Genomic DNA, 57,671 nt, shown 5'->3' on the forward strand with positions numbered 1-57,671 from the left:
CCACCCCTCCCCCCCCCCCCCCCCCCCCCTCGCGTGTGATCAATCGAGCGCGGGGCACTAGCGTTGCTGGATGACTTCCCGCGATAAGGTTCGACAGGCGCTCGCCATCTCCCCCATCATCGACGGCCACAACGACTGGGCGTGGGAGTGCCGGGTGAACCGGGGCTATTCGGTCGAGGGCCTGCAGCACGGACTCGCGAGCGACACCGACATCGCACGGCTGAGGGCCGGCGGGGTGGGAGCCCAGTTCTGGTCTGTCTGGGTTGAAGACGTGGTCGCTGGAGAACGAGCAGTGCAGTCGACGCTCGAGCAGATCGACTGGGTGTATCGACTGGTCGCCCGTTACCCCGACGATTTCGCGATCGCCCGCAGCGCCACCGACGTGGTCGAGGCGCAGCAGTCTGGTCGCATTGCTTCCCTGCTCGGGGCCGAGGGTGCGCACAGCCTCAACGATTCCCCGGCCGTGCTTCGGATGCTCGCGCGACTCGGTGTGCGCTACCTGACACTCACGCACACGAACAACACCTCGTGGGCAGACTCCGCCACCGACGAACCCCGCCACGGCGGGCTGTCGGAACGTGGCATCCGGTACATCGCCGAGCTGAACCGTCTCGGCGTCTTGGTCGACCTCTCGCACGTCGCGCCATCGACGATGCACGCCGCCCTCGACGCGACGACCTCGCCCGTGATCTTCAGCCACAGCTCGTGCCGGGCGCTCTCCGATCACCCGCGCAATGTGCCCGATGACGTGCTCGCCCGCCTCGCAGACAACGGCGGCGTGATCATGATCACGTTCGTTCCACAATTTCTCAGCGAGCGGTTCGCGGCCTGGGCCGAGGGCGACATGACTGCGCCGGCTCCCGCCGTGACCATCTCCGACGTGACGGACCACATCGAGCACGCCCGGGCGGTCGCCGGCGTGAGGCACATCGGGCTGGGTGGCGACTTCGACGGCACCGACATGTTCCCGGTCGGTCTCGATGGCGTCGATGGCTACCCGGCACTGCTCGACGAGCTGGCCGGCCGTGGCTGGGGCGTCGACGACCTCGCCGCACTCGCGGGAGGCAATGTGCTGCGGGTGCTCGCCGAGACCGACGAATTGTTCGCCTCGGGCGGCGACGGCACGCCTGCGCTCGAGCTCTAGGCCGGTTCGCGGAGCCGCGGGCCGCCGCTCCTACACCTGCGTGCAGATACTCACGTGGTCGTGGCCATCGATGACGAAGTCCTCGACGAGCCTGAGGCTCCCGGCCTCACCCTCGATCTGGCTGGTGCTCGAGCCGCTCACGTGGGATCCGTCGGCCTTCAGCGTGTGAACGAACTGGACGGTGAGTGTGCGCCCCTGTCGTTCACCGACGAACCGGCCCTCGGTCACGGTGTCTCCCACGTAGTTGCCCCAGATCAGGCCACGGTTGTCGAAATACCAGAACCGCGTCGGAGCCGCCGGATCGACAGCGCTCGCCGTCGACGACTGCATGATGAACTCTGTGCCGTCGAGCATGTTCGACTCCCGTGACTCACTCAACGGGCAGTCGTCCCAGGCCGTCCGCGATCGGTATCGCCGCGAGAAGGCGTTGCGTGTATTCGTGCTTCGGATCATTCCAGACGGATGCCACGGCTCCCGTCTCGACGATCCGGCCGGCCCGCATCACCGCCACACGGTCGGCGACGACACGCACCACCGAGAGGTCGTGGCTGATGAACAGCAGCGACGCGCCGTTCTTGAGCGCCACGTCGCGCATCAGCGTCGCGACCTTGGCCTGCAGCGATGCGTCGAGCGACGCGATCGGTTCGTCGCCGACGAGCACGTCGGGGCGCGCGCCCATGGCACGCGCGATGGCGATGCGCTGCCGCTGCCCACCCGAGAACTGGTGGGGAAACATCGTGGCGGCGCTGCGGTCCATGTGTACGTCGTCGAGTAGCCGGTCGACCGTGGAGCGGTCGTCGCCGGCGATCGCGAGGGCGTCTTCGATCTGGGCACCGACGCGCCGCCGCGGATTGAGCGAGCTGTAGGGGTTCTGGAAGACCATCTGGATGCGCAGCAGTCGGGCGGGCCGCTTGCGCAACCCGAGCGTGCGCACCTCGTCGCCGTCGAAGTCGATCCGGCCCCCGGAGAGCGGTTCGAGGCCGCAGATCGCGCGGGCGAGTGTGGACTTGCCGCATCCCGACTCGCCGACGAGGCCGAGAACCTCGCCCGGCGCGAGGTCGAAGCTCACACCGTCGACCGCGGTGAGCGTGCGGCGTCCCGGGAGTTTGTAGGTCACGCGGGCGTCGGTGACGGAAAGGTGGCCGGCCATCAGTGGGTGTCCGTTCCGGAAAGGCCCGGGATATCGGGCGTGGGCACGCGCGGCAGGGCATCGATGAGCGACCGGGTGTAGTCGCTGCGTGGTTCACGGATGACCTGGTAGCGATCACCCTGCTCGACGACCTCGCCGAAACGCATCACCGTGACGGTGTCGGCCAGCGCCGACATCACGCCGAGATCGTGGGTGACGAGCAGGATCGCCAGGTCGAGACCGTCGCACAGCTCGCGCAGGAGCCGCAGGATACCGGCCTGGACGGTGACATCCAGTGCGGTCGTCGGCTCGTCGGCGATGAGCACCGACGGCTCGCTCGAGAGGGCGATCGCGATCGCGATGCGTTGCAGCTGTCCGCCGGAGAACTGGTGGGGATACTTCTTCAGAGCGGTCGCCGGGTCCGGCACCTTCACCCGCTCGAGCAGCGCGATCGCGCGCTCCTTCGCCTCTCGTCCGGTGATACGCAAGTGGTGCTTCATGCCGTCGGTCAGCTGGCGCTCGATGGTGATCATCGGGTGCAGGCTCGCGGTCGGGTCTTGGAAGATCATGGCCACGTCGCGTCCTCGCAGCGCGTTCATCGCGCGGGGCTTGAGGTGCAGAAGGTTCTCCACCCGGCCACGAGGCCCGTCGAGGGCGATGCTGCCGCCCAGTCGCGAGCCGGCGGGCTGCAGGCCCATGACGGCGAGACCGGTCATCGTCTTCCCAGAGCCCGATTCTCCGGCGAGCCCCGTGATCGAGCCGGCGGGCACATCGATGTCGATGCCGCGGAGAATCACCTTGGGTGTCGCGCGGGCGCCCAGCTCGAGGGTCAGTCCGCGGATCTGGAGTCCGGTCATATCTTCACTCCCTGAACGGCTCCGGCGGTGCGCGGGTCAAGGGAGTCGCGCAGCGCGTCGCCCAGCATGTTGAACGCCACGACGACGGTGAAGATCGCGAGACCCGGGAACGCGGCGAGCCACCAGTCGCTGAACTGTTGCACGCCGTCGGCCACCATCGCTCCCCACTCCGGTGTCGGCGGGGTCGCTCCCAGACCCAGGAACGACAGCCCCGAGAGCAACAGGATGGCGTTTCCGAAGTCGAGGGTTGCCAGCACGAGGATCGGCGCGACGACGTTGGGTGCGATGTCGCGACGCAACGAGGTGAAGGGACCGAAGCCCAGCAGCCGCCCCGCCACGACGTACTCGCGGGATCGCGCTCCGAGCACCATCGAGCGCATGACGCGGGCGTAGCTCGGCCACGACACCAGCAGGAGCGCGATGACTGCGTTGGTGAGGCTCGGCCCGAGCGCCGCCGTCACTATCATCGCGAGGATGATCGTCGGAAAAGCGAACACGAGGTCGGAGAAGCGCATGATGATCTCGTCGAGCCACCGGCCGAAGTACCCCGCGATGGCGCCGAGAACCGAACCGATGACGGCCGACGCGACGACGAGGAAGAGAGCGAGCGGCAGCGAGATGCGCGCGCCGTACAGGGTGCGGGAGAACACGTCGCGACCGAGCGCGTCGGTTCCGAACAGGTTCTCGCCGCCCGGAGGCTGCAACCGTTCGAAGCTCTGCGCGAGCGGGTCGAAGGGCGCGATGAACGGAACGAAAATGGCGACGAGGAACCAGGCCGCGATGATCGACATGCCGATGACGGCCATCGGGCGACGGTAGGCGGCCGGAAGGCGGGGCCGGGGGCGCCGGGGGCGGGCTTCGTCGAGGATGCTGGCGGCCGCAGCATCCGTCTCCAATTCGAGACGCGACTCGCTGTTCGTCATTGCACACGCACCCGAGGATCGATGACGCCGTAGACGACGTCGATGAGGAAGTTGGTCACGATGTAGACGACGCCGACCACGAGGCCGACTCCCATCACCGCGGGGAGGTCGAGAGTCGTCGCCGACTTGTACGCGTACTGGCCGATGCCGCCCCAGCCGAAGACCTGCTCCGTGAGCACGGTGCCCGAGAGCAGGGAGCCGAACGCGAGGCCCACGATGGTGAGGATGGGCAGGGAGGCGCCGCGCAGGATGTACCGGAACACCACCGCCGAGGGTCGGAGGCCCTTCGCCCGCGCCGCGAGCACGTACTCCTGACCGAGCACGTCGAGCACGGCCGAGCGGGAGAAACGCAGCAGCAGACCGACCGTGTACAGGATGAGCACCGATCCGGGCAGCACGAGGTGAGCCAGCGCGTCGCCGAAGGTGGCCCACTGCCCCGCGAGCAGGGAGTCCACCGTGTACATGCCCGTCACGTGCGGCGGGGGTTGGAGTGCCGCGCTCAGGCGCCCGGTACCCGGCGCCCAGCGCAACTGGTAGAAGAACACGTAGAAGGCGGCGAGCGCCAGCCAGAACGTGGGAACCGAGATACCGATGAGGCTCACTGCACGGAAGAGCTGATCGGAGAGGCGGTTCTGGCGCAGCGCCGCCCACGTGCCGAGTCCGACGCCGATGATGATCGAGAACAGGATGATGAACAGCGCGAGTTCGGCGGTCGCGGGGAACGCGACCGAGAGGTCTTGCAGCACCGGATTGTTCGTCTGCGTCGAGTTGCCCAGATCGCCGCGGAACAGGTTGGTCACGTAGACGACGTACTGCGTGACGAGCGGCTTGTCGAGCCCGCGCGCCTCGCGGTACGCCGCCACGATCTCCGGGTCGCTCGCCGCGCGCTCGCCGAGCGCTGCCTGCGCGGGGTCGGCGGGAACGAGATTCGCGAGCGTGAACGTGACGAGCGTGACTCCGAAGATCAGCAGGATGCTGATGCCGGCACGTACGAGGATGTAGCGGGCTAGCGGGTGAAGGTGCCTGGACCGCTTGTCGGTGATCGTGTCACTGACAAGCGGCCCGGGCGCTTCGGTGACGCTGTTACTTGATGTCGGCAATGTCGATCGTCCACACGGGGTTGAGTTCGAGTGATGAGATCTCCGGCGTGGTGACCGCGTACTGGCCGGGCTGCACGATCGGCACGAACGGTCCGCTCGCGTTCGCGGCCGTCTGCCAGGCCTCGTACGCCGAGACGCGCTCGTCGCCGCTGGCTGCCGCGGCGGCGGCCGCAGCCGACGTCACCGCCTCGTCCGTTCCCGCGGCCCAACCGGCACGCAGGCCGAGGGACTCCCCCGGGTTGAAGACGAGGTAGTTCGACGGGTCGGGGAAGTCGGGACCCCAGTACATGATGCCCGACTGGAGGGTGCCGGCACGGAACGCGTCGAGGAAGGTCGAGATGGGCCCGGGGGCGAGCGTGAGCGTGATGCCGACATCCTTGAGCTGCGACTGGATCGCCTCGGCGAGGGTCTGCATCTGCAGGCCGTTCACTGTGATGTCGTTCGGGTAGGAGAAGGTGACCTCTTCGCCGTTGTAGCCCGACGACGCGAGAGCCTCCTTCGCGGCATCCAGATCGAACACATTGGACGGGTCGGACTCGAGCGCGCCCGTGAAGATGGAGGGAACCATGCCACCCGGCTGAACGGCGCCCTCTCCCGCGATCGACAGGATCGTGTCGTAGTCGATACCCTGGCGGACGGCCTTGAGGAAGTCGGGCTGGTTCGTGACGCCCGCGCTCACCGCGGCATCCTGGTTGAACCAGGAGTAGATGAGGTACGGCGACACGTTCTCTACCACGTTCACGTCGTCGCCCATGTCGGAGACCTGGTCGGCGTTGAGGTCCAGAGCGATCTGGGCGGCACCGGCCTGCACGTTGATCTTCTGCGTCGCGCCTTCCACGTTCTCGAGCACGACCCTGCTGTACGCGGGCTTGTCACCGGCGTATTCGGGGTTCAGCGTGAGCGTCACCTTGGTCGTGACGCTGTACGCCTCGAGCATGTACGGGCCAGATCCGGCGGACGTCTCGTTGAGGAACGCCTCGGCATCGTCATCGGCTCCGGTCGAGCCGCCGTTCGCCAGCAGCACCTTCGAGTTCACGATTCCGAGCGACGGGTTCGGGAGGATGAAGGGGAGCGCCGGGTTCGGCGTAGCGCTGGTGAGGGTGACGGTGTCGTCGCCGGTCTTCTCGACGGTCACCCCGTCGAGAAGGAACGACGGGTTGCCGGCGATGCCCTGCACCCGCTGGTAGGAGAAGACGATGTCGTCGGCGGTGACCGGCGAGCCGTCCGAGAACGTGTGTTCGCCGTCGACGGTGAGGGTGAGGACGGTGTTGTCGTCGTTCTCCTCGTAGGTCGCGATGCCGGGTACGACGGTGGTCACGTCGCTGCCCTCGAAGTCGAGCGCCGTCTCGTAGATCGCCTTGTCGACGATGCTGCCGGTGAGCTCGAACGCGCGGGCGGGGTCCGTCGTCTTGAGGTCGAACGACTTGTCGATGACGAGCGTCTTCTCACTCGTGTCGCCGGAGCCGGCCGGAGACGCGGAACATCCGGATACCGCCAGCACCGAGGCCAGTCCGATGGCTAGAAGCGCAGGTGCCCTCAGGCGGTTTGTCAACATGTCGTTACCCTTCACGCGTGGTTGTGTTGCTGAAGTTATACGCGCCGGACGTTTCCGACTCGTTTCGCCTGAGAGGCGCCGTGATGTCATAGAACGCTCTTCGACAAACGGTGGATCGTCACCGCGCCCACCGCGGCGAACGGATGCAGCGGATCGGGCGCCCCCGAACCCGTCGGGCCGCCCAGCCGGGAGTGCCCGACGGCGCTGAGCACCGCGAAGGCGTCGCCCTTGGTCCAGCCGTGGTCGTCGACGAGGAAGGCGAAGAGGTCTTCGTAGCCGCGCCGGATGCTCTCCTGCACCGGGTCGCCCAGACCGACGAAGATCCACTCGTCCGCCGTCTCGATGCGGGGCGCACGGAGCGGCATGTCGTGCACGAGGTCGACGCTCACGACGGCCACGCCCTCCGCCTCGATCGCGATGAACGACGACTCCCCCTCCGCCATGATGGCGTGGATGTCGCCGATCGAGAGGAGTGCACCCTCGACCATGACCGGGAGGTAGACGACCGAGCCGGGCCTGCACTCGGTGACGTCCATGTTGCCGCCCTGCCCGTAGGTGGGCATGATCGTGGAGTTGCTTCCCGCCGCAGGCGCTGTGCCGATGCATCCGATCATCGGGCGAGGCGCGAACACGTGCCTGTCGGTCACGTGAACGCCCGCCGCGTCGATCGGCACCTGGCGGGTGAACATCTCGTCGCCCATCACGTGCTGCAGTGCGCCGGAGCCGGGGAGGCTCACCGACCAGCCGTAGTCCTTCAGCCGGATGTCGTGGATGGTGACGGCGAGCGTGTCGCCCGGCTTCGCACCCTCGACGTAGAGCGGCCCGGTGACCGGATTGATCTGCGCGGTGAGCTTGGCCATGTCTTTGTGCTCGTGCAGTTGGACGTACACCTCGTCGCTCGTCTCGAAGGCGATGCGCTCGCCCGTGCCGGGGGCGATTCGCAACGCGGGCGTCTCGTCGGGCGAGAAGTGCGGCTTGCCGTGGGTCTTGTCGAGGAAGTGCTCCATGTCTCAGAGGCTTCCGCGCTCGCCGGTGGCCGGAACCTCGACGGGGCCGTTCGCGTCGTCCCCACCCAGCTCGGTCGTACGGCCGGTGCTGCGGTAGTAGAGGAACACCCCCGCGCCGATGACCAGCCAGACGATTCCGCCGACCTTCGCCTCGACATTCGCGTTGAGCAGCACGTAGCCGATGATCAGGAAGCCGACGATCGGCACGACGAGGTGCAGCAGGTAGTTCTTCGACTTCTTGCGCACGATGTAGTGCACGATCACCGAGAGGTGCAGCATCATGAATCCGAACAGCGCCCCGAAGTTCACGAGGGATGCGATGAGGTCGATCTGGCCGACGAAGAACAGAACGAGGATGGCCGAGAGCACCGACACCACGAGGATGGCGGCCTGCGGCACCTGGCGCTTGTTGATCCTGCTCAGGAACTTCGGCAGCTGCCGGTCGCGGCTCATCGAGTAGAGCAGTCGCGACGTGGCGGCCTGGGCGGCCATGGCGTTGGCGATTCCGACAGCGAGCACATTGACCACGAAGAAGGCCGTTGCCCAGCCGCTGCTCGATGCGGCCTCGACGAGGTCGAAGAAGGCATTACCCACCTCGTCGTCGCTGAACGACTCGCGTCCGGCGGCGAGGGCGCTCGCGAGCCAGGTCTGCAGCACGAAGCAGAATGCGACGATGGCGAGCGCGATGATCATGGCCTTGCCCGCCGCGTTGCGACGGCCGGTGGACTCCTCGGCCATGGTGGAGATGCCGTCGAACCCGAGGAAGCTGAGCACGGCGATGGAGAGAGCGGATGCGATGAGCGGGCCGCTGACCTTGCTCGCGTCCCAGATGGGGTCGGTGGTGAACTCGGCGCCCGGGATGGTTCCCCCGTTGAGCGCGGTGACCGCGATGATCACGAAGATGACGATGAAGACCACCTCGATGGCGAGGAAGACGCGGTTCATCCGTTTGATCGAGCTGATGCCGAGCAGGTTGACGACGGTGTTGATCGCGACGAAGATCAGTGCCCACATCCAGCGCGGCGTGCCGGGGAAGATGCCGATCATCGACTCAGCAGCGAATACGTAGAGCAGGGTCGGGATGAGCAGGTAGTCGAGCAGGATCGCCCAGCCGGCGAAGAATCCGGCGGTCGGGTGGATGCCGCGGCCCACGTAGGAGAAGACGGAACCGGCCAGCGGGATGGACTTGGCCATCTGCGCGTAGGCGAGCGCCGTGAAGATCATCGCGATGAAGCCGATGAGGTAGACGAGCGGCACCATGCCGCCAGAGGCGTTGTAGACCGTGCCGAAGATGGCCCACGGCGCGATGGGCACCATGAAGATGAGGCCGTAGATGAGGAGGTCGGCCGTAGAGACCGAACGCTTCAGCTCCTGCTTGTAGCCAAACGATTCCAGCTGAGCTTGCGCACTCAATTCCTCGGCGCGCTCGTGATGATGTGCGGTGGTCATCTTCGGATCCTTCTCTTCAGGTGGTGGTGGGGGGTCGTGGGAGCGCGGGAACGTATCAGGCGTCGTGGCGGGCGAGGAACTCGGCGATCACCGCGCGGAACTCCCGCGGCTGCTCGAGGTGGGTGCAGTGGCTCGCGCCGGGGAAGACGTGCGCGGCGACATCCTGGATGTTCTCTACGAAAGGAGCCCAGGTGGCGGGAGTTGCCTCGTCGTCCTCCCCCGCGACGACGAGGGTGGGAACGTCTATCAGGTGCACGCGGTCGACGATCGTCCAGTCCCGCAGCGTTCCGACGATGTGGAACTCGTTCGGCCCGTTCATCGTGTGGTAGACGGTGGGCTCGGCCTCCATCTGCTGCTCGCTCTCGCGGAAGTCGTCGGGGGTGGGCACGACCTTGCAGACGTGACGCTCGTAGAAGACCTCGGTGGCGCGCAGGTACTCGGGGGCGCTCGTCGTTCCGGCCGCCTCGTGCGCGCTCAGGGTCGCCTCGACCTCGGCGGGCAGCTTGGCCCGCAGCTCCGCTGCTCCCTCGACCCACAGCTGCATCGACGCCGGCGAGTTACAGATGGCGAGCGCCCGCAGACCGTCAGGGCGACGAGTGGCGATCTCGGCACCCAGCATCCCGCCCCACGACTGCCCGAGGAGGTGGTAGTCGGTGAGGCCGAGGTGCTCGACGACGTTCGTGAACTCGTCGACGAAGAGCTGCGGGGTCCAGAACTCCGCTGGGGCGTCGGGCAGGTGCGTGCTGTTGCCGCAGCCGAGCTGGTCGTAGTGGATGACCCGCCTGCCGGTCTCCGCGAGCGCCTCGAGGTTGCGCAGGTAGTTGTGCGCCATTCCGGGGCCGCCGTGCAGAACGATGAGCGGCAGGGCACCCGCGCGGGGCTCGTCCGGCTCGGTGATGCGCACCCATGTCTCCCACGCGCCGAACGGGATCATCCGCGTAGAAACATCGGGCACGGCGACTCCTGGGTGGACTGCATCGCACCCGGAGATTGCGTCCGGGTGAATGATCGGCTGAAGGTTCGCCAATACTGGCCGACGCAATGGTCTCTGATCAAGACCAAAACTAATGACTTAACATGGTTGACACATAGCGGCACCCGCACGGGGTGGCCGCACCCGTCGAAGGGGCAGCCATGGCATCGGTGAAGGCCGCTCTGAGCACACCCCTCGCCACCGCCTCCCGCATCGACGAGCTCACCGACCGGCTCGTCACCGCCATCGCCATCGGCGAGTACCTTCCGGGCTCGAAGCTGCCGTCGGAGCGCGACCTGGCCGCGTCGCTGAGGGTGGGCCGGATGACCGTGCGCGCGGCGATCGCCCGCCTCGTCGACCGCGGCCTGCTGGAAACCCAGCGCGGACGCGGGGGCGGCTCCTTCGTCACGGAACAGTGGTCCGAGACATCCAGCGCTTCGGTCCAGCGCACGCTGTCGGCAAAATGGGGATCGCTGCGCGACACCTGCGAAGCCGTGAGCAGGCTGCACGGCACCATCTCCCGAGCCGCTGCGGAGAACCGCGACGATCACGACGTGGCGACGCTCCGGAACCGCCTCGCCGACTTCCGCAACGCGGAGTCGGGCCGCGAGTCGCAGCACGCCGACGAGCTGCTGCACCTCGCCATCTTCGCCGCGTCACACAGCGATACCCTCACCGGCGTTCTGCGCGAACTCGAATCGGCGGTGAGCATCGTCGCACCCGCCCACCTGTGGGGCGCCCCCGAAGGCATGCGCGCGATGGAGGCGCGGGCCCTGGCGGATCACGAACGGCTCGTCGACGCGATCTGCGACGGGCGGGCGGATGATGCGAGCCGCATCGCACGCGAGCACGCGCGAATCGACCTCGAGTTGCTCGAGGCAGCTTTGCTCAAGGCCGGGGTGACGGCGTAGGCCTCTAGCGCCCGCCGCCGATCTTCCTGTCGCGCTGCGCGACGCCGGCACTGCCGTACGGGTAGTCGTCGGCGCGGGGCGCGCTGGCGTCCGACAGCCGGGCGATCTCCGAGTCGCTCAGCTCGAGGTCGGAGGCGCCGAGATTGTCGACCAGCTGGTCGACCGTTCGGGCGCCGAGGATGACGCTCGTCATAGCCGGTCGGGTCAGCAGCCACGCGATGGCGACCTGCGACGCGGTGGCGTCGTGGTCTCTCGCGATCGCCTCGACCGCGGCGAGGACTGTCCAGGTGCGTTCGTCGGCGTTGCGAGCCTCCCACGCCTCCATGCCGCGCTTCGGGTCTTCTCCGAGGCGTGACGCCCCGGTCGGGGGAACGTCGCGTTCGTATTTGCCGGTGAGCCACCCGCCGCCCAGGGGCGACCACGGCAACAGCCCGACGTTCGCGTCGATCGCGGCGGGAACGACCTCGTGCTCGATATCGCGCACGAGCAGGCTGTACTGTGGCTGCAGCGTCACGGGCGGTGCAATGTTGAGGGCGGCGGCCCGGTGAACCGCCTTGGTCAGCTGCCAGCCCAGGTAGTTCGAGAACCCGTAGTAGCCGATCTTCCCGGCGGTCACCGCGTCGTCGAGGAAGGTCAGCGTCTCGTCGATCGGGGTGAGGGCGTCCCAGGCGTGCATCTGGTACAGGTCGATGTGGTCGACGCCCAACCGTGTGAGGGAGGCGTCGAGCGCCGTGCGGAGGTGGCGTCGCGACAACCCCAGGTCGTTGGGGCCGTCGCCCATCGGGAACCGTCCCTTGGTCGCCACGACGATCTGCTTCGCCGCCTCGGGATTCGCGGAGAGCCAGCGGCCGACGATCCGTTCCGACTCCCCCGCGCTGTAGACATCGGCGGTGTCGATGAAAGTGCCGCCGTTATCGACGAACGCGTCGACGATCGCGTGCGAGGTCGCTTCGTCGGCTTCCGCACCGAAGGTCATAGTTCCGAGCGTCAGCTCCGACACGATCGCGCCCGAGTTTCCGAGATTTCTGTATTTCATGACTCAGTCTTGATTCGCGTGACCGGTCGGGTCGTATTCGAAGGGCTCGTCCAGCTCGCCCACGTCGTCGGGCCCGCCCGTGCCCGGCAGAACCTTGACATCGTCGGGATCCAGCTCCGGGTCGTCGAATGCCTCGCTCTCGGCCACGGGTTCGCCCTGTTTCGCCTCCATGTCGCGCTCGTTGGTGTCCTGGTATCCGTCGCCCGGTGTTCCTGGTGCTGCTTCGCCATGTCTGCTCATCGCTCCACCGTAAGCAGGCGGCGCGGTGCCGATAAGCCATTGCGTCACACGGCTCGAGGGGGTAGCCGACAGTTCCGTGACCGGATGTTCACACCGAATGGGATTCCCGCCCTGATGCGGGCCAGCGCTTTAGTTCTGCACGTGGCTTAACGACGAAACGCCCTCCCGAAGGAAGGCGTTTCGCGTGCCTGTGTCGGGCTGACAGGATTTGAACCTGCGACCCCCTGGAGGGCGCAGGCCCTGTTCTTGGTCCTTGCCGAATGTCTCCGAAAACCCTCGGATTCCCTTATGTTTACAGGGAACCGGGCGGTTCGCTAGCTTCGATTGTACGCGGTCACGTCGAGTCGGTCACGGTCGTTTTTGATGGGTTTTTGATGGGTAAATGATGGCCATTTGAACCGTTCTTGGCGCTATCGATGTGGTGATGCTCGATGCGCTCGTCACGAAAGCCGCCGGCCGACACGGGTCGCGAGTGACAGTCAATACGCGCGAACACTATTGAATGTCACATATATTCGTAATGATCCAGTTGAGAAAATCTCACCCTCAAACTGGGTACGCGCCGGGAAAGACGAGTCAGAATGACAACGACGTTGCACGCCCATCCGTTAGTTAGATGGACTCGACTGACCGGAGCCCTCATCGCGGTGGTCGGCATGACCTTGACGGCTGTGCCCCTGGTCGCCTCGGCCGTGGAACCGACGACGAACCGTGACGATTCAGGTGCAGATCAGCGACGGTGACTCCACCGCGACTGTGGCGGGCGCGGTCGTCTCGCTGCGGGCCGAGCCGAGCGGAGCGGCGGCGGGCTCAGGCTCCACCGGCGCCGAGGGTCTCGCCACCTTCGACATCGACCCGGCCTTCTCCGCGCGGTATTCGGCCACCGCCACGTGGCCCAGCGGCAGCGACGCCGATCCGACGTGGTCGCAGACGATGGAGTTCCTGTCCACGACCACGAATGTCGTGACGGTCGACGTCGCACACCCCTACCGGTTCGTCACCGAGCGAATCACGGCAACAGCGGGAACCCAACCGGTCGCGAACCTGACCGGTGGCACCCTGAGCTCGTTTGGGAACTCTCGCCTCTGCACCCCCACTGGCTCTGCGCTTACGAGCCCGACCAACACGGCTCGGCCCATAGGGCTGGCACCGCGATTTCGCCGACGCGCGCCAACGACTCCGCGACTGGGTCGCGACGTCAGGCACTCGTTTGGACCGAGATCGCCCAACTCGTCTGACTTCTTGGCCTGGAGAGCAATCTGCTGACTCCGTTAAAGATTCACCGATCACCGATCACCGATCGCGACAAGGATTTTGTGCAGATTGTCGAAGAAGATGTGCGCCAGCGCCGTCGTGCCGAAGATGAGCTCCGCAGCAGCAACGCTCAGTAGCAACTCGTGTCCTGCCGCGCCAGGCCGAGAGGCTCCGCGCGGCCGGCGCCTCCGAGGGGCCTGTTCGAAAGGGCTCTTGGCACCCGAATTGTCACTTTAGGCACTGAATAATGTGTCCAGGAATAGGAAATGCCCCTGCTCTCCGCGGAAACTCAGGGGCTGCAGTGCACACCATCAGAACAGCGCCATCACCCCCAGCTCATCGGTGGATCGAGTCCAAGGTCTGAGCCGTCGCTTCACAAAGCGTGTTCTCGCACTGGGCCGTCGCCCTCCATGACCGCGCGACCGTCTCACTCAGCTCTTTGCGCGAGGTCGTCGCCCCGCGGGCGATCGAGAAATGGGCTTCTGGGCGAGACCGTCCGAGCGACCGTCGTCGCTTCTACCGGCTCCGGACGACGGGGACATCCACCACCTTCCCTCGCAGCCTGACTGTCACCGTTTCGTTTGGGCCTTCGATGTCGAATGTGCCCTCGACGTCCTTCTTGTCCAGCGGCGTGAACTCCACCCCGACGTCATGTGTTTTCGTGGGCGCGATCTGGAACTCACCCGTCCCAACCTTGAACGCTGCCCCGTTCGCACCGCGAACACGAACTTTCACCATCGCCAACGACGCCGAGATGGTGACACTGCTTCGCACGGTCTTCCCGACACCCCTGCTATTCATTGTCAAGCTTCTCGGGCTGATGTACATCGCACCGATCGCCGGCCAGTCCTCCGGCCAGCCTTCCGGGAATTGGGGGTCAAAACCACCGGTAGCGACGTCAGGCCCACGTTGCACGATCCCTTTCAGCCGGGTGCCGTGCCATTGCACCCTGCACAGCGACTCGACCCGGTCTGGCATCTCCCCGACAATGGACCATTCGTACTCGTCCAGGTACGAGTCGTTGCTGTCACCGTCGCTGTCCATGTAGGCAGCGTAGAGCTGCCCGACGGACGGCAGGTAATACTTTGAGGTGACGTTGGCGTAGTCGAAGTTCCGGCCGGAGGTGGTGATCTTCGTGCCGATCTTGTCGGTCGTCCACAGGTTCTCACGTCCGCTGAATGTCGCGAATCTGACCTTGGTTCCGTCGTGGGCCCTAAACTCCATCGCGGATCCGTCTGTCTCTTCCCAGCGTTCGATACCAGATTCGTTCGATTCGACCTTCTGCAGAGCCACGGTTCCACCTCCAGTGGGTTCGGTGTGGCGGACTTATACAAGTCTCCTCCGGCTGGCCGTGCGTCGGTAGGGGTGTCAGATTCTCTGTGTGAGGGTGGCGAGTCGGTCTGAAGGGATTCAAGACCTATGTCGATGGCGGATCAGAAGAAGACGCACCGGCAGGCAGCGCGTGATGCTGTCGACAAGCTCGAGGCCGCTGGTGCGTTGTATGCGCAAACCGATGCTGGCCAGCTGCAACGAATCGGCTCGGGTCCAGTGAGGGGCGAGTTTCCCAGCGACGGCCGACGTTGGGGGTTGGTCTCGCGGTAGTACTTGTTCTCCTTCTCCATTGGGGTGAGGTAACCGATTGATGAGGGCAACGAGTTCTAGTTGAACCGGTGGACCCAGAGAGTGTGGCGAGCTCGACTCAGTCGGCGGTGCGGAACTGGCCGTCGATCTTTACGCACACGCTCTTGCAGAGGCCTACAACGGTCTCTGCGAAGGCGTTGTCGTAGTTGTCTCCGAGGGTGCGGATTTACGCGATCACGCCGACGTCTGCGAGTCGTTCGGAGTAGCGCAGCCCGGTGGATTGCGACCCGCTGGCCGAGTGTTGGATGACCGCGGTGACGTCTTCGCCGGCACTATCTCGAATCGAAAGCATCACCTCTAGTGCGTCCGGCGGCAGGTCTGACCCAAGGAACCATTCTGAACCTGAGAGAAAACAGTCCGGGTTGTCAGCTCGCGTTGACGAACCACATCACCGCGCCGGCGGTCACCCCGGTACCGCCGAGCACCATCCCGATGTTCGCGATCGCCCGCCAATGCCCAAGTTTTTCTTTCCGGATGATTGCCCGGATCCCGGACACGATAGCGATCAACCCCAAAAGTATCCCGGCCGGCGGGAACGCGAAAGCTGCGATCACGGCCCCAGCCCCGTAAAGGAACGCGAGCCTCCCCCAGAATTGCTGCGCTGGCGTCTTCGGTTCCGGCAGGCCATCCTGACGTGGGGTCAACGGATAGCCCAGAACCGCGTCCCCGTCCACCGGCTCCGGCGACAAACGATTCCTCGTCCAGGTTGTCCCGTCCCACCATCGCAGCCAACAAGGTCGTTCTGGGTCGGCGTACCATCCAGCTGCGTCCGGTTCCATCGTGTTCACAGATCGCCGAGGGACGCCCCGAGGCTCCACATGATGGTCCCGCCGATCACAGCTACCAAACCGAGCAGCAACCCGGACAGCAATTCCAACAGCTTCCACCCGACCGGAGGGTGCACCAGCGACCTGATAGCGAATACGCACGCCAGAGCCCCGACAGCCACACCAACCCATGGGATGCCGAAAGCGAAGACCAGCGCGAACGCGCCGAAGACAACGGACAGTAGATCCCCTCTCTGCTCCTGCGCTGACACCGGGGACGGCAACGCGTCCACCCTCCTCGTCGCGGGTGGTTCCGGAAGGGGTCGGTCATCATCCGGTGACAGCCGTTGACGGGTCCACCGTTCACCGTCCCACCACCGAAGCCACCCAGGCTCCTCTGGATCTGCATACCACCCTTCCTCAATCAGCAGGCCCTCCGGGATCACTGGGGCAATCCGCCGTTTGTGTTGGAATTCTTCAGGCATGCTGGCCATCAATTGCGGCCGGGCGCAACCGTGTGGTCACCACTTTCAGTTCGTCGCGGAACGCTTCCTCCGCTTCATGGGGGAACGGCACCCCGTGAGTGCCGGCGAAAATGAACTTCGCCTGTGAGGCTTCTGGTTTCCCCGAGTTGCGTTCGGTGTCGAAAACCTCGAACCATTTGTCGTAGTGACCGACTAGATCCATAGCGTGGCCTTGCAGGTGCGCGGGGATCAGGTGGTACTTCGTGAGTATCGTCTGCCTAATCACACCGTTACTTTCGGCTATGACCTTCACCTCCAAAGTCGGGTTGTGGTCGCGCCACCGGTTGAAAGCCTGCTTCGTTCGGGCAAGGTTCCCGCACACCGGCCCGAGCACGTCGTTCAGGAGCGCCCGGTCGGCGTCCCTGGTCTCGACGATTTTCTTGAACTCATCCTCGACAGCCGATGTGATCCGGGCTTGCACATTCGTCTCCCAGTGCAGCGCTGCCAGCCGGACGAACACGACGATCACCGTTCCGCTGAGCAGCGACCCAAGGAGAGTGCTGACTATTGTGTCCCAATCCACAAGGTCCCCCTTACCTGTTAGCGCTAGTTGCCTGCGCCGGCAGCTGGATAGTCTTTCTTGATCACGAGCTTCTTGACCTGTTTCAACGGGAGTGTCGGCGACAGCGCAGGAACGGCCAGCCTGTCGATCGGGGCCGGGTAATTTAGGTCAACGACGTCGCTCGGACCGTATGCATGGTCGTCGAGGTCGAGCCTCAGCACCCGACGGCCGTTGACTCGCAGTTCGATGTTCTCCGGATGCCAGTGGGTTCCGTAGTTGTGTACGGTCCCGTCGCCGTCGTACGGGTCCGGGCCGACGACGAGAGCGCAACCGACGATCTCGTCCAACTCAAGCACCCCCAGCGTGTCTACCGATAACACGTTCGTCTTCTCAGGCTCGAAATGGGCATACAGCTTCGACACCGATCGGACGTTCAAGAGTCGGTGATGCTTGTAGCGGAAGTTCAGGCGATACTCCTTCGTCCGTTTCGCACCCGCTTCGCTCTTGGTTTGGATCACCAACCAGATGTCGGGAAGCAGTCCTGCGTCGGAGTTCGTGCGTGTCTTCGCTTGAATTTCAAGCGAGTCGACGTTCAGCATCCCGACGTCCGCCTCCACAGGCCCGGTCCCGCGAACGTTGTATTTCCGCAAGGTCGTGTCGAACGGCACCTCGGCGCCGTCGTTTCGCGGTTTCGCCAGCGTCTTCATCGCTTCCAGATGCAGCCGATACCGATTGGTGGCACTGTCGGCGTAGGCCTTCGCGCCTTCGAGGTTCGGGTGCCCCATCGACGCGATCAGGGCGTGCTGGATCCGATTGATCTCCGGCACCAGCTGCTCCTTTAGGCGTGCTGCGTTCTTTATTGCCGACTCCTCTGAAATGTCATCTGGAACCTTTGAGTACCACAACAGTGTCTCGCGCAACTTGGTGGGGCCGTTGATCCCAGCTCGGAGTTGTTTCGCCAGGGATCGCCCGCCGACCGAGTACTTCCCCGGGCTTTCGGAGTCCCCTGCCGGTGTGTACACCGGAGCCGCGTTCCTCTTCAACTTGACCATCTCTGAGAGCGCATCAGATCGCGGCAGCCCCACAATCCGGTCATGTCGCGCCGGGTCGCCAGTCGCGTCGGTATAGTCCTCCCACAGGAACGTTGATGGCGCGAACACTGCCTGGTCACGGCCGAACTGCGACGGGACGAAAAGTATCCCAGGACCGCGGAGGTCCTCATCGCGGTTCGCTTCGGCGATCGCACGTCGCGCCCAAAACAGGAATCGGTTGTGGAACCACTCGCCCCGGATCGTCGCTTCGAATATGAGCTCGTCCACGTCGACGGCTTCCCAGATGTGTTCGTTGAACCACCAGGCGACATCATTGTTGTATTCGTGTTTGAAAAGTTCCCGAATCCGGCCAGTATCCGATGTCTCTGACACCGTCGGGAAGAACCCGAAGTACATGATGACGGCGTTTGGGCACTTTCCCCGAATCGCCTTAAGCAGTTGCAAGACATCGTGATAAGCGACCTGCTTGATATCTCCTTCCCATCGCTCCACGAATGCACCCGTCTCCACCTGCGGGTTGACGATGTCCTCAACGTCGAGGTCGTTCACACCACCGTCTACAAGGGCGACATCGATGCCTTTCCCCCCGGCCTTGCTGAGCAGTTTCACCTGTCCGATCACCGACGGGAACGGAGCGGGCACTTCACCGTACAGTTTGCGAGCCGGCCCATCGTCCTCCCCAGCGATGAAGGCCTTCCGTTGGTCAGCGTTCGCGAAGTACTTCGGGAACCGGTCAAGGAACTTCGCCCGGTCGGAATAGAGCACGCTCTCGAAGAAACGTCCGAAGATGCGGTTCTCACGTGCCTTGATCTGCGCACCAGATCTGGACGCATCCCAGACCAAGGACGCCGGCCTCCGTTTCGTGAGGATCGGGAGCCTGTCGACGAAGAGCACCGAGAATCGTTTATCGCGGGGTAGTCCCTGCCCCCACATGAGCGAATCACCGAACGCGGCAACCTTGGTTTCATCGTGTGGGGCGTTGCCGGCGTCGCCTTGGGTAGTGCGCGGTTTCGGGATTCTTCGCTCAGCCATTTCGGACTCCTGACCATCGTGGTCTAGGGCGTGATGGTGGCGTTCCTCGTCGATCACGGTTAGGTCCGCTCCGAGTCTCACCCAGGGCGCCATGCCCACGCCTCAGTATCCTCGCGGTTTCGCGGTGTGGTCAATGGCCATACGGCGGCCTCGCTGGGTGAAATGGCTCCGACGAACCTACGGTCTCCCCGCGTCCGTGGTGCCACCGTTCTGGCATCGCCACCCAGAACTCGTTTGGGAACTCTCGGCATTGCACCTGCACCGGCTGCGCGCCTACGACCCAGATCAACACGTGGGCCGGACTCTGCAAGGCCGCGGGTGGGTTCCCGAGCGCCTCGTATTGTGAGGTCCGAGCGCGCCGGCGCCAGTACCGGGCCCCCAGGGACGACACGGCGGGTACATCATATTGAGATGATCGGACTGCTGTGCGGCCATGAACACCAGATCAAAGCGGGTTCGGCAGGGTTGAGCACAAGGACGACGCTCGAGTCGAGGCAGCACTGCGATACTTACGCACCGCTGTGTGCGGAAATCAACGATTCGAAAGGGGGCGGAGACCGGTGTCTCGAGCGGAAGAAGAACATGCGAGATTGATGCTTTCAGCAGAGCTCGGAGTGGATTTTGCTCATCACGATGACGGCTCAGCGGCAAGCATGCCCGACCTTTTGTCGCTGGATGGGAAACACGTCGCGGAGGTGATAACGACGATGGGGTCAGCCGTCCGCCAAGCCGAACACCACCTCGATCCGGTATCGGAGCCAAGACTGCCCCATTGCGTGTGGGTGATGATCCCGTACACGAACCTGGGGGGAGCCACGAAGGATGTGAGGCTCAGAATCGTTGCGGACGTCGTCCGGTGGTCCTCGCGTGCCACTTGCAATTCTCACTGGTCAGCAGATGAGCGGCCGCGGCGGCCCGGAGTCGATAGTGACCCGATCCTTGGTCTCGGGGCATATGACGACGGAGTCCAAGTCGTGTGCGTTCAGATCTGTCGGCATTCGGACGTCGAGCCGCACCAGGTCAGGTGGTCTGTAGTGCACGCTGCGTCTATTGACGACCCGTGGAGGTTGGTCCGCCAATCGTTGAACAACGTCGACAATGAGCAACGAGGTGGCGTGTCGGCCCTAGCCAAGAAATTGAACGGTTATCGACACAAACACTTGGTGATGTACCCGTTCGGTTCGCCGGGAAATCTGACAGCAGCCCTCGGTGGATATGTGCTGCCGCTGAACATACTCGATTTAATGCCGACGGTATTGAATCCGCCGCTTGACGACATTCATATTTGGCTCGTGTACCAGTACGGAAATGGTGACGCCGTGGAGGGCCTTCATATTTGCGGGGGCCACTGGGCGAAATTCGGGACGACACTTCCGAAGCTGGATCGGACGTCGCTACTCTGGTCATTTCATTACCCGGAGGGGTGAATACTCATGCTGGTCGCACTGGTATAGAGCAGACTTTTCTCTCGGTCAAACCGGCCGTCGCCACTCGGATGGTCGCCACGAATAGTTACGGTGCTCTATCGCACGCGGCGGGCAGACCGCGGTGGCGGCAGACGGCGCAGCGGACATCGATTCGCTGTTGCTGGAAGGACTGAGCGGGCACGCTCCGGAAAGGTGTGGACGTGATCCGGCCGCTTTGCGACTCGACTTCGAGACAAGGCGCCATGGCGTTCAATTGTCGCCTGTAGCCGCAACATCGACGCCTGATTAGCAGCGGGGCGGACGGCACTTGAACCCGTGACCGACGGGATTCGGTGCACGGATTCCGCCACATCTGGAGCGACCTCGATCCACCTTGACCTATTCGGGTCTGACTGGGATTTCCTTGCTCTGGTTGGTCGTGTGTTCATCGATGCACCTCGACTCGTCTAGATCGATAACGAGTCAGCAAACGCTGAATGCACGCATCAAGTCAGGTTCACTGGTGCCGCCCTGTTAGTTCGGCCATAGCGTTCTTAAATAGCAACAGTGTCGCCCCCGGCAAATGGGCCTTCCACTCGTCAAGCGAAATACGAAGCGCCTGTCGATTGATTCCCGATAGATAGTTGACGTCGTCAAGGCGGAACAGCTCAATCGTCGTTCGTCCCTTGGGCGATTGCGGCCTTGGAGCTCCGACTCGTCGACTGCGGCCAGCATACGTACCCTCAATGTGCCTTTCAATCGAATCCAGATAGGGATGCACAAGAAGAAAACTTGAGTCCGCGTAGTCGCGACCGACTAAAGTCACCGAATCGAAATCTTGTTTGAAGATCGAATTGCAGCTATGGCAGGTCACGATCAGATTTAGCGGCTCGAAGGTCCATTGCGGATACAGCGTGTCGCCCTTCGGCGCAAAGTGATCAATCGACCAGGCTCGTCTATCGGCTACATCTCCGACGAAATATCCACAGATCGCACACTGATCGCTTTGATTTGCGAGCGCCCAAGCAACGAACTTCTCTATGCTCTTTCGCTTTCTCGACCAGCTTGGCAGCGATCCATCCGCACGCCGTCGCGGCTCGAGCGTGAGCGTGGGATCAGGTCTTGTCAGCGACCTCACTGCTCCAGAACCTCCGCGGCTTGGGCAACGATTATGTTGAGGTCCCCTGTGTCTTCCCCCTGCATACCGCGCAGCCGGCGAAAAGCGGCCATAGCCGACGCTCGATCAATAAGCGCGGGTCCTGGCCCGCCTCCCGAAATGAGTTGCACGAGCGTGCGGAGATCATTCTCGACCATTAAATTTCCGGCGACCCTCGCTCCGAAAACCCTGTACAAAATGTTCTCGACGGAACGTCCTTTATAGGGCTCGTCGAACTGGGCGAAGTTTCCCCACACCTCGCCAGGAACAAGGACGTCGTCCGCATCAGAAACTAAGTACGGCGAATGGGTGGCAATGAAAAAGTGGCAACCGAGCTCAGCTGGGATCGTCGCGCGCATAAGTGGTATCCAAGCCGATTGCCAATTCGGATGAAGCCCAGCCTCAGGCTCGTCAATGATCACCAGAGAGCTGGGACGCGCGTGTGCAGCAATTCTCGCGAAAGTCGATAGTAAAAGGAGCTGGCCCGCACTCAACGCGTCGATGTCCACAACGCGTTCGCCCAGACGTACATGGACTCGAACATCCGCAAAACCGAGGCGTCTTAGCAGCCTGATTAGGTCCATAGCTTCAAGGTCAAATCGCGCGGAGATACTCCAGAAGAGTTCCATTTGCGGTGCATCGAAGTCCAAGACAACACCGCTACGGTTATCTGCCGCGTCAAATGCTCGGAGCTCTGCGAGAAGTGCATCGCTTGATACATAGTGGCTCCGGCTCTCGTCCGTCTCAAGCGCTTCTACGAATTTTTTGACCAACTCGGACTCGCCATCTTCACGCCTTGAGCGTCCACGCTGACGTTCGAAACTTGCGAAGAACCGGTCGCCGCCCAATGCGTTCAGGACAGGCACGAGCCGCTCTCCTACGTCAGTGGACCTAAAGCACTCGAGAATGGCAGCACTCGTAGCATCGCGAAGTGCTCCCGTCGACGTGTTGTTGCTTGCTTGGCGCAAACCCAAGTAGCGGTAGCGATCGCGCCTTTTGGAGGTGTTGACGAATACGTCTGTAACCATGTTGGACAGGACTAGCAGCGCCGCCGGCGCATCCCCGAAAGGAGTGTCTGTTCCAGCCAATTCGGACTTGACGCCGCCGGACCGATGCGACTCGGCAATGCTGCGTAGTAGCTGACTCTTCCCGGTTCCGTTAGGACCAATTGCGACCGTGAATCGATGGCCCGGGTTTTCCTGCGCGTCGAGGGTGAAGTCGAGAGAACCGTCTCGATGTTTGAGCAAGCGATACAACACGACTCATTTCTATGCCTTGAGCTTTCATCCAGTACTTTATAAGGCTTCGCTCCGCCCAGTGGCGCTTAGGCCTGCAATCTCGGAACTGCTGTGTCTCGACGCGCCCGGCCCCTGCAACCGCAGAGTGACGCATGGGACTGCTGTCGGACTGGTTGACTCCTAATTTGCCCGTTGGCGCTCGGACGTAGACGTTGCCGTCGACGACGAGCGCCCAGGTCTGGGTGGGGGTGACATAGGTGGTGCCGTCCTCGCGGAATGGGAAGACGAAGAGATCCTGGTTCTCAACGATGATCTCGTCAATGACCGCTGGATTTCCGAAGTGTCGAGCGCGATCTTGCGGAACCAAAGGGTTGAAGGACGGTACTGCCGGCCAACCCAATAGAGTCGTGACTATGACTCCAATTTCCCCCACCGATGCACCTATGACAACCGTGGAAGCCGACACTTCGGTGGAGGATGTCGATGAAGCTGACGCCGTCCCGCGCAAGGTGGAGCCGATCACGTACTTCGGCACAGAATTCGACGTTCACGGCCTGGTCCGCCGGTTCAATCAACGCGCTATTATCGTTCCCACTTTTGACCCGAATGCCGAGTTGCCGGACGGACGAGCCCAAGGGTTCCAACGCGGCTCGGTCTGGCGCCCTGGCCAAAGACAGCGCTTCATAGAGTCGCTTCTTCTCGGCTTCCCGGTGCCAGGCATCTTCCTCGTTGAACAGCCCGGCAAAAAGTATCTGGTCCTAGACGGTCAGCAAAGGCTGACGACTCTCGTCGCTTTTTACGGAGACAAATTCCAACTGGATTCCGTAGACAATAAGTTTTCCGGTCTAACCTATTCGACCCTGAATGAGGACGTTCAGCGCGCACTCGACGATACATTCATTCAGTCGATAATTATCCGTACCCCAACCTCGGTGAACGAGTATGAGAGTGTCTATCAAATTTTCGAACGTCTGAATTCGGGCGGTACACAGTTGCAACCGCACGAAATTCGTGTTGCTCTATACGGCGGCTTTGCCGTCGACACGATTCGAGAACTGAACAACGATGTCAATTGGCGAAAAATCTTCGGCAAGAAACATGAGCGCCTAAAGGATCAAGAGCTAATCCTACGCGTGCTGGCGTTCAGCGCCGAGTCTCGGGCCTACGCCGCACCCCTCAAAACCTTCCTTAATACGTTTCTCGCGAATCACCGCGACGGCGAAGGCGTCGACCTCCCTGACCTCGCCCAACGATTCGCAATCGCGACGGAAATACTCGCAAGGTCGCTTGACCCCCGTCCTTTCCGTCTCGGTACGCAAGTAAATGCCGCGATTCTGGAGTCCGTGTTTGTGGGTGTGATGGACCGAATTGCTGCCGGGGAAAACTACGCAGCCATCCCGGCTTCTCACTGGAAGGCAAACTACGAAGCGCTACTTGCGAACCCCAACTATCTGGACGCTGTAAGCAAAGCAACTGCCAACGAGGAGCCACTAGCACGAAGACTGCAGCTCGCGCGAGAGCAATTCAGCGGATGACGAGAGGCGCGGCTCGGTTTGTTGATCGGCGATCATCCATTAAGCAACAACTCGCCGAGATCGACACGATAATTCTCCTCGCAGGTGAAACAGACGACCTCGTTGCACGGGTCTATCTCGAACTGTTTGCCGTTGTCCGGCTGAGCGGCTTTATCGAGTCGAGCGTCGGTCACATGGTTCATGGATACCTGGAAGAAAATGCCGCACACCGGGTTCAAAATTTCGGCAAACGTCAGACCAAACGGCTACCGAGCATGACCCCTGAGAACCTCGAGCAGCTCGTCAGCAGCTTCGATTCTGATTGGGCCGCGTCCTTAACTGAATACCTTGCGAAAGATGAAAATCGTCAAACGCTGAGCAACCTTATTGGTGCCCGCCACGCGCTAGCCCACGGCAGCACGACGAATGTTTCCGGGTCGCTCTTGCGCCAGTATCACCGCGTCGCGGAGTCTGTTGTTCAGCTCCTTGAGGACATGTTCATTCCTTTGAAGTGAGTGTCACACGGACGCTCTCACCACGAAAGGCTAGATCAGAGGGGGCGGGTAGGACTGTCGCTGGTAGTTGCCGTCTCGCAGAAATCGAGCTGTGCTATGGAGTTCTACGGGCGTATTGTCCAGAACTCGCCCGATAATATTGCTGAGGAAAACGTCGGGACGCAGGTCAGGCGGCATTGCGTCGAACCTAACCGTGACTACGGGTAGATCACGAATCGCGTTTGTGATCTCTAAATCCAACGGCGCCAGGATCTCGTCTTCATCATCACCGACTTGGGCTTCAGCCGTTGTGTCTACCGGCTCAAGGACTTCCACGCTCTTGTCCCATTCCAGAACGAGGTAGCACGTGGAGTGGTAAGCGTCTTCCTCGCGGCCGAGCTTACGGATGAGGTCGATAAGCCAGTCGGCCCATCCGACCCTGCTCAGATTTGGTTTCTGGTCGAGCACCGTTGAGCGGATTGCGTAGACGAAACCGAGCGCTGACAGGGGATGGCGTTGTCGAAGATTCTTAGCGTCGCCGTAGCTTTCTTCGACCCTGTTCGCAGCGTTGTTTCCGAAGGAGGAGTCCATTCGTTTTGTGCTGATGAGGATCTCTGGTCCAGTCATCCAGTCGCTCATCACCACGTCAACTTGCTTGATGTAATTCTTCCCAAGGATTCGAGCACTAGAACCGGTAACGCCTCGCACGGATGGTTTGGCGCCGAGTTTGCTCCAGATGTCATTGCGTACTGGTTTCGTTAATGCTGTCGCATTAGGGCCGACGAGGTTCACTAGAGAAGTTGGCACAACACGCGGATTTGAGTCGCGAGGCCAGATCGCGTCTGGGGAAAACCCTGCACGCCGCAGCTCGTAGGCTATCCAGACGTCGAGAGCTAGCGCGGGTACACCGGTCTGCGAATTGGCTTTCAAAAAAGAGGCACCCCAAGCAACCTCGTGAGGGTCGCGTAGTCCGGGCTGTAGGTTTCATTCGGACCGTTGCCCGCCCACGGTGACGTGTATTCTCCGTCCACCATTTCAGTCGCAACGATCCGGTCAAATATCGGCCAGGCCTTCTGCTTCGCACTCGGCTCTTTGGCCATGTTCTGCTACTTTCCTAGGTCCATGCGCAAAAGAGAAGCCATGTCGATCAGCTCAGCAGATCGTCGTCGGCTCGGTCTTCTTCGACGACGGCGAGTTTGCGTCGCTCGTACTTGCTTCGGACGTCGACGTGATGGGTAACCGAGGTCGCCGCGAGGATCTGTTCAATCATCTTGGTCATGAACTGTTCTGGGCGGACATCGTCAGGAACGCGGTCGAGTTCGATTTTCACGGTCGGGTTCTCGTTGGACCAGCTGACGAGGGCAAGGCCGGTGGCGGTGTAGCCGTTGCCGCCGCCGAGATCGCGGAGCTTGCGCATCATGTCGACGGTCTTCTCGAATGCGTCGGGTTCCTGCGTGAGGATGGTGTCGCGTTGAACGAAGAAGAAGCCGACCGCGGCGAGGGGGTAGCGGCTGCGGAGGTTGCCGGCGTCGCCGTATGCCTCTTCGAAGCGGTTGCTGAGGTTCTTACCGAAGGAGGACACCATGGTCTTGGTGCTGAGCAGCAGCTCGGGGCCTCGGTCCCATCGGGCGATCGCGACGTCAACTTGTTTGTCGTAGGCACGTCCCAGGATTTTCGCGTCTGTGGGGGCGACGATGGGCATGGCCATCAGCTTCGCTCGGACCTCGTCGGATAGAGCGCGCGGAAGCTTTTCCAAGAGGACGGCGATGTCGCGGGGCATGATGCGGGGCCGTGTTGCTCTTGGCCAGACTTCGTCGGGTCCGAAGCCGGCTCGGCGCAGCTCGTGCGCCAGCCAAGAGTCGACTCCGTTGGCGAGGGCGCCGCTCGCCCAGCCTTTGTTCGCGGCCACGGGTATGGTCAGTAGGCCTTCTGCTAGTGGGTAGTCCGGGGTGTACACAGGCACTTCACCCTTGCCATGCGCCCAAGGGTCGCTGAGCAGTGCGGCAGCGAGAGTGTCGTCGAAAGGTGTGAATGAGTCAGGCTTAATCACCAATGGTCTGCACCCGTCCCCCGCTGCGGCCGCGGACCGTTCTGCGGGAAGTGAGCGCCTGGTGATCTGCACGAAGGGCGTCCAGTTCGTCCGCCGACAACCGGCCGCTGAAAAGGATGTCGTCTACCAGCGCGACTGCGCTGAGGAGGTCCTTTCTCTGCAGGTGCCTCTGCACACTCGGCTTCACTGCAGCCAAAGCGTCCCGATTCCGAGCAAGGACGGCCGGTGTGGGCATCCACCAGCGGTCCGCCTCACGGGGCTCGATCTTCAAGATCCCCCCGCCGTAGGAGCGTCCGACGATCTCTGCAGAGAGAAGGGTCATGCTGTTCAGCGACGCTACGGGGAGCACGTCGCGCGCGATGTCGCGCAGCTCGTCGCGGAGGTAGACGCCGTGAATGCTGTTGAGATGGCGGGCACCAGCTGTGTTCGTTGTGAGGCGTGCAGTGTCGGCGTTCATGCAGGTCAGAAAGAGGTCTGGAGCGGCAAGGACTGGGACGCGCCACCAGGATTTACGGACACGGCACTTGTAGGCCTGGTCGACACCTGTGGCGTGTCCGAGTTCGATGTAGCGCAGGGTCTCCTCTGCCGGGGTGTTGCTCGGCCAGAGCAACCAGATGGGCTGGTCGCGTTGACCGAGGCGCGTCAGGCCGGAGTCGGTCAGTGCAAGACCGCGGAGGTGGGAACTTCCGGGCGGGCTGATGCGCAGCAGGTCGCGGCGTGGGATGCCGAGTTCTTTCACCCGTGCCGGCGACAGGGCGAAAAACCTGTTCCCGCCCGTGACGGCCCCGAGCGTTGTGTCCCCGTAGGTTTCCAGCGGTCCGAAGGTGTCGTCTGCCGCCAGGCGCGTCATCACGCCCGCCGTGATTTCAGATAGGGCCATCGGGGTCCACCGGTCCGCGGTGTCGATCGGCGCCCACGTCGTCCCGGATTCCAGTGTGCCGAGGGTCGTGGCGTTGCGGGTCTGTCGAAGGGACGCGTGTCCGGCCGGGGCCTGCTTCCACCCATCGGCTTTGACCAACACAGTGTCTGCTTCGGCATCGGGGAACACCTGCTCATCGAAAACGACGAGCTCGACGCTGGCGAAGTTCTCCAACAAGAAACGGCGAACGGGAGCTGCGTAGTTCACGCTCAACAGTTCCGCCGGCAGTACCAGCCCGAGGCGGCCCCCCGGCTTCAGGAATCCGGCCGAGTGAGCAACGAAAGCTGCCCAGCTAGAGGAGAGCCCGGTGAGGGCCACACCTTGGTGCAGAGCGGCGAACCGTGCACGGTCACGCTGGTCCCCCGTCCACTCCTGGTACCGGATGAAAGGAGGGTTGCCGATGATCGCGTCGAAGGTGGGAGTCGCCTCGACGAGGAAGAAGTCGCTGACCGTGATCTGCGCCTGCCCGCCGGTTGCGGCCACGATGGCACGGGCGGATTTCGCGCTCGGCCCGTGGATCTCGACACCGTGGACGATGGGCTCGTTGTGACCGAGCGAAGTCAAGCGTTCGACAGCTGCTGTCAGGAATGCAGCTTCGCCAGTGCTAGGTTCGAGGACTTTGTCGTCGGAGCGGCGGATCGCCCACTCGGCGATGTGCCGGGTAATTCCGTCCGGGGTGAAAAACGCTCCGCGTGCTTTTCTAGCCGTCGAAGTTTCGAGTAGAACGGTCACAGCTGGATCAAGTAGCACGACATCACACTATGCGACAAACCACCGACATTTCTTTCGGCAGGCGGTTGCACTAAGAAGCTCCCCGTCTAGATCGGCCGTCCTCCCTAAACGCAACCGGCACCGCCGACAAACCCGCCTCAGGATCGCTGACGGAACGGTTGCGAGCCTAAGTCGACCGCACGCTTGCGCCAGCTAGAGCCGTTCGACCGCGGACGACCAAACCCAGGCCTTGTGCACCGCACCGCCGGCGCGCCAGCGCACGGCGACCGCAGCAGCGGTCCATGCGACAGCCTCACCATCGACCTGAAGCGGACCGTCCGGGTAGCGCACCCATGCTCGGACCGGCGGCGGGACAGGCGCGCGCGTCAATGGCATGGTTTCGAGCGCAATCTCTTGGGGGCTGAGTGATTGCGGTGGCCCTGATTGCATGATGCGCAAGATGATGCTGTCGTTCATTCTGCGGTCGACGGCGTCCGCATATCTCTTAGCTGTTCCCACTTGGGTGCTCCTTGGTAACGAAGCATCCGGCCATGCAGCTCGATTCTAATCAGCCGCCACCGTCATTCGTTTGGGCACCGCCATACGACTAACGAAGCCCTCTGCCGCCGACTAATACACACCGCATCAAACAGTTGAGAGGATCGGTGCGCTATTCGGAGACCTGTCGTATTGCGAGGATCTGAAAACCCTCAGGCAGCTTCTCTTCAAGGTCGACACGCGCAAGGGCAAGCGTCTCCCCTTCGGCTTGGATTTCGCTGGTCTCGGTGGAACGAATCTGTGCAACAAACTTCATGCAGTAATCCTGCCGCAAATGCCAGACGGAGCCAGAGCGATGAGTGCTGCGCCCCGAGCCTCCGCCTGCGAAACGAAAGCTACGGCAGAGTCTTTTTCGACCGTGGCTGGCCGACGCTGATCGGGGAAGAGGCGCGCAAATCTGCGTCCGAGGGAGTCAGGACCCGCGCCCGCGCTGAGCGACATATGGCTCGAATATCTACGGTACTGAGTTGATCGATCGGCACGCGCTCGACAACTTCACGCAAAGCGAGTTGCACCAAAAGAGCATCGGTTCGAACACGCGGTAGGCCGCGCTTCGCTCGAGCCCGGTTCTCCATCTCCACGTCGCGGTCTAGTCGATGCTGCTGGCTATTCACATGGACGACAACGGCTCTGAGCAGACGGTCGAATTGTCGGTTGCGCCGCTCTTGTCGCAGTAAAGCGCGCGAACTCCTCACTGCACCAGCAATGTCTCGGCTACTCAGTAGGTCAGTGCGTTGCAGAGTGCCGAGGGCCACGTCGACCGCCCTGCAATACATCACTTCTTCAGCGTCAGCGGGCGGAAGTCCCTGCCGCAATCTGGACGCGATGTAGGCAGCAGCGAACTCGCGCATTTGCGGTTCGTGGTGACGCAAGTGTTCCGTCAGTGTCTCCGTAAATACGGCGGACTGTCGAACGTGCTCGGCCAACAACGGGTCGCTGAAATACAGTTGAGCGGCTTTCTCGTGAGCTCGCCTCTCTGCTGCAGCGACGGGGTGGAGTTGCTTTGGCGGAAGACCTGAGTTCTGCAGCCGCCGCCTTAAACGTCGGGCGTCGGCGTTAGCCTCCAGCTGCGATTGGTAGACATCGGGATTTTTGCGGCGTTCGCGCTGGAGATCAGCCAGGCGTTCCTTGTTTCGCTCCGCCCAGGCCTTGCGCCACCGCTTCGCGATTTCAGGATTCGCATCGCGACGCGCAGCTGCCCTCTCGTTTATCTCGCCGCGATGAGCCTCGTAGTAGCGGACGGAGTACTCCCGGATCTTCTCACTGTTCCGTGCGACCCACTGCGCGTGGTAGCCACGAACCTCGTCCAAATGACTTTCTCGCCATTCCTTCGCGCGTGCTCGCGCCAACACGCGTTGCTCCACGTCCGATTGTCGACGCAGGGCCGCGCGCCGCGCCGCATCCCGATTCAGCTGACGGGCGCGCTCGATGTTGTCGGCCCGCCATCGACGATTCGATTCTCGAATTCGGTCGCGGTTTGCTTCGACCCACCTACGGCGAATGGCTGCATTCTTTTCGGGGTGCCGTTCGCGATAGCGACGGTTGTACTCCCGCTTCCGCAACCGCCGCGCAACATCTGCGGCCTGGGCTAGGCTTCCCTGATCGTTGCGGGTGGCGGAGTCTTCATCATTCGACTCGCTCATGATCGGCGCTACTCAATAGGCGGCGGTGCCAACTCGATTACCAGCGCAATCAGGCCCGCGCGATGCGCAGTAGGGTCCGCGATTGTGCGCCCGACAGCAAGACGAAGCTGCTCGTCAACCTCCTCCGCTAGGCCGAATATTGGCTCCATGCAGTAGTCGACGTCGTTCTGGATTCTGTAGTCTTCGTCGTCCACGGCGATCTCCGGATAATAGAACATTGCGGCTAGCGCGGTCCGGCTCAATAGGTCATCGAACTGTTCTTGCGGGATCGTCATGGGATGCCTCCTGCGGCGGATCTGAATGAGACAAGACTGCCGCGAAAAGGAGGTGCGCTGTTGAATCCCGGCCAATCAGTCGGCTAGGGCTTCCGATAGCTCGAGCTCGCCATCGAAGGCTAGCTGCGCGCAAACGCACGCGCTGGGCGCTCGACCCGATCGCTGCCAGCGATACCGCGAGGCTCAGCCGCTGAGACCCGACGTGCGAGGGCTTCGCGATGGCGGGTAACAATCAGTCGGGCGAGGGTTGCCGGCCCGGCAATGATGAACTTCAGCGCGTTCCAAACGAACAGCACGGCGAGCAAGTTCAACCAACCTGAGCGGCCGTCTTGCGCAAGCCCGATGCAAAACACCGCGGCGAGTAAATACGGAACCGCAATTAGCATTGCGGGCACGCCCCACTTGAGACCGCGGCGCCTATGAATCGCATCGAGCGCGATGTTCGTAGGCATGAACTTGCGGAGCGCGTAGTGAGTACGGGCTGTTAGACCCCAGATGAATCCGAACACGAGTCAACCCTCCATATGCTCGGCAACGAGAAGGGTGAAGGACGAGAGTCGTGCCAGTGCGACCAGCGCTGGCGCATGTAGAGATTGCCTGTCCAAAATTTTAGAACTGACGGATGACAGACGGTAGACCCAATGCGGAAGTTGTGAGTGCTACGACTTCACCATTGTTTGTGCCGGCCGACCTTCGAGCCGAGTCGAGCGCAGCACGCGCACGGCCAGCGTCGAGGCGCTGAGCCGTCGACAGAGGCGCTGGACCGAGTGCCTTCGAGCCAGCGATGTCATATCGATCTCGGTATGCCGCGACCGTGCAAGCGTGACGCCTCCAGGTGGACGCCGCTGATCCCCGGGGTGCTTTCCCGAGGGATCGCGTCCACGTCTCCCCCGCGAGCAACGCCTCGTCGAGCACCGTAGCCGCTCGCTCCTCGAGAAGCCGACGCCGCTCGAGTAGTGCCCGCCGCATGTCCAGGTCCATTTGCCCAACTGCTTCGGGAATGAGCCCGACAATAAAACGTGGCGTTTGGCGTCCACGGACCCTAGCGGCGTGCGATCCGATCGATGCTGCGAGCCTCGCCTGAAGGACGGCCGCAATGTCACTGGCATCCACAAAGTCACGGGCCGCGACAATCCGCGGCATCAGTAGCTCGACGTCGAGATAATTCGCTTCGGCTCGCCGGAGTTCCGCAGCGAACGCACCGAACGCATCCGAATCGACGACGCAACCCACCTGCTCATCTGAGAGCCCGCTCCTGCCGACTAGAGAAACCCACCGATCATGCTGCGCAGCGGCCGCGATCGTCTCGTACTCAGCAGCAATTTGGGGCGTCGAACTCCACGCGGTCTGTTCTGCTCTCATAGTTTCGTGGGCGGAAAGCTCGGCACCCACATGTTGAAGGACGCCGAACAGGATGCTGTGCGCGGTCGCCTCTGGATCGTCGCCTGGACGAGGGCCAGAGTGAGCGACATCCGGTTGATCTATCGCGACATAGGCGGTGTTGGAATCGCGCCCCCGCGTCATCGCCACGTACAGGTTCTCGCGAGTCATGCCCGACGAGACCACGACGTGAGCTGTATCGGTCGTTACACCTTGCGCGCGGTGCGAAGTTATTGCGTAGCCGAGTTCGACGTAGCTCTCGACGTAGTCGGCGGGAAGTCGCGTCGCGCTCCCCCATCGGCGCCCGCTCCGACGCACCTCGATCGAACCGTTCGAATTGACTCCGATCACTGTCCAGCGATCACCGTTTCGTACCCACGAACCGGCTACACGGAGTCGACGATCATTGTGTCGCGAGATGACCGTGTCACCGACCCCCACACTGGTTCCATCGTGGAGCGGGGCCTCGTGAACTGCGTCAACCCGACCTTCTAAGATCAGCTCGCTTCGAGCCCGGACGTTCATCGACGCAACTGCTTCGTTCGAGTCGCTGATCAAGACAGACCCGCTGCCAGCCTTGGTATCTGCTCGCCACGCGTCGAATGCAGCATCTGCCATAGCGTCAGAGGTGCCGCAGCGAATCTTGCCGTGCACGTCGTACAGGTCAACTGACTCCGGGGTGCCTTGGCGAAGTGTGAGTGATGCCACTTTTTCCCACTCGTGCGTGAACCGATGCACATCGACGAGTTCAGGCGTGTCGCCTCTTTCGTGCACAAGCAGGGAAAACGCCCCACCTGCCTCGACGGACTAGAGCTGGGCGAAGTCACCGACGAGAAGGACCTTGGCGCCTGCATCTGCGGCAAGTGCCGATATCCGGTCCAACGGAACCGTGCCGGCCAAGGACGCTTCGTCGACGATGACAAGCTGGTCGGCGCGAAACGCCACCTTGTGGTCGAGGTGACTCTGCCACCACTTCGCGAGATTCTCCGTACCTATGCCGATGTCTTCTGCGAGTACCTGCGCCGCCGCAGCTGAGGGAGCGAGCCCTACGACCGAACCCGCCCCATGCGCCGCTTCCCATGCATGCCGAAGCACTGTCATGGCTGTTGTCTTGCCGGCTCCCGCCGGCCCAACCAGAACGTCAATGGCACGTCCGGATTCGATGATTGACGCGAGTGCGTCGTACTGGTCACCAGAAGGTTTCCCGCCGCCCGGAAGCGTTCCGCTCGCGACCAAGCGCAGCAGGGCCGCCGCGGCTCTCGGCGCATGTAGGTCTTCGGAGCGCTCGATTAGCCGAGACTCCGCGTCGAGCAGCTCAGATGAAGTAAACAAAGTCGAGTACCTGGGGCGAAACACGGATGTTCCGTCTTCGCGTTGGAACCCAGTCGGACTCAGCGCAATGTCGGGCGGCGTTATCTGTAATGACGCAAGCTCGGCGGCCTCCACAACGAGCCCCATGACGGCCTCACGATCGAGCGCCGATGCAAACCGATATTGCATAAGTTGTCGCGACGCTTCGGCGGCAAGGTTCCAGTGCCGCCAGGTTGCGCGTTTCTCGCTCACCGCGATCATTGTGCTCACGCCGAGCGCGTTGATTGCGTCCAGCGGCAGGTCCTCCGCGCGCAAGATAGTCGGCGACTGATTCGCGCACGCTTCACCCGCCCACGCGGTCGGATTCTGCGCAAGCGCGCGAGCGGCTCGCTCACGCCAAGCCGCGGTCAACTCCGCCAGCGACTGCACGTGCTTTACCGGGCGGGTAGTGAGCGTGGCCTGCGCTCGGAGCTTCGTGATCGCGACGGGGCTTGGGCGACGCCCGTTACGCGCCACATACTCTTCGATCAATCGATCAGTCTCCACGTCAATGTGCCTTGACCTCGATGAAAACTCGGCGACGAGCTGGCTGGGTACTGACTCGACGACCCACGCCGCATGACGATCTCGACCGCGTTCGCGCATCTCCCACCTCACGCCGAGCGATCGAGATAGGGCGTCCGCGAACAGTGCTTCGTGCAGTTCGGAGAGCGCCACGACGATTGCATGCATTGGCCGACCGTCTAGCGATCGCCACTTCCCGTCGAGCAAGGTCTGTACCTTGTTGCTGATCACCACGTGCGTGTGCAGGTGCGGGTCCCCTGCTCTGCTATCGAAATGGTCGAACGCAGTTGCAATCAGGCCGGCGACGCCGACCTGCGCGACCGCGCCATCGTGAGCTGATATCCCAGTTCGCGTCGACGCTGCCTCGCGTTCAAGGAAGGCAATTGCGTCCGTAACCGACTCGTGATGCGCGCGCGCAATGAGCGCTTGCGTGGACGCATCCGCGATGCCCCAGAGGACGCTCGCTGACTTCGGGATTGAGAAGGTGAAGTCGTAACCAGCGACTGCTCGGCGGCGTTTCGTCGCGGGCGCGTCTGCAATGGATGGTGCGTCTAGCGGCCGCCCGTCGTTTTCTTTGTTCATGGCTATCGAACCCGAGGGATTTCCGTACACCGGATAGGCGCGCCCGAGAGCCGCACCTGTCAGAGGGTCGCGGCCCTGCCCGATGAGTAGCTGAAGCTGCGATTCTGTTACTTCTTCTCCATCGGCCAACAATCCGTTGGCGATACCGGGTAAGCCATCACCCATCCACCTGCCAGGCGGAGTACCGTGCGCGCTGTAATACCGGGTAAGCGGTGTAGACAACGAACGTGTCCCGTCGCCGACGACGACGGTGCGGAGCAGATATTTGTAGCCGTCCCCGGTGCTCATCACTCGCATCGACACCGTCACGGCGCCCACCTCCGTCATTTACGAAGAGGTGCACAGCCTCGATCTGCAAGAGGCGTGGAACTGGAGAAATTCGAACGAGGGTCGCGAGATTCGACGCCCTCTCAGGTTGACTAGGCGGACCCGATCGAGCGCTATTCCGCAGGGCCCCGTGCGCGAGTGCAGGAAATCTGATCGCTACCGCCATGCTCCTTCCTCGGTCGAAACAAACCGCGGATACTGTCCGTACCCATCCGTGCGATCCAGAAAGCCCAAGTCCACAAGTCCGTGAAGATGTATTGCGATCAACTTGAATGCGTCCGGCTGCCCCATATTGACACCTCGTGCCTTAATCGCAGCGAACGCTTCCCGGACGCCGAACTCTCGGCTGCGGCCCGCCACCAGGTCGAAGTAGACGACGCTTTGCCACCGCACCAACGCATTGGTACCCGGCCCCGCGTCCCCATTCGAGTCAATTCTGTCGCGCAGATTGCCGCCGAAGTACGCGTTGATCGACGCCAGCGCGTCACTTCTATTCCACCTTTGAACCGTCGCGAACTGGTGTCTGATCTGTTCCTGCTGCGGGCGACGTTTGAATATCCACGCCTTGAGCTCCGCTTGAGCAGCTGCGACCTCCCGTTGTTGCGTTTCGACGGTATGTCGTCGAGAAGCTTCGTTGCGATCCCGGAGGTCTTTCGTTTGCCCATAGAGCTGGCTGAGCCAATCGCTGGCAATTCCTCGGCGTGATGGTCGGAAATCTTCGAGCGGAGCGATTGATAGGGAAGCGCGTAGAAACTGGTCCCAGACTTCAATTGTCGCGCTACTCCTCAAAGTCGCGCTTCCGTCGTCGATCCACTCGTTGCTGGTCGCAATGCCGATTGCGCGCTGCTCAGGGTTGATGAACATCACAGGAGAACCAGCAGCGATTACAGCTCGATGCGTTGGATTTAGAGAAAGGAATCCACCTCGGTCGAACCTTAGCTGCTTCGAAGTGTGGCCGAACAGCCAGACGTCTGCAATTCTCTGTCGGCGGTATGACTCGTGTCTAGTTCGCCAGGCGTCAGACGTAAGCGGGCTGTATTGCACTTCGAATGCGACCCGATCACCGGCCGGACTTGTAATCAAGACATCTGCTCGCCGCTCCCCTTCCGCATTCGTGTACTCCTCGCGCTTCACCTTCGAGTTTGGATAGTTCGTGCTGAGCCAGTTCTCAATGACCGCGCATCCTTGGGAATGAAATATCGACTCCCCCGTATGCCCGCCATCCTTGTTCAGGTGAACCAGGCCATCTCGCTTTGTCGTTCGATGTGCCGTCGTGAGCTGCGCTTCGCAGCCCGGTACTGGGCAAATTACGAACTGCTTGACGTGGGCACGCCATTCCCGAGCCGTATCTTCCTCGAGGTACCAGAGCTGATCCGTGTCCTTATGGAGTCCCCAAACAAACCGCTGCTCGCCGTCCTGGAATGAGAGCACCTGCGCCTTGTGATCGGTGAAGCCACCTCGACCTAAGGGCTCGAGTGGGACCAAGTCGACGCGTGAGGCGCTCTCAGAATCTGTCACAAGTTCATCTTGTTTGAATGTGGGGCAAATGGCTACATATCTCCGCGCACGGTGGTCGTAGTCTTTCCGTGCATCCCCGATTCCCACCGAGATCGATTTGCTTGCGCCTAGGCAGCGCCATTCATGTACCCTCTCTTCTGAGCAATAGACAGTATCTGATTGTACGTCCGCTGCCAACCCCGTAATTGGGGGAATTCGAATGTCGAAACCGCGCCTGTAGGGTCGCCACAGAGATGTGGCGCAGCACGTGTTTTCAGATCGTTCCAAGCGTCGATCCCAATTCACGGAGGCGCGTGGCTTTGAAAGCAAACGACACAGTGCTGTACGGTCGCGAAACGGAGCTCAGTGAACTGTTCGGTCTTATGGCCCGAGTCAGCCAAGCTGGTGCTTCGTCCACCGGGAAAGTCGCGTTGCTCGGTGGGCACAGCGGCGTGGGCAAGTCGGCGTTGGCACAGTCAACGATCGCGGAGGCCGAGCGGTTGGGATTCGCCACCCATCGGATTGCGTGCGAGCCGTTTCACGAGGGAATGAGTTTCTTCCCCGTACGAGAGCTGGTCAGGCAGCTCTCCGATGGCCTGCCTGTGGCGGAGAAGATCGCTGCGATGTTCGGGAAAGACTCCCCGCAGGCCGAGATGGCGGCAGTTAGCGATTCCGTCACTGCGGATCCCGCGAGTCGCCGTGAGGCCCTGGTGGCGACGTTCACGAATGTCATCGTCGGTAGATTCCGTTCGCCGGATGCGCGGCCCCTTCTCCTGTTCATAGACGACCTCGAGCACCTCGACGTCGGTAGCGCGGACGCGCTTATCTGCTTGATCTCTCGCATCGGCGAGGGGCCCGTCGTAATCCTGGGCGCCTTTCGGAGCGACCTCGTGATCAGTCCCAGCCATCCGCTCAAATCGATCGTGACCTCTGCACGGCGCGCGGAGGGCGTCTTGACCAGCGTGAGTGTCGGGGCTTTCGCCGATTCATCGATTGACGACCTCGTCGATGTCATGCTCGCTGGCGAGAGCGATCTGCCGCTCGCGTTTTACGAGAAGCTCTACCGCGAGACGGAGGGAAACCCCTTGTTTATCCGGGAAATCCTCCGGGTACTCCGCGCGCCAGCTTCGAACGGAACGCCCGCACAGCTGTCGCTGATCGACGGCAAATGGCGATTCATCGGCCCGGTCGAGCTGTGGGCAATACCGCCGTCGGTGGAAGACGTCATCGCATCGCGACTCGACATGCTCGACCCCGAGCAACGCAGCGAACTCGAGTTCGCAGCAGTTGTCGGCCGCCGCTTCGCGTTCGAGGTGCTCCAGAACTTGACCGCGTCGGGTGAGGACGACCTGCTGCTCCACCTCGAGCGATATCTGAATATCGAACTCATTCGGGAACTGGGCGACGACGACGAGTCATTCGAGTTCTCGCACGGCAAGATACGCGACGTGCTCTACGAGTCGTTGAGCGGCCTTCGACGGCGGCGCATCCACGGCCAAGTCGCTGTGGTGCTGTCGGCCATGGTCGGCACCGCGAACGAAGACTGGGACGCCCTCATCGGCGAGCACCTCTTTCTCGCGGCAAAGCTCGCCGAAGCATTCCCGTATCTGCTGCGCGCCGCGCGCAATGCGCAAGCGACCGGATCCGCCCAGGATTCCGTCAGTCTCTTTTTGAAGGCCCTCACGGCCTCCGACGGGGCGATCTTCCTCGAGAATGACTCCCGACAGTCGATCCAGCTGGAACTCGCGAGCGCCTACCTCTCGGCCAACGCGACCGATGAGGCCGGGACGCTTCTGCAGCAGCTGATCGCCGAGAACGTCTCCGCTGATATTCGCGTGACAGCGCTGAACTTTCTCGGCGACGCGCTGATGTTCGATGGTGACATCGAGCAAGCCCTCGCCACATATCTGGACTGCGAAAGTCTCGCCGAGGAGATAGGGCAGCGAGACATGATCTGCGAAGTGGCGTGCGACCTTACGGAGCTACACGGCCGCCAGTACGAACGACTCGCCGGACTCGAGCCGACTCGGGCCGAGTACCACCGACAGCGCTACGAGTCGTACGTCGACAAGGCGCTGAAATTCGTTCCGACCTCTCCCACCGGTCCATTGCGGGCTCGAGTTCTTCGGAACAAGGCGAAGATGTCGAGAATCGCGGGTGATCTCGCGGAGGCAGAGCGCCTTTACCGCGAATCGATCGAATGCGTCGACAGCCGCGTCTCGCATCACCGCTGGTTGATCCCGTACGCAAAAACGCTTCGTCTGACTGGCAAGGTAGACCGGGCGCTCGAGATCGTCGACCAGGTGAGGGGGTGGAGCGCACAAGTCGGATCACGGCGGTCTGAAGCGATCGCTCTCCAGTACCAGGCAACGATCCTGATGGCTTCTACGGAGTCGCGGTCAACGCTTGTCGAGGCGAACGGGCTGGCTACCCGCGCGCTGAAGCTCCACCGCATAATCGGTTTCGCGCAGGGAACGCACGAGACGGAAATGGTGCTGGGAGAGATCGCAGTTCGACTGACGCTGTTCAACGAGGCGCGGCTTCGCTTCGAGGCCGCCATTTCAAAGAGGGATCTCGACATAGCTGAGCTGTTCGACGTGATCGCCGGAGAACTGGATGCCAACGGCGAACACGATCGGGCGGAGCGTCTGCGAGGAGCGGTCGCAGCCGATGCTTTAGGCAGTTCCGCTTGATGCCCCCGAGGCGGGTGAAGCTTCGCGACCCGCTCGTTATTGTCGGGGCGCTCAGCCTGGTCGTCATGGTGTTCGGCGTAGTCCTGTGGTGTCTCGGGCCCTCCGCGGGAGACAAATACACGGATGTCGGTAGCAGTCTCGCCGTTGGTGCGGGCATCGGACTAGCGCTCCTCGGCGTCGAGCAACTGGTCACGTCGAGAATCGAACTGTCGCAACTCCGCTCAGCGGAAGAGCGCAGATTCGTTGAGAGCCTGCTCGCAGCGCCCGACCTCACTGGCGTTCGTCTGCGCGGGAGAGCACTCTCCGGTCTCGTCTTCGCCGACAGGGACCTTCGCGGCGCCGATCTGAGCGGAGCCACACTCGACCGCTCCGACCTGCGTCGCATCAAAATCTCCGCGGCCAATCTCGACGGGGCGCAACTCGGGGATGCGAACCTCGCCAACGCAGACATTCGCGACGCCCAGGCGGGGGGACTGACCGCACAAGATGCGATCTTCGACGGAGCCAATTTTTCCAATACCTACCTCGCCGGTTCCGCCCTCATTCGCTGCTCGATGGAGGGATCGATCTTCTACCGCGCGGATCTGACCGCGAGCGACCTCTCGGGTAGCAATCTACGCAGGGCGACGCTCGGTTCCTTGAAAGCGCCGAGGGCATCATTCGACGACGCGGATCTACGGGCGGCCAGCTTCGTGGACGCCGACCTCGAAGACGCCAGTTTTCGATCGGCCGATCTTCGCGGGGCCGATCTGAGCGGTGCGGTGCTGACCGGTGCCGACCTGCGTGGCGCCGATCTCAGAGACTGCAAGACAAACGGCGCAGTGCTCACCAATATACGCACCAACGACGAGACCCGTTGGCCCACATCAACCCGTCCGATCTGACCTAGGAGATCCCATGGCCGTATTTTGCTCAGACATCGATGGCACGCTCCTCAACGCGGAACGAACCCTATCCCCACGCACGGTAGCGGCCGTCCGGAGCCTGATCGCCGCCGGTCACACGTTCGTCCTGTGCTCCTCGCGGATGCCTACATCGATGAGACTCTTGGAAGCACTGTACGAGGGTGGCGACGTGCCGCTCATCGCGTATAACGGGGGAATAGTGCTTCGAAGCGACGCCAGCGTCGCCCTAAACGTTCCGATCCGTCCGACCGATGCCGGCGCCATCTACGAGACCTGTCAGAGACTCGACCTCCACGGGAGCTTTTACAGTGGCGAGGACTGGTACGCCTGGGCCGAAGACAAATGGACCGCCAGGGAGGCGAACAATACTGGCGTACATCCGAACGACGAGTTCGCGAGCGAATACTACGACAGCGGCCGCATAAAGAGCGCACCCCCGCACAAGGTGATGTGCATGGGCGAGGCGAACCTGATCGATATCGTCGAGCAGCAGCTCGCGCACGTTCCCGAGGTAGTGACTTACCGCTCAAAGGACACCTATCTCGAAATCGCGAATGCCGAGTGCTCGAAAGGCGCGGGTCTGGCGTCGGTCGCCCAAGAACTGGGAGTCGATCTGGCGGACTGCTACTTCTTCGGCGATAACTACAACGACCTACCCGCATTCGCGGTAGTAGGGACGTCCATAGCCGTTTCGAACGCCAAGGACGCCGTTCTGGCCGCGGCCACGGTCGTGACATCGCGGCACCACGATGACGGCGTGGCGGAATACCTCGAGAACTTCCTGGCTACTTCGTGAGCTCCCCGGCGCATCCGTTTAGGAAGCGGTGGGTTCTGGTCGCCGCTGTGGTGGTGGTTGCCGTAGCGACTGTGGCGCTGTGGCGGTTCGCGGAAGGCGCGCCTGTTGCGACGGCGTCGCCCGCCCCCGCGTCTCCGCTGGACGAGGGCACGGCTGCCGCAGATGCGCTCGAAGCCCTCGAGACGGACCCGGCATCGCTTCTGCCGTCCGAGCTCGCCGACCAAATGGACGGCGATGCCGCCTCCGCGGTGCCAGACGGCACCGAGGTCGAAGCCGACCCAACTACCTGGCAGGCGTCTACCGCCGGTGGCGGTGTGATCGAAGCGACCCTGACGTACCCGGATGGCAGATCGGAGAGACTCGGCGTGGTCATGATCGAAGAGGACGATGGCTGGAAGGTACTGCAGACCATCGCGCTCGAGAATGCGCCGTGAGAACCCGGGTCATGGCGGCGACTCTCGCGATCCTCGCGTTGGCAGTCTCCCTTCACGCTCCTCCGCGGGCCGCCGCCGAATCCGCGACTGGCTGCGAGTCCAGTCCGTTGCAGAAGGCGAATCCCATCGCAACGGATATTGGGCGGAATGGTCAGGCCGTGATCGAGACAGCGCTAGCCGATGGCACCTCCATCCCTGTTCTGATGCTGCACGGCTGGACCGGCAGGAGCGCGCACAACGACGCTCGCACGGGCGCGTTCTCGTCTCTGATCGACCTCACGGCGAACAAGGTGGGCACGGCCAGTGTGGGCCGTTCCCTTATCGGACAGATGCAGGACGCGGGCGGCACGTCGGTCTACACCTTTGACTACCACGACGCGTCTTCTCGCTGGGTGACGGATGCCGCCATAGGGCCGAAGCTCGCTGACGCAATCTCCTGCCTGTCGGCGGAGTACGGCCACCCCGTGGTCGTGATGGCGCACTCGATGGGAGGGCTGGCCATCCGCCAAGCGCTTTACCTGCTCGAGAAGTCGAAGCCCAACACGCAGGCGAGCGATTATGTCAGCAACGTGGTCACATTCGGCACTCCGAACACCGGATCGTGGGTGGCGTCGGTCGTGGAGGCTGGAACGACAGCCTCTGGAGTCGTGAAGTATCTGCCTGGCACAACCGGTGCGGCTATCAACGCCGTTCGCAGCGTCTTAGTCTTGTGCGGAACGTTGACGACTTCATCCATGGAAAATACCGGGGCATGCGGGATACTCCCAGTGGCGCTCGCCAGCGCCAGTTCCCAGGCCGGCAAAGCTCTTCGAATCGGATCGTCGGAGATCAAGGGCCTCCCCGCTTGGCCCGACGGTGTCGTTGTTGACGCGCTGGCTGGATCCATCGATCTAGAGATCGCCCGCACGCGGTGGTTCGGCCTGACCACGAAGTCCGAAGGCAATGTGAACACGGGAGACTTCATCGTCGGCACTGGTTCGGCTACCGACCGCGCAACGCACAGTCGCGCCATCGAGTGCTTTTACACTCTCGATCCGGCTGCGGCCGCGCAGGACAATATAGCCGCGGCTGACTGGCTACGACTCAAGGCGCTCAACGACACTCGCGACTACGTCATCACGAGCCTTGGCGATTCGGCCTGTTTCCATGGCAACTTGATGCGCAGTATCGAGCTCTCGAACGAGGCCCTCGGTGTTTTGGTGGACGTCGTTGATGCGGCAAACGCTGACGCCGACATACCGGTCGAACTGCGCGGAGACTGGTGTCCGCAGTCTGCCGGATCAAGCGGAGACAACTGTTTTTCGTTTGCCGAGATGCGAGCGGAGTATCCCGACTCCACTGTCGATTTCTATGAATCCGACTCTCGCATACCGGGCGTGAAGGGTATCCATGTCTGTCTACAGCTCGATCTGGGCGTCACCTGCGCAACGGCATCGTCCATGTATCTTGATTACCTCCCCGCCGGAGTTCCGTGGAACTGCGAGATGTGGGCAGCCGAGGCCGGCTGGCCCGGGTGCGACCCGAGTTTCACTTCTGCTCACGACGAATCGAAACCCAGGTTGAGAATCAACCTCAACCACCAGCAGGGCGAGTCTTATGGGGACACGGAGCCGATGTACAGGAGGTAACTCACCTAAATGACCCGCACGCACCGCGAGGGACTGCCCAGACCTAGGCGACGCGTGTGTTTAGCTGCTGCCTATTTTCTCTTCCCCAGCCAAGCGGTCACAACCGTTGGCCACCGCTCGCGATCCGAATTCCACGTCATCGTGTGATCTGCTTCAAATGCCTCGAGGTCGACGACGTCGGGACTCAGCGACCAGAGCCGCGTTGAGAGTTCGAAGGGCGAGGACGTGTCGCCGCGTCCGTGAAGTATGAGGGTTGGCACGGTCAGCTCGTCGGCACGCGCAATCCAGTCAAACCGATGCAGATCAACCGAGTTTCGGAGGCCAGTCACCCGTGAAAGCAACCGAGAGCTGAGCCACGGAAGCGCTAGAGGGCCGACCCATGCGGGAAGACCGGCTCGCACACAATTCGCCTTGATCGTCGACACCCAGTCGAGAATGGGCGACTCAAGCACGAGTCCCGCGATGACACCTCGGAGGGCGGGATCATCGGCGAGCTGCAACGCAATCGCTCCGCCCATAGACCACCCGAAGACGATGACCTGGTGCGCGCCGTTGTCGCGCGCAAAGCAGACAGCCGCCCGTACATCCTGCAACTCGGTGGAGCCGAGCTCCGACCGACCGGTCCCTACGGTGGGACCATCCCCATCGTTCCGGTAACTCACCACGAGCGAAGTCAGTTCAGCAGCAACAGCGACCTGCACTCCGCGAAGCGTTCCCGCTCGGGGGCTCCCCAATCCGTGGATATGGATCGCCCACGTGTTCGAAGGGCTTCCCTGACTGGGGACGAGCCACGCGGGCGCGGGGCCCACCACCGTTGGCACATCGACCTCCGTCGCTTCGAGTCCGGCGTCCTGTGGGTTCAGAAAGTTGATTCCGCTCCAGGAAGCCCGCATCCCGGCTTCAAGCGTTTGACAAGGATCGAGTAGAGCCTCGCGTCCGACGAGTGCCGGCCCGCGATCCTCGACGTTGCTTGACAGCCGCACCAAGTCACCGCTTTCCAGCAAAAGGCAATAATCCCCGCGGGTGGCCGTCTGCGAATTCCGGTCCAAGACAACGATCGGCTGATCTCCCGAGCGATCAACATCCCGAATCGTGAGGTCGTACACCCGCCCACTTACCGGGGCGGTCAGACGCCTCGCGACGAAAAGACCGAGGCCTCCGAGTGTCGCACCCGCTGCGACCACCATTCCCGCCAGCGCCCAGCCGGGCCTAATCATCTTCGATGTCCGTGGTGAACCGTCGCTTGTGAAGATTTTGACGTGAAGCCAGCCAAGTCGGCTCCGAGCAAGTGCCTTTCGGCGCGTTCGAGCAGTTCCCGATCCCGGTCACTGATCTCGAACGACACGCGAGTGTCGATCATCGCGTCGCGGATCTCGACGACCTGACGATGGAGCAATGTTTCGGGTTCGTGTGGGTGGAAAGCTAGTGACTCGTTCTGACTGATTCCCGGACGCGCCTTCGTTGCTGCCGCCCACATCGGCGAAAGCTCGCCCGCAAGCATCCGGGCCTTTCGTTCGCGCGAATGCGCCTGAGCGGTACGAGCCGCGGGACCGCCCGCGAAACCGAGGCAGAGAAATAGGAACGTCATCAGATACAACGGGGAATAGACCACATCGATGGTCGACATCATGCTTAGGTCTCCGGCCACGTGTGCCACATCCATTGCGATGACCACAACGCTCAATAGAACGCCGAGGATGCTCCCGGCGACAAGGAGAGCCGGCGACAGCGCCTGCATTCCTTCGCTGATTCGGAATTGTCGCGCCGCGAGCACCGCCATCGTTGTAAGGACGATCCCGTAATACGCGAATTGGATCGCCGAGTATGCCGCAGCAGCGGGCTGCGCACCAAGATCGAGCATGAAGTTCGTCGTGGTTTGACCATGATCGATGAGGAGAAACGCGGCGAGCGCGCAACCGAGCGTGACGAATAGAGCGACTCGGCTAAGCGCGAATCGAATGGGTTGCGGCTGATGCTCGAAAGCTCGCGTGACTCCGCGACCGAGAAAGAAGACCCCGCACATCAGCGCCAAGTCCGCCACCAGAGTCGTCAGGTTCGAGCCACCGACAAGCCCGTCGAGTGTTCGGTACACCGGGTCGACATTGAGAGTCGTGGCAAACGCGATCGTCAGCGCCGCATAGGTGACGTTGCGTTCGGCGCGTCCCCGGCGCAGGACAAGCAAGCATGCGAACAGAAGCCACATGAAGGCGGTGACGACGAGCGCAATCATCCGAATATCTCTAGGTACCGGGAGCTTTGCATCGTCGCTCCCCTGATCGCCGCAGCTAGGTGATCGGCAAGCGACTCCGCCACGATCTCTTCGGCCGTATCGAGGTCTTGACGCCGCAGGAGCCGCCGTCGAGCCTCGGCCGGAATGTCAGGGAGAAGGATGTCAGGAACCTCGGCTTCATCTTCGACGTTGTGGCCGAGAATTATGTGTGCCAATTCGTGGAGCACGAATTGTTGGCGATGTAGAGCCGAATCGCTGTGCGCATGGAGCACCAGGTCTTCGGTATCAGTCATGATCCATACAGCGCACAGCCCCTCCTGAATCCCAAGATCTGTTAGCTCGACGATTCGCAGCCGACGCCGCCGGTGGCGCTGCAGGGCGTCGACGAGTTCGTCGAAAGTAAAGGCCGGTCCCAGCGCAAGCTCGTCGAGTGACGGAGTCGTGCTCATTTCGATGGTCATTGCGAAATCACATCCTCTCCGATGTGTGCGAGCCCGACTGGTCGCGTCGCGCTCGCGCTCTGCTCGCTACGTTTGCGAAATCTCCTCGTCAAGGAATCGGCTGATTGCACGAAGTGCGTCCGGAGATATATCCCCAAGTGTTCGCGCCGCATAGGACTTCACGCGTGCGGCACGCATTGCGCGCACAAGGTCGAGCTGTGCACTCACTTTTGCAGGCGTCTCTACGCTGGCCCCGCCGGCGAGGAACGCGGGATCAATTTCGAAGAACGCGGCTAGTCCCTCAAATAGAGTGCGGTCTTGAACATAGCGGTGACCGTTCACCATGTATGTCCATCGCGATCGCGACAGGTTCGTGCCGCGCTCTTCGAGGAACACAGCGATCTGGCCAAACGTCGGCTCACTCCCCGTCTCTGCGATCGCGACATCGAGCAGCAGACGGAGGCGCTTCGCGAGGTCCTCTGCGGCTGCGTTGTTGTCGATTTCAGTCATCTGCGACACCTTTCGCCCTCGGGCAAGGCAAGGCTGTTCGATTCACGGATGCTCGCCACACGAGCATTGAACATGCCCAATTTACGCTTTGATCATGCCCAAAACAAGAATTGTGCACGCCCAAATGCGGTGCTAGAACGAAGACATTCGATCTCCGTTGAGCATGCTCAATGTTCATTTACCGCGGTAAAAGCACGAGGCGCGACGAGGCGCACCTCTGGATCAGCCACGCGCTCACGCGCGGGCAGCTACATAGGAAGGTGATTGACGTGCCAGCGAATCCACCCTCGCGCGACAACCAGGACGTGAAGCTCGCCGAACTTCACAAACGCCTGACCGCCTCTGTCGAAGCTCTTGTCACCGGCGACGAATGGCGGAGGGCGCTCGAGTTCGCAACCCGGTTTAGAGCACGCTCCTTCAACAACACGATCCTGATCTGGAGCCAGCACGCTGCAGCTTTCGAACGCGGGTTCGTGGCCGCGCCCTCACCGAGCTATGTCGCGGGATTCAGGCAGTGGCTGACGCTTGATCGCCGAGTGGTCGCCGGCCAGAAGGGTTACATGATCCTTGCGCCCGTTACCGCACGCTTCGCATCCTCTGCTCCTTCCGACCAGGGGTCATGGCGACGGCTAGACCGAAGCGAGAGACCTCGCGCCGGTGAAGTGGTTCGCGCCCGAATGGTCGGCACACGGCCGGCCTATGTGTGGGACGTGTCCCAGACGGATGGCGCGCCGATCCCGGAGCGCCCTGCACCGACCTTGCTCATGGGCGAGGCACCCGCGGGGCTCTTGGACTGTCTCGCCTCGCTTATTCGCGACGCGAGATACTTCCTGTCAGAGGCACCTGATGCCGCCGCGCTCGGCGGAGCCAACGGAGTAACGAACTTCGAGAGTCACACCGTTTCGGTGCGCGCAGACATGGATGCCGCGGCTCGGGCGAAGACGCTTGTACACGAGCTGGCACACATCCGGATGCACGAAGCCAACTCGGACACGAGGTTGCATCGCGGCGTCGCCGAGGTTGAAGCAGAATCGGTCGCCCTGATGGTCGGCGCTGCGCACGGAATGGACACGAGCGAGTACACGATCCCCTACGTGTCGACGTGGGCCGCGTCGGTGGCGGACAAGACTGTCGCCGAGGTCATACAGGCGACGGGCGAGCGCGTACGCCGAGCGGCCGTGTCCATCCTCGACCAACTCCCGACCGCGCGGATGGGCGACGGCGATCTCTTCGGGTTCGATCGGTCGAATCCGACCCGGACTCCCGCGGCTGCCGGGGTTGCACCTGAGCGCTCTGCGGAGCGGCCCGAGGTCCGGAGCCTCTGATGGGCATCGCCGAGACACTCATGATTACGAATCGCTTGGCAGCGAGCGACGCAGCGCTCGTCTTCGCGCGAGCGTGTATCCCGATCTTCCCGTGCGTCATCGACGGCAAGCGCCCGCTCACTGGTTCTGGTTTTCACGAGGCGACCCGCGACATCGACCAGGTGCGCCGATGGTGGGCCCGATGGCCCAGAGCGAATATCGGGATGCCGACGGGTGGCCCGTCTGGCATCGATGTCGTCGACATTGACGTTTCGAGAACGGACTCAGGCTTCGCCGCGTTCGAGCGAGCAACTAACGCTGGACTCGTCGATGGCGAACTGGCGCGGGTGCGAACTCCCTCCGGAGGTCTCCACATCTACTACCCCGCCGATGAATCTCAGGATCAGCGATGCTGGCAGGCCGCGCCGGCTCACATCGACTTCCGCGGGGACGGCGGGTACATCATCGTGCCTCCCTCGGCCCTTGTGATGGACCACGAGCGGGTCGGATATCACCTCTTCTCAGTCTCAGCGGCGGGAGGGAAGCCAATTGATGCCGTCGCGCTCCGCCGTTTTATAGACCCTCAATCGCCGCACGCCAGATCGCGGCCGCCAGTGGTTGAATCCCGTGAGCCCAGCCGACTCGCGCGCTGGGTGGGTGGACTGCAGGAAGGAGAGCGGAATCGCGGCCTGTTCTGGGCGGCCTGCCGCCTCGCCGAGGCCGGGTTCGATCCGCCCGCCATCGAGCAAGCGTTGGCCCCCGCAGCGCAGGCTGCAGGGCTCTCCGAGATCGAGACCACCGCGACGATCCGATCCGCCAGCCGACAGGCCGCGCCCCGCCCATCTAGTTCAACGGACACGTGGAGTGATCGCAACGCACCACGCAGAAGAGCGGGTGAGGCGCCATGTCTGACGTGACTCTGGCTCGCACCGACGGAGTGCGCCTGGCAATGAACACCGCAATTGTCGACACTGTTTTCATTGCAATCGGCGCCTTCTGGTTGTCGTTCACATCGCTGACTGACCTTGCGCGCCGCTCGGGGATCAGCTCGTCTCAGGCTTGGGTCTGGCCCCTCATCGTCGACGGAATCATCATCGTCGCCACGGTCGCGGCGGTGGCCCTCGCAGGATCGCGCACTGCTTGGTACCCGTGGATGCTTCTCGGCGGAGGTGCTGCCATCTCCGTGGCAGCGAACGCTACCCACGCGATAGTCGCCGACGAGACCGACATCCCACTGCTACTCGCGGCCTCAGTTGCATCCGTCCCCCCGCTGGTGCTCCTCGCGATCACCCATTTGACCTCGGTGCTGATGCGTCATGTGTCTAGCCAAGCCGAGCAAGTCGCTTCCCCGGCGCTTGAGTTGACGGAATCGACTTCCGTGGCCGTCGATGTACGACAGGCGGATGCCTCGTCCCTTCGCGCGCTCGGCTGGTCGAACTTGGCGATCGCCAAGCGACTTGGCGTTCACCCGTCCACTGTGGGGCGGTGGCTCAGGGAGCGCGTCGTCGCACCTACCACTCAGACGATCGAGATCACGGAGGTTGGAAACGATGGATGAAGACGACTTCGAGAAGGGACGCTTGGCTACGGACCTTGAGGCTCCCTACGACGCAGTGCACGAGCATCAGATTCACGAAGCGAATCACGATCTCGCCGCGGTACCCGCAAAACCCCCCGGGTATGCGGGGCCAAGCTTCACCAACCCGAGGAAGCGTAGTGAGGCCAGCATCGCTTGGGTTCGCGCCTCCGATCTGCTCTATTCCGGAAGCGGACGCGTCGCCGGCCGCGGCTTGGACTTTGAAACCGGTCTCGCCCGACGTGTGCGGCAAACCCCTGCCGTCACCAGACGGGCGATCCGCGACCGCGCCGATCGACTCCCTCCCCTCTCCGAGTTCGGTGCATCGAGCTCCCGCTCCTCGTTCACTCGGTCCGGCCCCGGACTGCAGTGACCCCGAGCATCCTGCTGAGAACGACAACGCACACCTAACCGACGGGAGGTGCAGTGATGGAATGGACCACACAGCGCAATGCAAAGACGAAGTCGTTCCGCGATTCAGAAGGCCTGCGGAAATTGCTTGCAAGACTTCAAGCGGATGGCGGTACTAATTGGCGAACCGACAGCGAGGCATCCGACCTCATGCAATACGCCGCCGACCGCTACGCCGCACTGGCCCGAAAGCACGGCCTCGATCCATGGGAAGCTGCCGCCGCCGCGTATGACGCCATGCGGGCACCGTCGACCTTGCGCGCCAATGACCCCTGGGCGATCGTCACCCGCGCGGTGCAGGTGACTTGCATTGCGGAGGAACGAGCTCAGGGCCTCCTTTGCTCGGTGCACCAAGCGCGTCGACCTCATGTCTCTGCGCATCACGACGCCGAGCGCTTCAGCGATCGTGAACATGAACTCCCCGAATACCACCACGCCTTCCGCACCGACCCAGTTGAGCCGCGTGACGACGAACCCGTGCAGCTCGAGGTGAGGACCGCCGTTGAAGACGCGATCATGTTGTTCACACTGCTTGGATGGCCGGCGGACCGGGCCCGTGGTGCGGTCGAGTACATCTGCAGCAGGCTTGCGGATGCGCCCTCCCGAGCCTCCGCCTACGAGTCACTGCGGCGCGATTATGCCGCCCGCGCACTACTCGACGTTCCTCAGCCAGCCTGGGTCGCCATGCTTCGAACGATGCTGGGATGCATCGACCCGGTGCACTCCCATACAGCGGCGGGCCGTGGCATCCTACTCCGGTTGCTTATCGGCGAACCCCTTCGAGCGCTCCTGCGCGACGACGATTTGATCTCCGAGATTATTTCCAGTGCCACCAGAGTGTCCGCATGACCAGTACGCCGGGGCACATCGAGTTGGAGAGGTCGATCGACTCCATCAGGATCGGAGCGCGACACCGCACCGACCTCGGCGATATCGAGGCGCTTGCGGCGTCGATCGAGCAGAAGGGACTGCTTCAGCCGATCACTGTAACTCCCGACGGAATCCTGATTTGCGGCGCGAGACGCGTTGCCGCTCTCCGACAGCTGGGCGTTCGTAAGATCAACGTTTGGGTACGCTCCGGCCTCTCGGACCGCCTAACCCAGTTGCTCGCAGAGCAGGACGATAACGCACTGCACAAGCCGCTAAGTCCTGCCGAAGCTGCCACCCTCTACCGCGAGGTGAAGGCCCTTTTGGCCGAAGACGCTCGACGGCGGCAAGAGGCCAGTCGCTTCGGTTCAGACAAGGCAGAATCCCACTCTTACGGTGCTGCCACCGTGGCAGCACCGGTGACATCCATCGATGGCTACACACGAGCGCAAGCCGCACTACTCGTCACAGGTCGGCGCTCGTACACGACACTCGAACGGATCAGTGACCTGCAAAGGCTCGCGGATAATGAGGGCGGGGACGACACACTTCGCAGACAGGCACTCGCCGAGCTGCACGCGATTCAGAACGGCGGATCTGTCGCATCCGCCCATCGCCGCGTAACAGCGAAGGTCACCGAAATGGCGCGAGTTCCCCAGACTGAATTCGAGAGAGAATCGCCTGAGAGAGAGCTCGGACAGCTAGCGAAGGAAGCCCTCGACCGAAACAGCGGCGCAAGAACTAAGAACACCCGCGCTGGGCAATTGAATGACACGAAGCTGCCTGTTCGGTCGTTCGTTTTTCAGTGGAACGACCTACACGACTGGTGGGAGAAGTACGACTACGCCGAAGTCGCTTCACAGCTGACCGACGAGCAGTGGGAGCAGTTCGAAGCAGCAGTCGCCGGCACTATCGCGTTCGCCGAGCGGATGCGCGCCTTCCGTGATGAAGCGGGGCGGGCGTCTGAGACGACGGCATTGAACTCAGCCGCGCAGTAGCGCACTGTCGACTTTCAAGGAGCCCATCGTGCAGTTCGTCATCCGCCATCGGCTGCTGGTCGCAATTATCGGAAGCAGCCTGGCTCTTTCGGTCTTTGCTGCCGTCGGGATTTACGGGCTGCTCCGCGGGCCGGATCCAACGAGCCGACCCGAGCACCGGACGAACCCGGGGCCAGCCTCGTCTTGGTCTCCGGTAGCCGGAGGTCAAGAAGTCAGCGGCAGACCGCAGCCGGTGCCCCACACGCCGGAGGCCGAGCGTTTCGTGCACGCCGTCGCAAGGTCGCTCTTCGAATGGGACACGCGTGGAGACAACGGTCCGTCCGATTGGGCGCAGCCGCTGGTGAACGTCGCAGCGCCCGATGAAGCACCGGCCGTGGCATCCGACGTCAGGAGCTATCTTCCTAACGACGAAATCTGGTCTCGGCTCAGCACTTATGGAGCCCGGCAGTGGCTCGATATTTCGTCTGTAACCGTGCCCGAAACCTGGCCGGCCGCCCTCGCGCAGGCAACTTCGGGACAAATACCCCCATATGCAGTCGCTTTCACCGTTGCGGGAACGCGCCATCGATCCGGAAGCTGGGGATCGGAACCGGTTCGGAGCGAGCGGCCGGTGACATTCACAGTGTTCGCGGTGTGCCCGCCAGCGGAGATCTGCACGCTTCTGCGGCTCTCTCAACTCGGCAAACCGCTGAAATGAGACGACCGTGAAGAAGTTCGCAGTTCTCCTAGTCGCGCTCGTCTTCGCAGGTCCGCTGGTAACCGTGCTGGGTGTCGCCGCACTTGTGACACCAGCCACAGCCGCCTGCCAATCCGGTTCGCTCATAGTCGCGAACGTTCCCGAGTCACTCACCACGGAAACACTCGACGGTCACTCGATCACGCTCGACAGTCGTCAACTCACCCATGCCGCCACGATTATCACCACTGCATCGCGAACACCCGGCGTAGGTCGCGATGGGGCGATCATTGCCCTGATGGCGGGACTCGCCGAGTCGACGCTGCGGATGCTGGCCAATCCCAGCGCGTATCCGGCGTCGGCCAGCTACCCCAACGATGGATCCGGCCCGGATCATGATTCCCTCGGCATATTCCAGATGCGCCCGGTCGCCGGATGGGGATCTGTCGGCGAACTCATGAATGCCGAATACCAGGCACAGGTGTTTTTCGGTGGCTCCTCGGGGCCGAATGCAGGCTCGCCTCGCGGTCTACTCGACGTCGCCGGTTGGCAACAGCTCGACCCGGGCAAGGCCGCGCAGTCGGTTGAAGTCAGCGCGTTTCCCGACCGGTACAAGAACTACGAGCCCGTAGCCGAGTCGATATTCGTCGCGCTGACCAAACCGACGACTGCGCCAGTCGCTCCTGAGACCTCTCGCGTGGCGTTCCCTCTTCCGACCGGCACGTACACGAACACAGACAGCTTCGGATGGCGCCTGGACCCGTACACCGGGGCTCGCAAGTTTCATGCGGGAAGCGACCTAGCAGCACCATCGGGCACGCCGATCCTCGCTGTCGCTGACGGAGTGGTCGCCTTCGCAGGACAGCGGGGCTCCTATGGTGGGCTGATCATCCTCGCCCACACCATCGACGGCAGCACGGTTGCGTCGTACTACGCCCACATGCACCCCGACGGTATTCACGTAGCGATCGGCGATACCGTGGCCGCGGGTCAGCACATCGGCGACGTCGGGTCCGCCGGCAGGTCCACGGGACCCCACCTGCATCTCGAAGTTCACCCGGGCGGGGCGGACCAACCGGCCGTCAACGCGACCGACTGGCTCGCGGACCACGGCGCGGCAGGTATTGCTGATGGAAACGTCACCCCGGCCGACTGCACGCTCCGAAAGGCGGCTTGAGATGGGTATATTTCCCGACTTCGGCGGGGTTAGCGGCGCTGAGGAGTTGCGCAGCATCATCGGTGCTCTGCTCACCCTAGTACTCATTGTTTCGGTGCTCATGATGGTCGTCAATGGAGCCGTCTGGGCACTTGCCTCGTCGAGCGGCAATTTCCAGACTGCGACCCGAGCTCGAACCGGCTTCCTGGTCGCTTGCGGTGCTGCGGCTCTCGCCGGCGCGGGCGTCGCGTGGGCGAACTTCCTACTCGGCGTTGGCGCGACCCTCTGAGCATCGAAGTTCCCACTGAGGAGATGCCAGCTCACGCTTAGTTATGTTTACTGCCGTGCCTTAGACGACCCCTGCGTTAAGTAGTCCGAACAGCTTCGCGAAGTTATCCACTGAGACCGGATCGAGATCTTCGAAAAACTCGCCCTGCCGATCAGTAAGAGCATGGGCTGGAAGCGCGTGGTTAAACTTTGTTCCCTCAAAGGTCGAAATTCGAGCGATTACGCGGCCGGTCGTCCCGTCCAAGTCTGCCTCGGTCAACGTCTTCTTGAACGCCCAGTTGTAAAGCTTGAGATAGTCACCGACGGAGAACAGGTCCTCTATGTCGCCGTCCTTCGGGAGCGATTGGTCGACCTCGCCCACCGAGATGACTCGGCTCGACGGAACGCCGTTTTGTTTGGCCGCGTTTCGAGTTCGATCGAGAACTGCAGCTGACTTTTCGCCGTCCACTAGCACCGACACGTTGAGTCGACGGCCCATGAGCGCTACAAAAGCCGGCATGTTTGTAATGCCTCCCACAGGGATGATGGCAAGTTTCGGGCTCAGAATCGGCTTCTTGCTCGCCTCCATGAATGCGCTCATCCTCATCAAGTAGATGAAGTCGCTGCTGCCCTCGACCAGCAGGTGCTGCCCGGAGCCGATGAAGAGGTGCTGGCTAATCGAATAGCCAAGCGCCGATTCGACTGGCAGCACTGTGTCCGGATCCGCCTTCAAGTTCACGCGGCTCACTTCGACCCCAGCCTCGTTGTCATCCCGAGTGGCTTTGTCGTGAACCGCCCGCAGCTTTTCATACACGGTCGGGTCAATCATGAACTGCGAATGCGTCGTGTAGATCGTCTGTTTTGACGCGCCGAGCTCGTTGAAGATGTAGTTGACGAAGTCTTTCTGCGCTTCACCATGAAGACTCGTTCCGGGCTCGTCTAACAGAACGATGACGTTCGCATCGCTGTTCTGGTACTCACTGAAGGCGGCAAAGAACGAGAAGAACCACTGAAATCCTGTCGACCTCGTGGAAAAATTCGTTTCGACATCACCGTGACGCGCGTCCCTCAGTTCAATCTTGAGGATGCGATGATTCACGACATTGCCTTGATTGGTCTGACCAAATTTGACGTTGTCAGTATCGAAGATGACTTTCAAGTCTTTGTTGACGGTCCAGTACTTGAACACCTCGGAGCTGAGGTCAGTGCTGGCGGCCTGCAGCTCAGCTTTGCGGCTGTCGTAGTTAGCGTCCAGGAAGTCCTTCGGCTTTACGCCAGCATGGCTTAGCAATGAGAGCACTGTGCGTTCCGACTCGGATTGAGCTTCGCCCGCGTCAATTTTGCCGGCTAGTTCCGTCAAGTCCGTACCGCCGGGTAGAACGCTGTAGTTCGAGAAATAGAAGAATGTAGGGAGTAGCGATTTGATCGCGTCGCGTCCGTCCGGCTCGAGTCGGAACGATTCGACAAGAAAGCGGCGGCTCTCCGCCTGAGCGGAGAAAGAACCGAGCACTTTCGCACGAGGCGGATCGGACTCCTTGTGTTCCTTCTGCATTTCTTTCGCGCGCGCAATCGCAGCGTCTATCGATTCGGCGGCCGAGAGCTCCGCCACATCGTCGGCGTTGATCGAGGCCGCGTCTGCTGCTGCCGCTATTACATCCGGTAATTCCGCTTTCAACATCACGTAAAGAGTGTTGTTGTAAGTGCGGCTCGCTATCACGATTGCGGATGCGGGCAACGGGGCGGGCAAGGTCACGGCCAAGGTCGCGCGGTCAGAGTCTGAGAGTTCAAACTCCGCCTCAACAGGCGCAAGCTCCTCCAACTCCTGCGTCTTACGATCGCGAGTGAGTCGCCATCTTGGATACTCGGTCACGAGGTCGAACCGCTGGCCGTCACCGTTGGCAGGGTTGAGGCGATGGAGAGCTTTGAGGATCGTCGTCTTCCCTGATTCGTTTTTCCCAATCAGCACCGTGACATCGTCTTCGATGTCGACGCGCTGGGGCTCTACGAAGTTTCGGAACCTCTGGACGGTGACTGCGACGAGCTTCACTGGTTTCTCCTTCGACGTCTGTAGATAGCTCACATTATCGGAAGCCACAGACATCGCGCCGCCGCTTTCCAGCCACGGCAACCTCGTAGCAATGCCAGCGCTCATACAGAGGGCACCTGCCGCCTGGGTCGACAGGCACTGACGGAGGTCGCCAGGGGCGCGGGGCGCTCCTAGTTGTCACCACTACTCACCAACTGTCGGGAGCACAACATGATCGACATCACTCCGAACGGCACGGGCCTTCCCGGCATCGACCAGCTCCGCGTGATTGTGGGGGCTTTCATGACACTCGGCCTCATCCTGAGCGTGCTCGCCCTGATCGTCGCGGCGATCATGTGGGGCTTCGGAGCGAACTCGTCCAACCCGCACCTCGCCTCGCGCGGCAAGCTCGGTGTGCTCGTCGCTTGCGGAGCGGCGATTGTCTGCGGCTCGGCAGTAACGCTCGTGAACTTCTTCTGGAACGTCGGCCAAACCATCTAAGTCGGCCGCCGACTCAAGCGGGGATCCATATGAGCGTGTGCGACGTTCCAATAATCGCCGAGGTCTGCAATTCGGTCGGGGAGGGCACTGCCTCGCTCGTCGCCGCGCCCTTCGATTGGCTCGCACACGCCATGGGTTCCGCAGCAGCCTGGATGTTCGAAACCGTCTGGTCGGCATTCGACACAACCACGCTGGTCGACGTCACCGATCCGGCATATATCGGTGTGTTCAACGTTCTTTTCGGTGTCGCGGTTTTCGTGACCCTCCTGCTGTTTTGCCTGCAGCTCATATCCGGCGTTGTGCGTCGCGATCCGACAGCACTGTCGCGAGCCGCCCTGGGCGCGGCCAAGTCGGTGCTGGGTTCGTTCGTCATCATCACCATCACCGGCGTGCTTCTGGAGATCACCGATCAGTTGTGCATCGGAGTCGTGCAAGCCACAGGCAACACGATGGAGGGAATGGGAGACCGCGTCGCCTTGCTCGCCGGTGGCTTGACGGCAATTAACGTGGGCTCTCCCGGCGTGGGAGCAATTCTGACCATCTTCCTTTCAGCGTTGGCGATCAGCGGCGCTGCGATCGTCTGGTTCTCGCTTCTCATCCGCAAAGCGCTGCTGCTGGTGGCTATCGTCTTCGGTCCGATCGCTTTGGCCGGTGCCACCTGGGACGCCGCGAAGGGATGGTTCACAAAATGGATCTCGTTTGTGGTCGCCCTGATTTTGTCCAAGCTCGTGCTCGTCGTGATCTTCCTCGTGGCAGTCACGCAAGTTTCTGCCCCCATCGACGCAGATCTAGCTTCCATCAGCGACCCGATCGCCGGCATCGTGCTTATGTTCATCGCTGCCTTTGCTCCGTACATCAGCTACAAGTTCTTGAGTTTCGTCGGGTTCGATTTGCACCACGCGATGTCGAGCGAGCAAGAGGCTAAGTCGGCGATGAATCGGCCCGTCCCTGTTCCGAACACTTCGATGCCGAGCGGCGCGAAGAAGATCCTTGACCACGGGAGTCAAGGCGGTGCGGGAAAGTCGACTCAGCCAGGCGCCAACCCCGCGTCGACCCAAAGCGGGAGCGCTGGTCCTTCGTCGGCAGGTGCCGGCATTGCAGGTGAATCAAGCGGGGGGTCGGGGGCTGGTGCAAGTGCCAGCGGCGCCGGGGCAGCTGCAGGAGCGGCGGGAGCAGGCGTGACAGCTGCCGCCGTGATGGCTGTCGGTGCCGCAAAAGCCGGTCCGAGTCTCGGCAACGCCATCGGCGGCACGGCAGACGGCCATTCACAATCTGCCGACGGCGCGAGTACACCCGCACCCCCTCCAGCGGCGCCGTCGAGCGCCCTCACTCCCCCGCCCAACGTCTCGTCCGCTAGATCGTGAGCGGGAAAGGACCAATTTCAATGCCTACTGAAACGACAAACAGCGATTTCCAACTAGCTCCGGTGCAGTTCTCGCGGCTGAGCCGGCGGGGCATCATGCTCGGCCTGTCCTTGCCGCAGCTAGTTGCCCTCTCGATCGGCACACTGACAGTGGTCGCGGCGCTGTATT

55 protein-coding genes and 3 pseudogenes (1 of these 58 running past the window's edge) are annotated in these 57,671 nt (G+C 62.3%); 21 read left to right on the top strand and 37 right to left on the bottom strand.

Annotated features, from left to right (window positions below; all coding sequences use genetic code 11):
* The first annotated feature begins 70 nt into the window (after positions 1–70).
* Positions 71–1,144: a dipeptidase gene (locus tag ACLQ6X_RS12305; protein WP_411700442.1), complete on the top strand. Its 1,074-nt coding sequence runs from the start codon at positions 71–73 to the stop codon at positions 1,142–1,144.
* 30 nt (positions 1,145–1,174) lie between these two features.
* Here ACLQ6X_RS12305 and ACLQ6X_RS12310 read toward each other — a convergent pair whose 3' ends face one another.
* From ACLQ6X_RS12310 to ACLQ6X_RS12350, 9 genes are all read right to left on the bottom strand, one after another.
* The gene (locus ACLQ6X_RS12310) at positions 1,175–1,498 is read right to left on the bottom strand and encodes a hypothetical protein (protein ID WP_411700443.1); all 324 of its coding nucleotides are present in this window, start codon (positions 1,496–1,498) and stop codon (positions 1,175–1,177) included.
* A 16-nt stretch (positions 1,499–1,514) separates the two neighbouring features.
* Positions 1,515–2,261 carry an ABC transporter ATP-binding protein gene (locus tag ACLQ6X_RS12315; RefSeq protein ID WP_411700444.1) on the bottom strand — a complete coding sequence of 249 codons (747 nt, stop codon included), beginning with the start codon at positions 2,259–2,261 and terminating at the stop codon, positions 1,515–1,517.
* 32 nt (positions 2,262–2,293) lie between these two features.
* Positions 2,294–3,130 (bottom strand): ABC transporter ATP-binding protein, encoded by an 837-nt coding sequence (locus ACLQ6X_RS12320; RefSeq protein WP_411700445.1) that lies wholly within the window; start codon positions 3,128–3,130, stop codon positions 2,294–2,296.
* Positions 3,127–4,053 carry an ABC transporter permease gene (locus ACLQ6X_RS12325; protein WP_411700446.1) on the bottom strand — a complete coding sequence of 309 codons (927 nt, stop codon included), beginning with the start codon at positions 4,051–4,053 and terminating at the stop codon, positions 3,127–3,129. The genes ACLQ6X_RS12320 and ACLQ6X_RS12325 overlap by 4 nt, the downstream gene beginning before the upstream one ends.
* Positions 4,050–5,153: an ABC transporter permease gene (locus ACLQ6X_RS12330; protein ID WP_411700447.1), complete on the bottom strand. Its 1,104-nt coding sequence runs from the start codon at positions 5,151–5,153 to the stop codon at positions 4,050–4,052. Before ACLQ6X_RS12330 ends, ACLQ6X_RS12325 begins: the two co-directional genes overlap by 4 nt.
* Positions 5,137–6,708: an ABC transporter substrate-binding protein gene (locus ACLQ6X_RS12335; protein ID WP_411700448.1), complete on the bottom strand. Its 1,572-nt coding sequence runs from the start codon at positions 6,706–6,708 to the stop codon at positions 5,137–5,139. The genes ACLQ6X_RS12330 and ACLQ6X_RS12335 overlap by 17 nt, the downstream gene beginning before the upstream one ends.
* Before the next feature lie 86 nt (positions 6,709–6,794).
* On the bottom strand, positions 6,795–7,715 hold the full coding sequence (locus ACLQ6X_RS12340) for an acetamidase/formamidase family protein (protein ID WP_411700449.1): 921 nt from the start codon (positions 7,713–7,715) through the stop codon (positions 6,795–6,797).
* Between the two features lie 3 nt (positions 7,716–7,718).
* On the bottom strand, positions 7,719–9,164 hold the full coding sequence (locus tag ACLQ6X_RS12345; protein ID WP_411700450.1) for an APC family permease: 1,446 nt from the start codon (positions 9,162–9,164) through the stop codon (positions 7,719–7,721).
* Between the two features lie 55 nt (positions 9,165–9,219).
* On the bottom strand, positions 9,220–10,119 hold the full coding sequence (locus tag ACLQ6X_RS12350; protein WP_411700451.1) for a proline iminopeptidase-family hydrolase: 900 nt from the start codon (positions 10,117–10,119) through the stop codon (positions 9,220–9,222).
* 179 nt (positions 10,120–10,298) lie between these two features.
* On the opposite strand from ACLQ6X_RS12350, the gene ACLQ6X_RS12355 reads away from it, so the two are divergent.
* Positions 10,299–11,048 (top strand): FadR/GntR family transcriptional regulator, encoded by a 750-nt coding sequence (locus ACLQ6X_RS12355; RefSeq protein ID WP_411700452.1) that lies wholly within the window; start codon positions 10,299–10,301, stop codon positions 11,046–11,048.
* 4 nt (positions 11,049–11,052) lie between these two features.
* On the opposite strand, the gene ACLQ6X_RS12360 is transcribed toward ACLQ6X_RS12355, so the two are convergent.
* The 3 genes from ACLQ6X_RS12360 to ACLQ6X_RS12370 form a co-directional block, all read right to left on the bottom strand.
* Positions 11,053–12,084, bottom strand: coding sequence for an aldo/keto reductase (locus ACLQ6X_RS12360; protein WP_411700453.1), 1,032 nt, complete (start codon positions 12,082–12,084; stop codon positions 11,053–11,055).
* A gap of 3 nt (positions 12,085–12,087) precedes the next feature.
* Positions 12,088–12,324: a hypothetical protein gene (locus ACLQ6X_RS12365; RefSeq protein ID WP_411700454.1), complete on the bottom strand. Its 237-nt coding sequence runs from the start codon at positions 12,322–12,324 to the stop codon at positions 12,088–12,090.
* A 719-nt stretch (positions 12,325–13,043) separates the two neighbouring features.
* Positions 13,044–13,274 carry a hypothetical protein gene (locus ACLQ6X_RS12370; RefSeq protein ID WP_411700455.1) on the bottom strand — a complete coding sequence of 77 codons (231 nt, stop codon included), beginning with the start codon at positions 13,272–13,274 and terminating at the stop codon, positions 13,044–13,046.
* Between the two features lie 72 nt (positions 13,275–13,346).
* Here ACLQ6X_RS12370 and ACLQ6X_RS12375 point away from each other — a divergent pair.
* A pseudogene (locus ACLQ6X_RS12375) lies at positions 13,347–13,715 on the top strand (hypothetical protein); the annotation flags it as partial.
* Between the two features lie 379 nt (positions 13,716–14,094).
* Here the strand turns inward: ACLQ6X_RS12375 and ACLQ6X_RS12380 are convergent.
* The 9 genes and pseudogenes from ACLQ6X_RS12380 to ACLQ6X_RS12420 form a co-directional block, all read right to left on the bottom strand.
* Positions 14,095–14,871, bottom strand: coding sequence for a hypothetical protein (locus ACLQ6X_RS12380; RefSeq protein WP_411700456.1), 777 nt, complete (start codon positions 14,869–14,871; stop codon positions 14,095–14,097).
* Between the two features lie 514 nt (positions 14,872–15,385).
* Positions 15,386–15,514, bottom strand: coding sequence for a hypothetical protein (locus ACLQ6X_RS12385; protein WP_411700457.1), 129 nt, complete (start codon positions 15,512–15,514; stop codon positions 15,386–15,388).
* Positions 15,515–15,584: 70 nt separating this feature from the next.
* Positions 15,585–15,773, bottom strand: a complete 189-nt coding sequence (locus tag ACLQ6X_RS12390) for a hypothetical protein (protein WP_411700517.1) — start codon at positions 15,771–15,773, stop codon at positions 15,585–15,587.
* A gap of 144 nt (positions 15,774–15,917) precedes the next feature.
* A pseudogene (locus ACLQ6X_RS12395) lies at positions 15,918–15,998 on the bottom strand (DUF2510 domain-containing protein); the annotation flags it as partial.
* Positions 15,999–16,003: 5 nt separating this feature from the next.
* Positions 16,004–16,480, bottom strand: coding sequence for a DUF2510 domain-containing protein (locus tag ACLQ6X_RS12400; protein WP_411700458.1), 477 nt, complete (start codon positions 16,478–16,480; stop codon positions 16,004–16,006).
* On the bottom strand, positions 16,464–17,033 hold the full coding sequence (locus ACLQ6X_RS12405; protein WP_411700459.1) for a hypothetical protein: 570 nt from the start codon (positions 17,031–17,033) through the stop codon (positions 16,464–16,466). Before ACLQ6X_RS12405 ends, ACLQ6X_RS12400 begins: the two co-directional genes overlap by 17 nt.
* Before the next feature lie 23 nt (positions 17,034–17,056).
* Positions 17,057–19,153, bottom strand: coding sequence for a hypothetical protein (locus tag ACLQ6X_RS12410; RefSeq protein ID WP_411700460.1), 2,097 nt, complete (start codon positions 19,151–19,153; stop codon positions 17,057–17,059).
* A 1,866-nt stretch (positions 19,154–21,019) separates the two neighbouring features.
* The gene (locus ACLQ6X_RS12415) at positions 21,020–21,640 is read right to left on the bottom strand and encodes a hypothetical protein (RefSeq protein WP_411700461.1); all 621 of its coding nucleotides are present in this window, start codon (positions 21,638–21,640) and stop codon (positions 21,020–21,022) included.
* Entirely contained in the window at positions 21,637–22,917 is a 1,281-nt protein-coding gene (locus ACLQ6X_RS12420) for an ATP-binding protein (RefSeq protein WP_411700462.1), read from the bottom strand. Before ACLQ6X_RS12420 ends, ACLQ6X_RS12415 begins: the two co-directional genes overlap by 4 nt.
* A 392-nt stretch (positions 22,918–23,309) precedes the next feature.
* Here ACLQ6X_RS12420 and ACLQ6X_RS12425 point away from each other — a divergent pair, with 392 nt between their 5' ends.
* Positions 23,310–24,431 (top strand): DUF262 domain-containing protein, encoded by a 1,122-nt coding sequence (locus ACLQ6X_RS12425; RefSeq protein WP_411700463.1) that lies wholly within the window; start codon positions 23,310–23,312, stop codon positions 24,429–24,431.
* Positions 24,428–24,925: a HEPN domain-containing protein gene (locus tag ACLQ6X_RS12430; protein ID WP_411700464.1), complete on the top strand. Its 498-nt coding sequence runs from the start codon at positions 24,428–24,430 to the stop codon at positions 24,923–24,925. The genes ACLQ6X_RS12425 and ACLQ6X_RS12430 overlap by 4 nt, the downstream gene beginning before the upstream one ends.
* A gap of 30 nt (positions 24,926–24,955) precedes the next feature.
* On the opposite strand, the gene ACLQ6X_RS12435 is transcribed toward ACLQ6X_RS12430, so the two are convergent.
* The 11 genes and pseudogenes from ACLQ6X_RS12435 to ACLQ6X_RS12485 form a co-directional block, all read right to left on the bottom strand.
* Positions 24,956–25,696, bottom strand: a complete 741-nt coding sequence (locus ACLQ6X_RS12435; RefSeq protein WP_411700465.1) for a hypothetical protein — start codon at positions 25,694–25,696, stop codon at positions 24,956–24,958.
* 134 nt (positions 25,697–25,830) lie between these two features.
* The gene (locus ACLQ6X_RS12440; protein WP_411700466.1) at positions 25,831–26,004 is read right to left on the bottom strand and encodes a hypothetical protein; all 174 of its coding nucleotides are present in this window, start codon (positions 26,002–26,004) and stop codon (positions 25,831–25,833) included.
* A gap of 47 nt (positions 26,005–26,051) precedes the next feature.
* Entirely contained in the window at positions 26,052–26,861 is an 810-nt protein-coding gene (locus ACLQ6X_RS12445) for a hypothetical protein (protein ID WP_411700467.1), read from the bottom strand.
* 85 nt (positions 26,862–26,946) lie between these two features.
* Positions 26,947–28,605: a class I SAM-dependent DNA methyltransferase gene (locus ACLQ6X_RS12450; protein WP_411700468.1), complete on the bottom strand. Its 1,659-nt coding sequence runs from the start codon at positions 28,603–28,605 to the stop codon at positions 26,947–26,949.
* Between the two features lie 192 nt (positions 28,606–28,797).
* A complete protein-coding gene (locus tag ACLQ6X_RS12455; RefSeq protein ID WP_411700469.1) occupies positions 28,798–29,061 on the bottom strand; it encodes a hypothetical protein in 264 nt (87 codons plus the stop codon).
* A 193-nt stretch (positions 29,062–29,254) separates the two neighbouring features.
* Positions 29,255–29,398, bottom strand: a complete 144-nt coding sequence (locus tag ACLQ6X_RS12460; RefSeq protein WP_411700470.1) for a hypothetical protein — start codon at positions 29,396–29,398, stop codon at positions 29,255–29,257.
* 79 nt (positions 29,399–29,477) lie between these two features.
* Entirely contained in the window at positions 29,478–30,785 is a 1,308-nt protein-coding gene (locus ACLQ6X_RS12465) for a hypothetical protein (RefSeq protein ID WP_411700471.1), read from the bottom strand.
* A gap of 8 nt (positions 30,786–30,793) precedes the next feature.
* Positions 30,794–31,060: a hypothetical protein gene (locus ACLQ6X_RS12470; RefSeq protein ID WP_411700472.1), complete on the bottom strand. Its 267-nt coding sequence runs from the start codon at positions 31,058–31,060 to the stop codon at positions 30,794–30,796.
* Between the two features lie 119 nt (positions 31,061–31,179).
* On the bottom strand, positions 31,180–31,569 hold the full coding sequence (locus tag ACLQ6X_RS12475; protein WP_411700473.1) for a sulfate permease: 390 nt from the start codon (positions 31,567–31,569) through the stop codon (positions 31,180–31,182).
* A gap of 100 nt (positions 31,570–31,669) precedes the next feature.
* Positions 31,670–35,224, bottom strand: a pseudogene (mobF, locus tag ACLQ6X_RS12480) (MobF family relaxase).
* 156 nt (positions 35,225–35,380) lie between these two features.
* The gene (locus ACLQ6X_RS12485; RefSeq protein WP_411700474.1) at positions 35,381–36,742 is read right to left on the bottom strand and encodes a competence protein CoiA family protein; all 1,362 of its coding nucleotides are present in this window, start codon (positions 36,740–36,742) and stop codon (positions 35,381–35,383) included.
* Positions 36,743–37,041: 299 nt separating this feature from the next.
* Here ACLQ6X_RS12485 and ACLQ6X_RS12490 point away from each other — a divergent pair, with 299 nt between their 5' ends.
* From ACLQ6X_RS12490 to ACLQ6X_RS12510, 5 genes are all read left to right on the top strand, one after another.
* Complete coding sequence (locus ACLQ6X_RS12490; protein WP_411700475.1) at positions 37,042–39,414, top strand: ATP-binding protein; 2,373 nt, start codon at positions 37,042–37,044, stop codon at positions 39,412–39,414.
* A 14-nt stretch (positions 39,415–39,428) separates the two neighbouring features.
* Positions 39,429–40,298, top strand: coding sequence for a pentapeptide repeat-containing protein (locus ACLQ6X_RS12495; protein WP_411700476.1), 870 nt, complete (start codon positions 39,429–39,431; stop codon positions 40,296–40,298).
* A 13-nt stretch (positions 40,299–40,311) separates the two neighbouring features.
* The gene (locus ACLQ6X_RS12500) at positions 40,312–41,115 is read left to right on the top strand and encodes a Cof-type HAD-IIB family hydrolase (protein WP_411700477.1); all 804 of its coding nucleotides are present in this window, start codon (positions 40,312–40,314) and stop codon (positions 41,113–41,115) included.
* The gene (locus ACLQ6X_RS12505; RefSeq protein ID WP_411700478.1) at positions 41,112–41,549 is read left to right on the top strand and encodes a hypothetical protein; all 438 of its coding nucleotides are present in this window, start codon (positions 41,112–41,114) and stop codon (positions 41,547–41,549) included. Before ACLQ6X_RS12500 ends, ACLQ6X_RS12505 begins: the two co-directional genes overlap by 4 nt.
* 158 nt (positions 41,550–41,707) lie before the next feature.
* The gene (locus ACLQ6X_RS12510; protein WP_411700479.1) at positions 41,708–43,177 is read left to right on the top strand and encodes an esterase/lipase family protein; all 1,470 of its coding nucleotides are present in this window, start codon (positions 41,708–41,710) and stop codon (positions 43,175–43,177) included.
* 71 nt (positions 43,178–43,248) lie between these two features.
* Here ACLQ6X_RS12510 and ACLQ6X_RS12515 read toward each other — a convergent pair whose 3' ends face one another.
* From ACLQ6X_RS12515 to ACLQ6X_RS12530, 4 genes are all read right to left on the bottom strand, one after another.
* Positions 43,249–44,283: an alpha/beta hydrolase gene (locus ACLQ6X_RS12515; protein ID WP_411700480.1), complete on the bottom strand. Its 1,035-nt coding sequence runs from the start codon at positions 44,281–44,283 to the stop codon at positions 43,249–43,251.
* Positions 44,284–44,390: 107 nt separating this feature from the next.
* Positions 44,391–45,407, bottom strand: coding sequence for an MAB_1171c family putative transporter (locus ACLQ6X_RS12520; RefSeq protein WP_411700481.1), 1,017 nt, complete (start codon positions 45,405–45,407; stop codon positions 44,391–44,393).
* Positions 45,404–45,868, bottom strand: coding sequence for a hypothetical protein (locus ACLQ6X_RS12525; RefSeq protein ID WP_411700482.1), 465 nt, complete (start codon positions 45,866–45,868; stop codon positions 45,404–45,406). Before ACLQ6X_RS12525 ends, ACLQ6X_RS12520 begins: the two co-directional genes overlap by 4 nt.
* 66 nt (positions 45,869–45,934) lie before the next feature.
* Entirely contained in the window at positions 45,935–46,357 is a 423-nt protein-coding gene (locus tag ACLQ6X_RS12530) for a hypothetical protein (protein WP_411700483.1), read from the bottom strand.
* A gap of 170 nt (positions 46,358–46,527) precedes the next feature.
* Between ACLQ6X_RS12530 and ACLQ6X_RS12535 the strand changes: the two genes are divergently transcribed.
* From ACLQ6X_RS12535 to ACLQ6X_RS12570, 8 genes are all read left to right on the top strand, one after another.
* Complete coding sequence (locus ACLQ6X_RS12535) at positions 46,528–47,682, top strand: ArdC family protein (RefSeq protein ID WP_411700484.1); 1,155 nt, start codon at positions 46,528–46,530, stop codon at positions 47,680–47,682.
* Positions 47,682–48,578, top strand: coding sequence for a bifunctional DNA primase/polymerase (locus ACLQ6X_RS12540; protein ID WP_411700485.1), 897 nt, complete (start codon positions 47,682–47,684; stop codon positions 48,576–48,578). The genes ACLQ6X_RS12535 and ACLQ6X_RS12540 overlap by 1 nt, the downstream gene beginning before the upstream one ends.
* Entirely contained in the window at positions 48,566–49,219 is a 654-nt protein-coding gene (locus ACLQ6X_RS12545; protein ID WP_411700486.1) for a DUF2637 domain-containing protein, read from the top strand. Before ACLQ6X_RS12540 ends, ACLQ6X_RS12545 begins: the two co-directional genes overlap by 13 nt.
* A gap of 447 nt (positions 49,220–49,666) precedes the next feature.
* Positions 49,667–50,497, top strand: a complete 831-nt coding sequence (locus ACLQ6X_RS12550) for a hypothetical protein (protein WP_411700487.1) — start codon at positions 49,667–49,669, stop codon at positions 50,495–50,497.
* The gene (locus ACLQ6X_RS12555; RefSeq protein ID WP_411700488.1) at positions 50,494–51,513 is read left to right on the top strand and encodes a ParB/RepB/Spo0J family partition protein; all 1,020 of its coding nucleotides are present in this window, start codon (positions 50,494–50,496) and stop codon (positions 51,511–51,513) included. Before ACLQ6X_RS12550 ends, ACLQ6X_RS12555 begins: the two co-directional genes overlap by 4 nt.
* A 28-nt stretch (positions 51,514–51,541) precedes the next feature.
* Positions 51,542–52,210, top strand: a complete 669-nt coding sequence (locus ACLQ6X_RS12560; RefSeq protein ID WP_411700489.1) for a hypothetical protein — start codon at positions 51,542–51,544, stop codon at positions 52,208–52,210.
* 7 nt (positions 52,211–52,217) lie between these two features.
* A complete protein-coding gene (locus tag ACLQ6X_RS12565) occupies positions 52,218–53,366 on the top strand; it encodes a M23 family metallopeptidase (protein WP_411700490.1) in 1,149 nt (382 codons plus the stop codon).
* A gap of 1 nt (position 53,367) precedes the next feature.
* Positions 53,368–53,634 carry a DUF6112 family protein gene (locus tag ACLQ6X_RS12570; RefSeq protein WP_411700491.1) on the top strand — a complete coding sequence of 89 codons (267 nt, stop codon included), beginning with the start codon at positions 53,368–53,370 and terminating at the stop codon, positions 53,632–53,634.
* Positions 53,635–53,694: 60 nt separating this feature from the next.
* Here the strand turns inward: ACLQ6X_RS12570 and ACLQ6X_RS12575 are convergent, their stop codons facing one another.
* Positions 53,695–55,659: an AAA family ATPase gene (locus ACLQ6X_RS12575; RefSeq protein WP_411700492.1), complete on the bottom strand. Its 1,965-nt coding sequence runs from the start codon at positions 55,657–55,659 to the stop codon at positions 53,695–53,697.
* 210 nt (positions 55,660–55,869) lie between these two features.
* Between ACLQ6X_RS12575 and ACLQ6X_RS12580 the strand changes: the two genes are divergently transcribed.
* The 3 genes in view from ACLQ6X_RS12580 to ACLQ6X_RS12590 are tightly spaced (at most 29 nt apart) and all read left to right on the top strand, a layout consistent with a single transcriptional unit that may run on beyond the window.
* A complete protein-coding gene (locus ACLQ6X_RS12580) occupies positions 55,870–56,139 on the top strand; it encodes a DUF6112 family protein (RefSeq protein ID WP_411700493.1) in 270 nt (89 codons plus the stop codon).
* Between the two features lie 29 nt (positions 56,140–56,168).
* Positions 56,169–57,503, top strand: a complete 1,335-nt coding sequence (locus ACLQ6X_RS12585) for a conjugal transfer protein TrbL (protein ID WP_411700494.1) — start codon at positions 56,169–56,171, stop codon at positions 57,501–57,503.
* Positions 57,504–57,523: 20 nt separating this feature from the next.
* Positions 57,524–57,671, top strand: partial view of an SCO6880 family protein gene (locus ACLQ6X_RS12590; RefSeq protein ID WP_411700495.1) — the start only. It continues 1,316 nt past the right edge of the window; 148 of the gene's 1,464 nt are visible here — the first part of the coding sequence; its start codon is at positions 57,524–57,526; the stop codon falls past the right edge of the window.

This window comes from Conyzicola sp., from assembly GCF_046714715.1.
Lineage (GTDB): Bacteria > Actinomycetota > Actinomycetes > Actinomycetales > Microbacteriaceae > Conyzicola.

Bases quoted from the DNA above. Each gene is read 5' to 3' on its own strand.
- ACLQ6X_RS12305 (WP_411700442.1), top strand. From the start codon at position 71: ATGACTTCCCGCGATAAGGTTCGACAGGCGCTCGCCATCTCCCCCATC.
- ACLQ6X_RS12310 (WP_411700443.1), bottom strand. From the start codon at position 1,498: ATGCTCGACGGCACAGAGTTCATCATGCAGTCGTCGACGGCGAGCGCT.
- ACLQ6X_RS12320 (WP_411700445.1), bottom strand. From the start codon at position 3,130: ATGACCGGACTCCAGATCCGCGGACTGACCCTCGAGCTGGGCGCCCGC.
- ACLQ6X_RS12325 (WP_411700446.1), bottom strand. From the start codon at position 4,053: ATGACGAACAGCGAGTCGCGTCTCGAATTGGAGACGGATGCTGCGGCC.
- ACLQ6X_RS12335 (WP_411700448.1), bottom strand. From the start codon at position 6,708: ATGTTGACAAACCGCCTGAGGGCACCTGCGCTTCTAGCCATCGGACTG.
- ACLQ6X_RS12340 (WP_411700449.1), bottom strand. From the start codon at position 7,715: ATGGAGCACTTCCTCGACAAGACCCACGGCAAGCCGCACTTCTCGCCC.
- ACLQ6X_RS12345 (WP_411700450.1), bottom strand. From the start codon at position 9,164: ATGACCACCGCACATCATCACGAGCGCGCCGAGGAATTGAGTGCGCAA.
- ACLQ6X_RS12355 (WP_411700452.1), top strand. From the start codon at position 10,299: ATGGCATCGGTGAAGGCCGCTCTGAGCACACCCCTCGCCACCGCCTCC.
- ACLQ6X_RS12360 (WP_411700453.1), bottom strand. From the start codon at position 12,084: ATGAAATACAGAAATCTCGGAAACTCGGGCGCGATCGTGTCGGAGCTG.
- ACLQ6X_RS12365 (WP_411700454.1), bottom strand. From the start codon at position 12,324: ATGAGCAGACATGGCGAAGCAGCACCAGGAACACCGGGCGACGGATAC.
- ACLQ6X_RS12400 (WP_411700458.1), bottom strand. From the start codon at position 16,480: ATGGCCAGCATGCCTGAAGAATTCCAACACAAACGGCGGATTGCCCCA.
- ACLQ6X_RS12425 (WP_411700463.1), top strand. From the start codon at position 23,310: ATGACTCCAATTTCCCCCACCGATGCACCTATGACAACCGTGGAAGCC.
- ACLQ6X_RS12430 (WP_411700464.1), top strand. From the start codon at position 24,428: ATGACGAGAGGCGCGGCTCGGTTTGTTGATCGGCGATCATCCATTAAG.
- ACLQ6X_RS12440 (WP_411700466.1), bottom strand. From the start codon at position 26,004: ATGGCCAAAGAGCCGAGTGCGAAGCAGAAGGCCTGGCCGATATTTGAC.
- ACLQ6X_RS12455 (WP_411700469.1), bottom strand. From the start codon at position 29,061: ATGAACGACAGCATCATCTTGCGCATCATGCAATCAGGGCCACCGCAA.
- ACLQ6X_RS12460 (WP_411700470.1), bottom strand. From the start codon at position 29,398: ATGAAGTTTGTTGCACAGATTCGTTCCACCGAGACCAGCGAAATCCAA.
- ACLQ6X_RS12465 (WP_411700471.1), bottom strand. From the start codon at position 30,785: ATGAGCGAGTCGAATGATGAAGACTCCGCCACCCGCAACGATCAGGGA.
- ACLQ6X_RS12470 (WP_411700472.1), bottom strand. From the start codon at position 31,060: ATGACGATCCCGCAAGAACAGTTCGATGACCTATTGAGCCGGACCGCG.
- ACLQ6X_RS12500 (WP_411700477.1), top strand. From the start codon at position 40,312: ATGGCCGTATTTTGCTCAGACATCGATGGCACGCTCCTCAACGCGGAA.
- ACLQ6X_RS12520 (WP_411700481.1), bottom strand. From the start codon at position 45,407: ATGATTGCGCTCGTCGTCACCGCCTTCATGTGGCTTCTGTTCGCATGC.
- ACLQ6X_RS12525 (WP_411700482.1), bottom strand. From the start codon at position 45,868: ATGACCATCGAAATGAGCACGACTCCGTCACTCGACGAGCTTGCGCTG.
- ACLQ6X_RS12530 (WP_411700483.1), bottom strand. From the start codon at position 46,357: ATGACTGAAATCGACAACAACGCAGCCGCAGAGGACCTCGCGAAGCGC.
- ACLQ6X_RS12535 (WP_411700484.1), top strand. From the start codon at position 46,528: ATGTTCATTTACCGCGGTAAAAGCACGAGGCGCGACGAGGCGCACCTC.
- ACLQ6X_RS12540 (WP_411700485.1), top strand. From the start codon at position 47,682: ATGGGCATCGCCGAGACACTCATGATTACGAATCGCTTGGCAGCGAGC.
- ACLQ6X_RS12545 (WP_411700486.1), top strand. From the start codon at position 48,566: ATGTCTGACGTGACTCTGGCTCGCACCGACGGAGTGCGCCTGGCAATG.
- ACLQ6X_RS12550 (WP_411700487.1), top strand. From the start codon at position 49,667: ATGGAATGGACCACACAGCGCAATGCAAAGACGAAGTCGTTCCGCGAT.
- ACLQ6X_RS12555 (WP_411700488.1), top strand. From the start codon at position 50,494: ATGACCAGTACGCCGGGGCACATCGAGTTGGAGAGGTCGATCGACTCC.
- ACLQ6X_RS12570 (WP_411700491.1), top strand. From the start codon at position 53,368: ATGGGTATATTTCCCGACTTCGGCGGGGTTAGCGGCGCTGAGGAGTTG.
- ACLQ6X_RS12580 (WP_411700493.1), top strand. From the start codon at position 55,870: ATGATCGACATCACTCCGAACGGCACGGGCCTTCCCGGCATCGACCAG.
- ACLQ6X_RS12585 (WP_411700494.1), top strand. From the start codon at position 56,169: ATGAGCGTGTGCGACGTTCCAATAATCGCCGAGGTCTGCAATTCGGTC.